A 57671-nucleotide genomic window follows, 5' to 3' on the forward strand; every position below is an offset into this window, starting at 1 on the left:
TACGGGAATGGCCGGAGGTGACACCTCTGCCCGTACCGTCTCTTCCACAAAGCTCGCATAGCCCTCATTCGGAAAAACCGAAGGCAAAAACTCTACATCGTCATAACTTAGGCTAAGCATCAGGTCTTTGTTGAACCTGCCCAACATTGTAGTATCGGTAATGGTGGCCACCATAATCTTTTTCGACGCTCCGGCAGATAGCCTGGCCAGTTCATCGGGAGCTTTTACCGCACTGAATTTTTCGGGCGAAATGAGCATACTCCCATCGAACAACACACTTTCTCCCTCTGCCGCCCTTATGATTATCGGCCTATCTTCTGTCCCCTTAAATTCAGGGCCTAGAACTATTTTTTTCTTAAATCGATAGACCCCTCCGCCAAGCGTAATGGTAAGTCCTTTTTTGGGTACTCCTTTCCTTTTCAAGATTCCCGAAGCCTTCTCGATAGCCCCTTCAAAGGAGGTAGGGTCCGATCGGGTCCCTTTGTTGCCATCTCCGCCTTCGGGAGAAACGAATAGTTGCGAATGCCCCATAAAGGTGGCCAAAAACATGACTCCTATACAGATTACTATTGTTTTTTTATTCATGTCTTAGAGGGTTCTTTTTGGTTTATATTTTTATATGCCCATAAAATTTTTCCATATCGTAAACGGGAGCGCCAATATCTTTTTTCCAACTTTCCATTTTCAACTTCAACTCCTGTACTTTTTCAGGAAATTTATTAGCTAGGTTGTTTTTTTCCGAGGGGTCGTCCTTCAAATTGTACAACTCAAAGTGTTGCTTATACCCATCCGGCATTTGAAAATACTCGTGCAGCTTCCAATCGCCACTGACTATGGTCTCAAAACATCTCTTATTATCGGCTATAGGAATTCTATAATGGATCAACGAAAGGTATTTGAGCCAGTGAAGGTCCCTTTCCTCGAGTTTTTCCTTGGGATTTTTCAACAAGGGGCTAAAGTCCCTTCCATCTATATCATGTAAATCAATACTTGCCCCGGCCATAGAGAGAAAGGTAGGATAATAATCAAACCCTATGATCCGTTCATGGTTTACCGTATTCGCCTGTGTAACGCCCGGCCATTTGACCAAAAGGGGCACTCGGGTACCTCCTTCGTAAGAAGAACCTTTGCCGTCCCGCAATGGAAAGTTATCGGTAATACCGTTTAATATTTCCCCTCCATTATCACTGGTAAATACGATAATGGTGTTATCGCTTATTCCTTTTTCTTCCAAGGCCTCAAGTATAGCACCTACGGCGTCATCTAAGTGTTCGACCAAGCCGGCATAGGTAGGGTTCTTCTGTCTGGCATCGGGACCGATCAACCTTTTATACTTTTCCACTTTTTCGGGTATGGCGGTTATGGGCGTATGAACGGCATAAAATGACATGTTCAGGAAGAAGGGTTTGTCATCTGTGGAATGAATAAATTTCACGGCTTCTTCCGCAAGGGCATCGGTTAAAAAATCACCTGGTTTCCTATCTTCCAAATCCGGAATTTTTGAGGCCACCCTTTGCTTTTCATTGTTCGACTCAAAAGGATACATATAACTCCCCGGGCAACAAAACTCATTAGATGCAATATCCACATCGAATCCTCGCGTACCTGGATTATTTTCACCTTTGCCGATATGCCATTTTCCGATATGTGCGGTAGTATACCCCTCTTTCTTCAAGGCCTCGCCAATGGTTGTTTCCGTCATGGGCAAACCATTATCATCGGGTCCCGGATGGGCAACCCCACCAAGTTTGCCATGGCTTACGGCCCCCAGTCGTGCCGGGTACTTTCCCGTCATTATAGACATGCGGCTCGGCGCACAGGTCGGATGGGCGGCATAGGCACGGTCAAAATAAACGCTTTCCTTGGCCAACTTATCCAAATTGGGTGTCAAATGGGTATCGCTTCCGGTAAAACCTAGATCGGCAAAACCTAAATCATCGGCAAAAATGAAAACGATGTTGGGCTGCCGAGGGCCGTGTTTTTCTTCCTGTAATACCGTTTCTTTTGAAACCGTATTTTTACATGAGCCGAAACAAACCGCAATTAGTAAAGTGAAGCAAAAAAATCTTCCATTCATGGTGTTGTATTTTAATTATTTAAGGTCTGTCCTATCTTTTTGACCAAGCCCACATCATCAAAATAAACCGTGCCTTGAGAGCCTGTATTCAGCAATGAAACGGTAAGGGGTTTTGGTCTGTTATCGGTTTTAAATTCAATACTTAAAAATTCCCATTCGGAGGTAAGCGTAGTTTGACCTGACATTTCAGAATCCTTGCTTTCCATACGTAATTCACCTTTAGCACCAGAGCCGGAAGCCTTGACCCAGACCGACATGGTATAATTCGTATTGGGCTCAAGGTTTTCTATGGTTTGTTCAACGCCATTATTTCTTTTATGGATCGCAACAGAATGCGATTGCATTCTAGTTTTCGCCGTTTCAATTCCCCATGAATCCTCTTGAATGATTTGCACTCCCTCCCCTGTTTTATGCCAAGCGTTCAACCCTTGCTCAAAGGTGCCGTTGGCAACCAAGTTCATAAAATCGGTCTTAAAGGCTTCGAATTCAGGTTTTGGCGGAGCATCAAAATTATGCCCTGCATGCCATGCTTCCTTACCATATTCGAATGCGCCAAAATCAGGAGCTTGCCCTTCAAAGCTATCTGTTATGGATTTCAATATTACCCCTTTATCAATAGCCGGGGATGTCGCGCTAAGCTCAAAATTTTGAGATTGGGGATCCACTAATCGCGCTTCAATATCTTTGAAAAGATTATGGGCGGAAACTACATTTTCCGAGACATGGTATGAACCAGTGAAAATATTGTTGATCACTACATCACCGTACATATCCTCTTTAAAGTTCCTTCCCCAATACCCTAGTCCGTATTTATTATAAAGCGTATTATTGAATATAAGGTTATAGTTTCCCGGAGTATTAAGGCGTATGCCATCATAGGCCCCAATACTCAAAAAGCCCGGTGGGGCTTCAGTAAGTATGTACTCCCAACCACAGTTCCACACCACGTTATGATGAATGGTATAATTACTGGTACTATTGTCTAAATAAATACCAATACCATAGACGTTGTGCACTTTATTATGGTGAATGACCGTACCGGCCCCATCGTTGTTGGCTACATAAAAACCGCCGATATCATGGCGAATGAGGCCCGCATCACTAACACTGTTGTACTGAAAGCGCATATTTTTTCCTCCCGGCCCTATACAACCTCCTCCTGCGCGGGCAACCGTACTGTGACTAATTAAATGGCCACTACCAGAGGTATTCAACAGTTGGTCCCATGTACCGGTGTAATTTCCATCGTGGATATAGCTGTTCACGACCTTATTATTACTTCCCGTAATGTTAACCAAGGCCTTCGGGCTATATGCAAATTCACAACTGTTGATTTCGTTATGCTTACCCGATAAATTGATGCCAGGTTCAACATAGAACCCTTTTACGTTTTCTATGAGGCAATGCTGCGTATAGGCATCAGAAGTAATTCCGGCACCAAAAATGCCAATGTTGGCGATTTCCACATAAGAGCTCCCCGACAAATCAATTGCGTTGTTTCTCGTCTTTATTTCGAGGCTTAATTCAGATGCGGCTTCATGGTCTTCTAAATAAAAAAAGAGCTTTCCCTTTTGGGGGTCATAATACCATTCCCCATCGGTATCCAACAAATCGTAATGACCGGAAATGTAAAATCGATTCCCCTTTCTAGGCGCATAATTTTTGTCCCACCCAGATGTACCTCCGTAGTAGTTTTGCCTTCTTTTCGCCTCGGGAAAGGAGATCCTTTGTTCATTAGGCTTATACCCAGAAACTATAAAGGTCTGTAATGCCCATTCCTTTCCAAAGAAACCATAGAGCGTCGCACCTTTTAAATCTATGTTCTTGGGTAAATCGGTATTTTGCAACGACAGGGCGGTACCACCGTCTACCTTGGCAAAATTTGGTTTAAGGAGGTCGCCCGAGTAATTGGGCCAACGCGCTTCGGGGGTCCAATTTTCATTATGGAACACGATTAAATCTTCCGAAGTTTTTTCTAGGGGAACACTAAAAATATGCTCAGATATTTTGGTCCACCCCTTGTCCGTCACTGAACATCCGTTAATAACAACCTTTTCATTTTTATAACCGACGAGTCTCAATTTCCTTGACGGTTCACCTACAAAATTTGGAACTATGGTTTCACGGTACGTGCCTTCCCGAATATAACAGATGCCACCATCCTTCATAGCCTCCAAGGCCCTTTTAATAGTTAAAAAAGGACCTTCCGAGCCGTTTGAATTCGGCTTAGGCCGTTTACCCGACCAGTTGTCATTTCCTTTTTTACTCACATAGTATACCTTGTCGGGTCGTTTGTCTTCAAAGGCATAAACCGAATATTGCAAAGAAAATGTAAGCAGGAACAAGGCAATAACAAGCAGTCGGCCGGTTGATTTTTCCGAACGAACAAGATGTACAGTTTGAACTCCCATATTTGAAAAGGCCGATTAGAGCTATTTTTTAATTTATATCTTGTTATGGACAGGAAACCCTATCCCTTTCTTTTAAACAAAAGGCACCTGGGCTTGTCGCCTGCCCTAAGGATTATTTTACAATTACCTCGGCAATTCTAAGGCTACCTTCTTTTTGCATCCTTATCTTTACAAAGCGTCCAAACACGCCCTTGGTCTTTAGTGTTTTTGAAGGGTCGGGAAATTCTTTAAACCCTTTGGACCAAACTACTTTTTCGTCCTTATCCAAAATAGAGACGACCACATCGGTCATTTCTGTTTTTTCCTGGCCGGTAGCATTGTATATGGTGATTTCATTGATTTTTTCCGTGTCTTGAAGATCTACCATCCACCACGGGTTCATTTGTTGTTTGGTGCCCGATGTCTGTTCCATTTCCCAGTTCCCCTCGGTTACGCCATCAACGGCAATATCGGCTCTTGGATAGGCTCTTTTATCATTGATATAGGGATGGGTCGTAGATTGGGAGCAAGGTTTCAAAAAGGCCAGGTTTTCGGAAACCTCATAAGAAAAACCCCAATCGGATCCTGGTTTTTCAAGCGGGGCCGGTTTCTGCCATACCGCCGCAGTTTCTTTTAACCGCGTTATTACGTCTTCATCGATCCGCCCTTCAGGGTTAGGCGAAATATTTAGAATATAGACCGAATTATGAGAGTTGTAACTATTCAGTTGTTTTAGCAGGTAGTCAACACTTTTAGATACGCCAAAGCCATTGTTGTTGTCCCACCACCAGCCTCGCTGAATAAAATCGGAGGCCGCAGTCGGTCTCATATAATCTTTATGGTACGGATAAGCCCTTCCCGCTGCATCGGCAAAGGGAACCTCGGCATGGGCCAGATTGGACTCATAAGTATGGTTTACGATAAGGCAATTGGGCTGCAAGGATTTGACCAAGGCATAAATTTCACCATAGGGCATATCGTCAAAATCAGGGTTGGTAGGCCATGAAGACCAGCCATCGAAATTGATATAATCTATTGGCCCATAATTGGTCAAAAGTTCCCTGATCTGATTTTTAGTGAATTCGATTTCCACCCGTGAAGTGCTACCATTTTCTACTTTATGATGATAGTCCAATATCGAATAATACAGTCCTACTTTCAGGCCCGCCTTGCGAAACGAATCGACAAAGGCTTTGACCACATCGGTCTTGACGCCCGAAGAAGCCACGTCATAATCGGTATAGGCACTATCCCATAGACAGAAGCCACCATGGTGTTTTGTAGTAAGCCAGCCTCCGGTCATTCTTGCTTCTTTTACCACCTGGGCCCACTGGTCCGTATCGAGTCCCGTAGGCGCCCAAGTTGTCGGGACGACCTTACCATAGGCCCGACCTTGTTTCTCTTCTGAATTGACATTGTTAAAAGTGGCCATATTATAATAAAAATAAGCCTGGTAACGGGTGTTCACAAAATCAAGCTGAAGCTCGGGCAGGGGTTTTGACTTCTTATCTATAGTTGTTTGCGCTTGGATATGCGTCGTAATTAAAAAAAGTGCTACTAGTTTTACTATTTTCATAATTATTTTCCTTTTACGATAACCTCTGCCAAAGCAAGACTACCTTTTCCATTTAATTGAACTTTTACAAAACTTCCGACGATGTCGGGAACGGCGATGGTATGCGTTTTTGATGCGGCATTCACCTCTTCGGATTTCCAAACCTCTTTTTCGTCGGCATCCCATATGCTTACCGTAAAGTTTTTCAATTCGTCCGTATGCTTATCGGTGCGGTCAAACAGTTTTATTTCGTTTATTTTATGTTCGGCCTGAAGGTCTACCTTCCACCACGGACGGTCTTCAACTTCCGTCCATGAAGTTTGCTCCATTTCACCATTGCCTTCGGTTACCCCATCAACCGCAATATCGGCCCTCGGATAGGCTCTCTTATCACGAATAAAAGTATGGGTGCTCGATTGGGAGCAAGGCCTTAAAAAGGCCAGGTTTTCGGAAACCTCATAAGAAAAACCCCAATTCGCCCCTGGGCTTTTTAGGTCTTCCGGTTTTTTCCATACCTCTGCGGCCTCTTTTAATCGAACGATGGCATCATCGTCTATACGTCCTGCAGGGTTGGGGGAAATATTCAGAATATAAACCGAATTATGGGAGTTGTAACTGTCTAATTGACCTAAGATATACTCTACACTTTTAGTAACACGCATATTGTTATTATCATCCCACCACCAATCGATTTGAACCAGATCGGACGCAGCCGTTGGCCGCATATAATCTGGGTGATATGGATAGGCACGGCCCGCCGCATCGGCAAACGGCACTTCGGCATGGGCCAAGTTAGACTCGTACGTATGGTTGACGATAAGGCAATTGGGTTGTAAAGACTTTACCAATCTGTAGATTTCACCATAGGGGACATCATCAAAATTCGGGGTGGTAGGCCATGACGACCAACCATCGAAGTTGATGTAATCTATTGGCCCATAATTGGTCAACAATTCGGTAATCTGATTTTTGAGGAACTCGATTTCCTCGCGTGTCGTACTCCCGTTTTCTACACCATGATGATAGTCTAAAATAGAATAATACAATCCTACTTTTAGGCCGGCATCCCTAAACGTTTTTACAAATTCGCCTACCACGTCGGTCTTGACGCCAGAGGAAGCCACATCGTAATCGGTATATTCACTATCCCAAAGACAGAAACCCCCATGGTGTTTAGTGGTCAACCATCCGCCTTCCATCCGTGCATCTTTACACACTTGGGCCCATTGTGCCACATCTAAGCCCGTAGGCGCCCACATACTCGCTGGTTCCGTACCCGTAGATCGCCCAAAATGCTCTTCGGAATTCAGGTTTTTGAAGGTGCACATATTGTAGTGAAAATAGGCCTGATACCGGGTGTTTAAAAAATCGAGCTGTAGTTCGGCCAATGGCCTGGCCGTTTCTTCCGTATCAACCTCAGTGTTTTTCGTAATGACTTTTTCTTCCTCCTTACAATTGAGCAAAAGAAAGCTCGTTGAAAGCATGAGCATTAGGGTTCGGGTGTTAAACATAGGTTTGATATTTTTGGTTTGAATCTGTACTGATTTTTTTGCTTGGAACGATGGAAACCTATGGTTTCAGGTAACTGGGCAAGGGGTATCTTGCATTGACGATTTCCGCATTGTAACGCCCGCCTTTTTCGCTCTTGAACCTCTTATAAATTTCACTTCGATACTTCTTTTTATCGGGCGTATTCAGCCTAAACCGATCGTTTACCAAGCCTATTTTATCAAAAGGTATGGGCTTAAAATTGGGCTTTGGGGTAAAATCTTCACTAAAACTAAAATCGAGGGAAGACACGTCGCGAAAAACACTTAGGTCAATATCGGTGGGCAGTTCAAAATGGCCCTCTACCGGAAGGTCCGTAAAACGACCGACCTCACTACTCTCTAGGCCTTCAATGGTACCTGACCCCCCGTGTATATGAAACTTTTCATTGACTTTGAAAGTGTAATTATCCTTCACTTGACAAAACGTCTGCGCCCAAGGATTGCTTTCTATCATTTCTTTCATTTCGGGGAAGGCTTCCTTCCACGGCGATTTTAACCAGCCTTCTTCTCCGATAACACTTTCAACAATATTGAGATAATCACCTTTGTCTCCCTTGGGAAGGTCTCGCCCAAATTTAGAGAGGTCCTTCCATCGGTCTTGAATTTCATCGGGAGAGATAGCGCTTTTATTCGTCCACCACATTACCGAGCAGTCCATGGTAATATTATTTTGATAATCATTTAATGGACCTTGAAAAGCGGCACCACCGCGCCCCGATCTATAAAACACATTTCCGTAGATTTTCAAACCTGCACCGCCATCGTCATTTCTAAAGGCCATAACCGGATGTCCCCCGGGTTCAATGAGGTGGTGTACAAAATTGTACCGAAGCACATTGTTCATGGTATACCATTGCGCCCCGCAATAGGCTACGTTAAAATCTCCCATTTCATAACCTATGTTATAAAACTCGTTGTATTCCATTAAAAGATCCACCGTTTTGTAAGAGATGGCCCCGTTCATATTATACAAAAGGTTATGCGCAAAATATATACCGACACCCGATAAGCCTATAAGCCCATACCCACGATAACGGCAATCCCTTATGATATTATTGGTTGCGAAATTGAAGCAGTGTTCCAAGGTTCGAAAATCGCCTCCGGAGATACTAAAGGCCGCATAAAGATCATAGAAATTACAAGCGGTAATACCGTTGTATTTCCCTCCAATTATGTTGACTCCCTTTCCGGCGCCGTTACGAACGGTACTTGTCGCCAAGAGGTTGTGTTCCCCTCCTTCTATACTCACGGCCAAATCGGCCGTATTTTCGAAAACGAAGTTCTTTAAAATTACGTTTGAGGTGTTCTTAAGGCTGATCATTGCCAATTTTCCGCTTTTGCCTTTCTGGCCTTTCCCTTGGTCGCCAATCACGGTCAATCTTGATGTTTTTGGTATAAATCCGTCAATAGGCCACACGTACAAGCGTTGTTCCTTTTTGTCGAAATACCATTCTCCCGGCTCGTCCAATTCTGCCAAAACATTAAAAAGACGTACCCTTCTCGGAATGGACTTGATCTTGTCGACAATTCCGTATCGGGTATGGTGCAACAACTGAACGGAGCCCTCCTCTATATTTCCCACGGCTTCGTTCTGAAAGTACCAATCATTATGAAAGTAGCCTTGGACCCTCATATCTCCCGTTCTTTTAAATTCATCCGCAATAGAAGGTGAGAGGTTTTCCTTAAACCTAAATTTCCCACCGGTCGGGTTTTCCTTACTGTAGGCCATAGGCTGCTCATTAGGTTTAAGCCAACGTGTAGTAGGGCCTTCCTCTAAAATTTCCCCTATATGGTTATATCCCCGATTCGGCCACTGTGCCAATTGCAACATACTGCCGTTCATGGCCAATTGCCCATATTCTCCATCACCCTTAAACGCTTTGGCGGCCTGATGCTTCGTGAGGTCTATACTCAAGACCTTTCCACGTGCTTTCGGGTGGAGCCTGGCCAGCAGTTTTTCATTTTTTACCTTATGTAATTTTTTTACGTTGAGTTCAGCTCCAGAAGAGAAAATCACCTCATCCGCGGCCTCTCCGCTATAGACCACGGGTTTATCAGGGCTTCCTGAATCTTCTTTTAAAAGTTGAAACTCGTTTTCAATAAAGTAAGTCCCTTTTAATACGACTACCTCTACCCCTCCAACGGGCAAGCCCTTAGTGGCTTTTAACTTCCTTATCGCATTTCTTGCGGCCTCCAGACTCCTAAAGGGCTTATTTTTCGTTCCTGGGTTATTGTCCTTACCGTTCGGGCCAACATAGAATTTTGCACCGGGTTCTACATCCTTTAAAAATTGATTGTCGGTATATTTGGCACTGTACTCGGGAAATGAAAATGCGGGTTGCCCTTCTTCCTTACTTTCTTGTGCATGCCCCAAAGAATAGATAAGCAGATTAACAAGGAGTAAGGCCGTTGGCCTAATAAAGGCTAACCGATGTTGGTTAAAGCGTAAGCTGTTCATTTTTTGTTCAGTTTTGAATTTGCAAGTTCATTTTCTGTTTTAGCTCCATCAATGGTCGGATCCACTTCTGAGGTATTTGACCGCTTTGGTCGGGCGGTACGTTCAATAGAAAGTTTACATCATTATCCAAACAGTCCTGAAATTTGGAGGTCAACTCGTCTATGGGTTTGGCCTCGTCATCAATTTCCCAAAACCACTCATTGCCTATGGGCATGTTCGATTCGGCAGGTAGGTAATACTGTTGATTTTTTATTTCCCATACGGGGTCATACGGTTTTTCGGGAGAAAAACGCTCTAATGTCAAAACATCGGTGGGCCAGGCCTTTTTATCTAAAAAGATAAGATCCTTCCCTACCTTTTTCTTTCCATGGTTCATGACGATAAGCATATTTGGGTATTTTTTTGAGATACGGTCGTAAATGAACTGTCGATAGCCATCGCCTAGAATTATGGGAATATCGATCCAGAATTCGACCAAGGGACTGTATCTTTCAAGGAGCTCATCTATTTGCGCGGTCATAAAATTCTGGTATAAATGGGAGGTGTACGGTGCTCCTTTGGCCGGTTCCATTTCCGTAGGTGTGACCATAGCCCCATTATAATTTTCCGACTTGCCCGGCATAAGACTTCCGAAAGTATGATGATTGTCCCATGCACAATAATAGAGTCCCGGCCGTATTCCTTGCTTACGACACTCCTTTACAAATTCACCTACCACATCAACAGCCGTTTTGTTTCCCGACACATCGTAATCGGTATAATCGGAGGGCCATAAACAATGGCCCGCAACATGTTTGGCCGTCAAAACCGCATAGGTCATACCCGCCTCTTTTGCCACCCTGACCCATTGCGATACATCTAAATTGGTTGGGGCATATGTATCCAGCGGTGCTTGGCCATCGGGCAGTTCTTCCCCTAAAAATGTACTCATACCAAAATGTATGAACATACCGTACTTCAACGCCTGCCATTCCCTCAATTTTGATTCGGGCAACCGTTGTTGGGTTACCGCATCGGGATTCTCTTTCCCTTTTGGGGCTACAATGTCCTTACAAGCGAACAAGGGCAAGCATAAAAGCAGTACTATGCGTAATTTGGAGGTTATATTTTTAGAGAATTCTGCCATTATTTTTTTACGCCATCGATTTTAAATGTCCACGCATAATCACAAGGCACTTCCGATGCCGTCAATGAGGGAACGTTCACTATAATATCTTTTCCGCTTTGTTCCCATTTTAAAGGGCCTTCATGACCAAGTAAGGTCACCTTGGCGTCGGACTTCAATTTGACGTTTTTAACCGTCAGGTTTCCTTTGGGGTATACCGGACAAATACCATAAAGTGTTTGCCCCTTTTGGGTGAAGAAAATCTCCTTCGAGGCAAACCCAGGTTCTGGATCGACCGTCAACTTCATAACATCGTACTTCACTTTATACCGTCCTCTTTTGGCATCTTGCACTTTACCATCGGTCCACTGGCATGTTTCCTTCCATAGCGTAGTGCCGTAAATTGCCTCTCCGTTCACATTGAGCCAATCTCCCATTTCCAAAAGGCGTTCCTGCATGATTACGGGTATTCGTCCATCTGCCGTTGGGCCTATGTCCAAAAGAAAGTTTCCTCCCCTACTTACTATATCGATCAACATATATAGAAGCTCTTGGGTAGAATTGTAATCTTCGAAATTTTCGGTTTTACTAAACCCGAATGAATGGGCCATGCCTCGATTTTCTTCCCAAGGCACATCTGCATTGGGCATTCCCGAACCGTATTCGGTAGTATAGTAGCCCCCATGGTGATGTCTTGTCTCTTTTCCCCATCGGTCATTGATCACTACATCTCCTTTACTTGGTGATTCATTGTACAACCAAGACAATAGCTCGGTCGCCTTCCATGTCGTATGGGGGTAGTCCCATTCACCATCGGTAAAAATCAAGGAAGGGGAATATTTGTTGACCACATCTTTAAACTGGGGCACCATATGTTGGTCGACGTACAGGTCTACATCTGAGGTATACAATGGGTTGAACCACTCGTAGAGCGAATAATAGATTCCCATTTTTACGTCGGTTTTACGTACTGCGGTCGTGAGCTCCCCCAAAAGGTCTCGACCGGGACCGGAGTTGGTAGCACTCCACGGGCGTCCCCATGATTTATCCGACTCCTTACTGGGCCACAAGGTATAACCGTCATGATGCTTAGAGGTCAGCACCACATATTTGGCCCCTGATTTCTCAAAAATACGGGCCCATTGATCGGCATCGTACATATCGGCCGTGAACAAGGGCACAAAATCAGGATAGGTAAAATTTTCCCCATAGACCCGATTATGGAATTCATTGGTTTCCTTATACCCATTTTTAACCCTTTGCGGATTGGCCAAATTCATCCAGTACCATTCCGAATATTCGCCTACCTTAGAAAAGGCAGGTACCGAATAAGGTCCCCAATGTATGAAAATACCGAATTTGGCGTCGGTATACCATTCAGGAACGGGGCGACTGTCTATCGATTTCCAATTGGCTTCGTATTGTTTCTGTGCAAAGCCCTGTAAGCTTAACAAGAGCGTTAAGAGAAATAGTTTCCCTCGATTCGTATGTATCATTTTAATCATAATTTATTTTTTGTTTTGATATTGAGTTCTCTGTCCAATAGATAGGATTGCCCAGCCTCGGTTTCTAGTTCGATACTTTTATCGCCATACACCAAATTGCAGGTATTCCCTTTTTTAGAAAGTATTTTTACAGCCTTTAATTTTCCGTCCTTCCAGGCAATGGAAAGCTCAAATCCGCCACGGGCCCGAATGCCTTGAATACTCCCGTCCTTCAATTCGGCAGGCAATGCCGGCAGCAGTAGCACCCTGTTGTTTTGACTCTGCAGTAACATTTCATTGATTCCGGCAAGGGCCCCAAAGTTTCCGTCTATTTGAAAAGGAGGGCAGGCATCGAACAAGTTTGGATAGGTCCCTCCCGGGCCTCCATGTCCTGTATAACTGGTGGGCTTCAATAAAGTCTTTAGTACTTTAAAGGCATGGTCTCCATCGTTCAACCGTGCCCAAAGGGCAATTTTCCAACCAAGGGACCAGCCGGTACCCCCATCACCTCTGATTTCGAGCGATGTTCTTGCGGCATTCCATTCCTTCGGCGTTCTTTCCGGGGTGAATTGCGCCCCAGGATAGAGTCCGTATAAATGGCTTACATGGCGATGTTGTAACTCAGGGACCTTCATGTCCCAGTCATCCAACCACTCCTGCAATTGTCCCTCCGAACCTATTTTGTCGGGAGCCAGTTTACTTCGGGTTTCTACCAGAAGTTCCCTAAAATCGGAATCGACGTTCAATATCTCGGAAGCCTTGATACACTGGGCGAAAAGATCCCGAAGCAATTGAGTATCCATTGCCGGGCCCGCGCAAACGCTAATATTCCCTTCCATATGTCTATTTTCGGGAGATATGCTCGGATTGGTCACCAAGTAACCGTATTCAGGGTGGGCGACCAATGTATTCACAAAGAATTCGGCTGCGCCCTTTATCACGGGATAGTGTAATCTAAGAAAGGCCTCGTCTTCGGAAAACAGGTAGTGTTCCCATAAATGGGTCGTAAGCCAGGCCCCACCGGTAGGCCAAATTCCCCAAGCCGCCCCATCTAGTGGTGTCGTTGTCTTCCAGATATCCGTATTGTGGTGTAGTACCCACCCCTCGGCCCCATAATTGTTTTTTGCCGTTACGGCCCCGGCCTCGGCCAGTTCTCGAATAGAGGTAAACAAGGGGATGGCACATTCCGCCAAATTGCTCGCCTCTGCAGGCCAGTAATTCATCTCTAAGTTGATATTGGTAGTGTACTTACTGTCCCAAGGGGGATTCGGATGAGGGTTCCATATGCCCTGTAAATTCGCCGGTTGGCTATTTCCCCTTGAACTGCTCATTAAGAGATAGCGCCCAAATTGATAATATAGCGCAACCAAACTGGGGTCGGTCTCCTCTTGAAATTTCTCTAATCGTTCGTTGGTCGGTAAGCCTGAATTCGAATTGGTGGGCATGTCGAAGTCTAAGCGTTCAAACAAGCGCTGATGATTGGTTATATGCTGTGCCCGTATCTGCCCGAAGCTTTTAAGGTGCACCATATCCAATAAGGTCTTGCACTTAAAATCAGGATCACCCGAAACATCTTTATAATTTTTAAAGTTCGTGGCCGCGAATAACAGAAGGGTCACCTTAGAAGCCCCTGAAACCGTAATCGTGGAATCATTAACGGTAGTTTGTCCGTCGTTTTCCCCAATATTCAATCTCGAGACAAAACGGAGTTCACTTTTTCTGTTGCCCCTATCGGGAGCTGTGCCCGAGAGTTCTAGGTTATTTGCATCCAAGACCCGGGATTTTGCCCCAATTTGGTTATCTAGGGCAATGGAAAAATTAAGGCTTTTCTCTTTACTAGCCTCTAGTCTAATAACTATGGCATTTTCTTCGACGGCAGAAAAGACCTCACGTTTGTACGCTATTCCCTTTGAGCTGAACCCAACCTTGCTTATTGCCGTTCTAAGGTCTAGTTCCCTTCGGAAATCGGTGATATCGTCAAGGCCTTTCATTTCAATAACAACATCGCCCATCGGCAGGTAAGGCATCATTTTAGGACCGATAATATGTTTATTGATAAGGGCATCGGCCTCTTTGTATCTTCCGTCGAAGACCAGTTTCCTGACCTCTGGCAGATAGCCCTTGGTCTCGGGTTTACTAGGGGTTATCGGTCCTCCTGCCCAAAAGGTATCTTCGTTGAATTGAATCCGTTCCGTTACGGGACGTCCAAAAACCATGGCCCCCAGACTTCCATTCCCCACGGGCAAGGCTTCTTCCCAAATTTCGGCCGGCCTGTCGTACCACAACTTCAATTCCGCTTTACCACCTGTTTCCTTTGGCTTCTCAGCACATCCCAAGAAAAGGCACAAGCACAGCAGCGTGATAGCGTTCGTAAAGCTTGAAAGGTTCAAAAATCTCATAATATGCAGCTATTTTTTGACGGTTAAGGCTACTTTTTTGAGGTGTTTGGAGTCCAATCCGACCATGATATCAAACTGACCCGGTTCTATGGTCCACTTTCCATCGTTCCAATACTCCAATTGCTGAGCACCGATTTTGATACTTATCTGTTTTGTTTCACCCGGTTTTAGGGCCACTCTTTTAAAATTACGCAGTTCCTTTTGGGGGCGCACCCTTTCGGAAAGGACATCGTGCACATACAGTTGGACCACCGTTTCCCCCGAACGGATACCGGTATTGGTTATAGGAATATTTACCGTTGTCAGTTCATTTGCGGCTATGGCCTCATTTGAAAGTCGGGGCTCACCTAGTTCAAAGGAAGTATAGCTCAACCCGTAACCAAAAGGAAACAAAGGTTCGGGATCGGAGTTATATATCTGTCTAGGGCGACCGGTTTCCAGCTTATTGTAAAACAAGGGCACTTGACCTACGTTTCTAGGAAAGGTTATCGGCAATTTACCACTTGGGTTTACCTTTCCGAACAATACATTGGCGATCGCCTTTCCGGTTTCCTGTCCTAAATACCACCCTTCTACAATGGCTTGTGAATTCTCGGCTATCCATTCAACGGATAACGGCCTACCATTGAGCAGTACCACTACATATGGTTTGCCCGTAGCGTGAATGGCCTCTACCAATTTTTGTTGTGGCCCGGGAAGTCTTAGGTCATCACGATCTTCATTCTCACGACAGGTCTCTTCCGACCCGCCAATAGCAACGATGGTTATATCCGAAGATTCGGCCAATGCCACCGCTTTCGGAATATTTGCCGTAGAGTCGGTAAAATCGCATCCCTCTTCAAAGGCGACATCCCTATCACTACCGAGGTAGTTTTGTATTCCCTCTACTATGTTTATATAGTATTTAGGATTGTCGGGGGAATACCCTCCCAAACGCATGGCCTTACCATTGGGGCCTACAACACTTATTTTTTTATACTTTTCCTTTTTGAGCGGAAGAAGGTTTCCTTCATTTTTTAGGAGTACAATGGACTTCTGTGCCACTTCAAGGGCGAGGTCATTATGACTTTGGTCAAAAACGGTTTTCTTCCAATCTTTCTTAGGAATCCCCACATAGAGGGCCTTTTTAAACATTTCGGCATCGTGCTGGCTAACCTTGCCCGGTTCACCGTTATCCGGATTTTTAAGGACATCGAAACGCTCGTCGTTTTTGATATCGGTATCAAAAAGACCTAGATCGAATTTAGCCTGTAATACATGTTTTACCGCATCGTCTACAAGTGCGATGGGCACTATCTTTTTGTTTACTGCCGATATCAGGTAATCGCCAAACATCCGCTGGTCGCTCCAGCCTTGAAAAAGGGCCAGTTCTTGGTGAATTCCCGCTTCCAAACCTTTTTTGGCCGCATGTTCGTAATCGGGAACATAATTAAAAACCCGTTTTAAGGAGCGCATATCCCCATTGTCAGAGACCACAAGCCCGTCCCATCCCCATTCATCGCGAAGTACGGTCTGCATTACGTGTTTGTTCGCATGACAAGGTATACCGTTCAAAAGGTGGTGGGCCGGCATTATCGCACCTACCTTGGCTTCTTCAATGGCCATGCGAAATGGATATAAATGTACATTTTGGAGGGTGTATTCCGACACATCGTGCGCCGCACCATTGTCTCCCGCCATAGGTTCCCCATCGGCCACAAAGTGTTTGGCCGTGGCCATTATATGGTTTTCATCAAAGCGTTCCGCTCCCATGCCCTGCAATCCCCTGATGTATGATGAGCCGATTTTACCCACCAAATAAGGGTCTTCCCCATAGCTTTCTTCGGTTCGGCCCCAGCGTACATCGCGTAACACTGCCAGCATGGGAGTGTAACATTGATGGATGCCGAAGGCCCTTGACTCCTTGGCCACCGTATGTCCCATTCTTTCGATCAGCTCGGTATCCCAAGTACTTGCCATGGCTATGGCTTGCGGAAATACCGTTGCGCTATCCATTTTTATTCCGTGAAGGCATTCATTGGCACTCAGGTTCGGTATACCCAATCGCATATTGGCATTGGGGTATTGCGTGGCCAATTGATGCACTTTTTCCTCTAGGCTCATTTTAGAAATGAGCTTTTCTATCTTCTTGTCGGAAGATCGTACTTTATCTTGGGCAAAGCCCATATTAAACATGAGCAATGCCAAGAAGGTAAAAGCGAAATAACGTGATGTAAAGGAATCCATTGACTTGTTTCGTTTCATTCTAATTAATAAGGAGCGTTATAGAAGACCTGCATTTTTCGTATTTCACACCAATAAAAGAGCAACATAAGGGCTGATTTAATTTTCATTGGCTATGGTTTATATTTTCAAGTCTCCGCTGACGTGAATATCTTCTGCAGAGCTTCCTACCATGATTTTGAACCTTCCCGGTTCGAGCACAAATTCCATTTGCCTATTGTAAAGCGACAAATCGTCTTGTGACAAGGTAAAATTCACCGTTTTGGTTTCCCCTGCTTCCAAGGAAATTCGTTCAAACCCCCGAAGCTGTTTTTCATAGACCGTTACACTCGAGGTTTCATCGGAAAAATAGAGCTGTACGATTTCATCGCCCTTTCGCTTCCCTGAATTAGTAATATCCACAGAAACCGCTACATCCCCCAAACCGTTTTTGATATTCGATTCGATTTTTAAGTTCGCATAATCAAAAGTGGTGTAACTCAGACCGTAACCAAAAGGATAAAGAAAGCCGCCTACCCGTGTTTTTCCCGAACCGTTGGGTCCTTTAGCGGGTTGATCGGCTTGGGCGCCCGGTTTCGAAGGAAAGTTCATCGGTAATTGCCCTACGGTTTTAGGGAAGGATACCGGAAGCTTTCCGCCCGGATTGTAATTTCCTGCCAGTACATCGGCTATGGCCGACCCACCAAATTTCCCTTGAAACCATCCTTCAACTATACCTGGCACATATTTATCGACCCAATTAATGGTCATCGGCCGACCGTTGATCAGCACCACGATTACCGGGGTACCCGTTTTGTAGATTTCCTCGACCAGTTTTTGTTGGTTTCCCGGAAGGTCTAAGGAGGTTCTAGATCGCGATTCCCCTACGGTTTCTTCGTCATCGCCCAAAACCACTATGGCCAAGCCTACCGTTTTCGCCATTGCCACCGCCTTGTCGATTTCACTTTGTTCCGCTTCTGTCGGGGGCGTGTTCATCAATTCGCTATCGGGCCAATTTTCATCAAAAAAATCACAGCCCTTGGTGTACTTTAGCTCTACGTCTTTAGGGAATTTTTCCTTTATTCCGTCAAAGACCGAAACCACATCAATGTGCGAAGGCCCATATCTACTTACCGAGTGATTGATGGCCTTGGCATTGGGGCCTGTAACCAAAATCGATTTGTATTTTGAAAAGTCGAGAGGGAGAATGTTTTCTTCGTTTTTCAGCAAGACAATGCTTTCTAGGGAAGCTTGGTATGCCACTTCTTGGTACTCAGGCTTCCCGACGGTCTTATCCGCCTCTTTCATTTGCTTCCCATAAGGAGCATCAAAAAGTCCCTGCCAGAATTTCACCCTTAGAATATCGCGTACACGGTCGTCAATGGTGGCCATATCAAGCCCTCCTTCCTTGACCAATTCTCGAACCGGAAGAATAAAATCTTCGGGCATGGTAAAATCGGTTCTTACATTCAAACCTGCGAGAACGGCCTGCCGAACCGCATCTTTACGGTCTTTGGCCACATGGTGCTTATCGGCGATGAATTCAACTGCACGGCTATCGGACACCACATAACCTTTAAAGCCCCAATCGTCACGTAGAATATCGTTCAAAAAATATTTGGACGAGCTCACCGGTACGCCATTGTAATCGTTATATGAACTCATCACCCCCATGGCGCCAGCATCTTTGATAGCACGTTTAAAGGGATGTAGATAAAGTGAAAACAATTCGCGCTCGGTAATATGGGCATCGGTTCGGGCATCGCCGTCACGACCTCCTTTGGGCGCACTGTATATGGCAAAGTGTTTGGGAGTGGAAACCACTTTCTCTTGCTGTATCCCCTTTACCATTTGATATCCGAGTTCGCCTACCAGGTAGGGGTCTTCCCCGTAGCACTCCACTACCCTGCCCCAGCGTGGGTCGCGGGCAATATCGAGTATGGGCGAATACACATTGGTATAGCCCAATAGCCGGGCTTCTTTTCCCGTAATATGCCCTATTTTACCGACCAAGTTTTTGTTCCATGTAGCCCCTACCCCGAGTTGCGAGGGGAAACTAGTGGCCTTTTCATGGCACAGCCCCCGTATGCCTTCGTTGGTAAAATCAACGGGAATACCCAAGCGGGTTTCTTCAACAAAGAATTCTTGAATGGTGTTCAAGGCCTTGATATGATTCGAGGGAGGCCAAGCCTTATCGGTCACGGCCGAAGGGTGGTAAGCTAGATTATTGAGTTGCTCGTCTATATTGCCAATACCGTCTTTCCATATCTGATTTTTCCAATCGGGGGTAGGCAATTCATCTTTCAATACCCTACCAAAGCCATAGAGGGTAGCCATTTGGCAACTTTTTTCCTCTAAGGTCATTTGTGAGAGCAAGTCTTCAATACGAAGGTCTACTGGTTTTGTGGGATTTTCATAAACATCCTTTTTGCCGTTTTTATTAAAATCGACCCAGTTCTTGTGATATATCTTTTGCTTGCTTTGCGAATGTACTTCCTTTGGAAAAGAAAACAGAAGAATCCCGATTATCAGTGTACCTATCCTCATTTGATTATGTGTTAATTACTCCTTTTCAGCCTACTTTAAACAGACATACACGTATTCTCTTGTACGTGTAAGAAGAAGTCCTTGATTCGTTTTCAAATAAAGAAGAAATCAATCTAACTTAAGGTGTACTATATGATTTAATAGGTTAACAATTTGTTCAAAGTCTATATAATTAAAGTTTTAGGGTTATATTTCAATTCTTATTCAGAAAGGGTACTCTATTTTGACAAGTACTATTGAAAAACAAATTGTGTGATTATATGTTTCAATAACATTATCCTAATTCTAATTTCTTAATAGTTAAAACTTATCTATTTTACATTGTTATTAAACAAAAAGACAATGAGCTAGTCACAAACTAAAAAAATCGTATTTTTAAACAGTTTCGCTACTTCTGTACAATACATCTAAATCTTCCTTATATCAGATTAACATTACCATAAAAACCTTACCAACCATTTTTTACATTTAGAAGTTTCCCTTATGTCTAAAAATTTTTATACTATATGGATTTTATTGTTTTTGACAAGATTGCCCATAGTATTTTCCCAGACCCTTGAAAAGGAATCCGCATTAGATTTTATCTCTATCACCACCGAAGACGGATTATCTCAAAATACCATATACAGCATTCTCAAAGATAGAACGGGATACCTCTGGTTTGGAACCGATGACGGTCTTAGCAGATACAATAGCTATCATGTGGATATCTTCAAAAAGAGCACCTCTCCCCTAAAAGGTCGTAAGGTCTATGATATGTTGGAAGATATCGATGGCAATATTTGGTTGGCGACCGACAATGGACTCAAGCGTTACGACTCTTACTTAGAAACAATCATTGAGCATGAATTGACAAGCATATCCGATAGTCGTCCCCACGTGAATGTTCTCGCATTTGAAAATGATTCCTTAATGTGGCTAGGCACTACCGAAGGACTATTGCTTTATAATCTTAAAGAGGGCATACTCAAAACGTACGAACACGATTCCAATAACAAAACTTCCTTATCGAATTCAGATGTAAGGTCTTTGGCCAAAGACAATGACAATCTTTGGGTGGGAACAGAAAATGGCTTGAACTTTCTTGATGTCAAGACCGAAAAGTTCACAAGATACTTTGGGGACTCCAAAAAAGCGGATTCTTTGTCCGGAAGCCATATAAAATCTTTATCACTTGATTACCAAGGAGGCCTTTGGATAGGTACGGAGCGTCAAGGTATTTCTTATTTCAATAAACAGAACGTCCGTTTCGAGAACTACAATACCAAAAATAGCTTGCTTCCCCATAATGAAATCAGGGACATTTATTACACTTCCGATAGTCATTTATGGATAGCGACCAATGGGGGCGGATTGAGCAAAATGGATACCGAAAATAGGTCGTTCACCAATTACCAACACCTTCCAGATCACACTAGTGGCTTGGTCTCCAATTCCATTTATTCGGTATATGAAGACAGGGAAGGCGTATTATGGGTAGGCACCTATGCCGGCGGCGTATGTTTTAACAGCGCAAAAAATGACAAGTTCGAACTGATCAAACATCTCACCTACAATAGCAATAGTATTTCCGACAGTAGGATCCGTAGTGTATACCTAGACCGTAAGAACAAATTGTGGTTGGGTACTTGGGGAGGCCTCAACGTATACGACCCCGAAAAAGATAAATACACATCGTACCTCTATGATAGACAGAACCCTTCATCATTGAGTTTTAATACCGTAACGAGCATTTATGAAGATTACCTCGGTAACATTTGGGTGGGCACCTATTCTGGGGGGCTTAACCTTTTAAAACCTAAAAAAAACGGTTTTATCCGTTATAACAACGATGCCTTGAACCCTGGTTGCCTCAGCAGTGACATGGTTTATTGTATCATTGAAGACCCTGAGAACAATCTATGGGTAGGCACACAAGAAGGTCTAAACCTCTTTGATAGATCAAAACAAGAATTCAAGAGTTACAGCCGAAAAGATATCAGGGATATAAGAATCGGTGCCGACAACATGTTAATTTTAGCTACTTTCGGCGGCATTTGCATCTTTGACACCAAAACCAAGAGCTTTAAAAACTACCGATCACCCCAGCTGTCGTCCTTTCCGATCAGTCAAGTTCTTCTAGATAAAAAATCTGGCCATATCTGGTTTTCTTCATTAGGCGGCGGTATGGGATACCTCGATCCAAGAAATAGCGAGTTTACCATATTTACCGAAAAAGAGGGCCTACCTACCAATTTTGTCTCTAGCCTTATCGACACTGACGATGGCTCAATTTGGGTCAGTACTTTTAAGGGGATTTCCAAGTTCAACAAGGCTACCTCCACCTTTGAAAATGTAGGACGGCCACATAAATTTCCATTGTATCAGTTTTATCCGCGCGCATCGACCTTTTTACCCGATAATAGACTCGCCTTTGGCGGATCAAAGGGATTGGTGATTTTCAACCCCGATAGTCTTTTAAGGAAAAGAACGGAGCCCGAAATAATTCTAACCTCCCTAAAAATAGACAATAAGGAAGTTACCGTCGGGGAAGCGTCGTCCCTACTCAAGAAAAGTATCTCTAAAACCGACAAATTATTTTTGAAGCCCGACCAAAAAGATTTCTCCATAGATTTTGTCGCCCTAGACTTCAACAACCCCGGAGGCAACCAGTACGCCTATATATTGGAAAACTATATGGATGAATGGGTTCCTATCGGAAATAACAGAACCATTGGTTTTACCAATCTCAACCACGGCAATTATGTCTTAAAATTAAAGACGCTTGGGGCATCGGCCAACGTAAAGGCTTTAGCTATCGAGAGAGCCCCACCGTTTCATGCTACTTGGTGGTTTAGATCCTTAATGGTCTTATTGGTGCTTTTCTTGCTGTATCTCTACAACAAGTATACGTTTATCAGTGTTCAGCAAAAGAACGCCTTGATAGTGCAGCGGTTGAAAATGAAAAACAAGCAAGATTTTAATCAAATGCGCTTGCGCTTTTTTACTTATATATCCCATGAACTACGCACTCCGTTAACCCTTATTTCAGACCCTTTACAACAACTTGTACGATATAAAAAAGACCCTAAACAGGCCCATCTATTTCAGTTAATCGACACAAGTGTGGCACGATTACTACGTCTTGTTGATCAAATTCTTGATATCAGTAAACTTGAAGGAGACACTTTGAGCCTTCAGGTTTCCAAGCAAAATATAGCCGCGATTTTAGAAGAAGCCACCAATGCTTTTCGTGAATTTGCCATTCAAAAAGGAGTACGATTAGTGTTCAAAAAGGAAATGGAAACTATAGAAGGATGGGTTGACGAAGATAAAATAGAGAAAATTGTATACAACCTGTTATCCAATGCCTTTAAGTTCACTCCTAAAAACGGCCTAATTTCCGTAAGATTACGCTATTGTAAAAAACATAAAGATAATATTGTCATTGAAATAGAAGATACAGGTATAGGTATCTCCAAAGAAAACCAACATAAAATTTTTGAAGGTTTTTATCAAGTTCAGGAGGCCAAATCCTTGAACCCGAACGGAGCAGGTATCGGTCTTGATTATGTGAAACGCCTTATCACCCTTCATCATGGAACCATTGCTTTGGAAAGCGAGCCCGAGGTTGGCTCCCTGTTTTCCATACAGTTACCTATAGAACGAAAGTATTATCAACCCAAGGAAATCAAACAGGAAGAAGTTGTAAAGACGACTTTGCCCTTGCGTCCGATAACCGTACAGAACACCAAGAAAATCCCTAGTCCCCTTCCGGTAAAGGTCCACTCCAAAAGCACCCCCAAAATATTGATCGTAGAAGATGATGTCGATATACGGTCGTACATTGTATCGTCTCTTTCCGATACGTTCAAGGTTATAGAAGCCCCTAATGGGGAGGAAGGACTCAAATTGGCCCTAGAACACGCCCCAGAGTTAATCATGAGCGACACATTAATGCCGATTATGGATGGCCTACAATTCTGTGAAGCTATAAAAAAGACCGAGAAGACACGTCACATCCCCTTCCTCTTCCTCAGTGCGTGGACATCGGATGAGTTTAAATTGAGGGGCTTGGAAATAGGCGCCAATGACTACATTGCCAAACCTTTTGATATTCAGATCGTAAAAGCAAGAATTGAGAACATCATCAAAAATGTCAAAAGAGTATCGGAGATATCCAAAGTAAAGGTAAACCTTGTTCCTGATGACACCTCGATAGATTCAATCGATTCCCTATTTATCAAGAAGGCCCATTCGATTTTAGATGAAAACTTCGATAATCCGGATTTTACCTCGGAAATGTTCAAAAAGAAAATGGGCATGAGCCATTCTGCCCTGTACCGTAAACTAAAACAACTGACCGGACAGTCATCTAATGAATTTATACGCTCATATCGACTAAAAAGGGCCGCCCAGATCATACGACAAGATTCTGGTTTGCTCATTGCCGAAATTTGCATTAAAAGTGGCTTCAATGATCCTAAATATTTTAGCAAGTGCTTTAAACAAGAACATATGCTGACCCCTTCGGAATATGCGAAGCGATACGTTTCCGATAGCAAATCGAACGCTTTATCCGATTTGCCCTAAACCATAAACAACACGTAATTATCCTGACCTTCGTTTAGGCCCGTCTCCCCTTCCCATAGAAGGTTAAATACCTAAAGTAAGCCATATTTAGGACAGTCAAAAAATGACCAGCAACGTCCCGGAACATCGTACGACTTATCCTTTCCCGAAAAAGAAGGCAATAAAAGAAGGAATCAATGGTGCAATAACCATGTAAAGATTGCCCCGTGAAATCTAGATGAGGGGGAATCGAACTGAGACCCGCCCCAAAAGACTTTATCTTATCAAAACAAAAAACCCGGAAAGCGAGCTTCCCGGGTTCAATATCAGTTTTAATCTTTTGACCTTTATAGTCTACTTTTCTAGTTACCGGGAAAACCTTCCCATCTCCATTCGTTTATACCGTCCCTTACGCGATTTCGAAACGTCAATTTTTCCTCTACCTCATAATCCCTCTCGCCATCGCTGTACTTATAGCTTAAAACGAACTTTCGTTTAATGGGGTCCCAAGTACTCTTTCCATTAGGGGAAACTTGATATACCGATGCCGTATCGGCAATGATTTCCACCGAATTATCCTTGGGATCGACCTTTAAGCGCATATGGTAACCATCTCCCCCTCTAGGCCCGATACCATCAAGGTCTACGGTATCCATCATGATAGAGGAAAGGGTTCGAATCGGTGTATTGGGGCCATCTAAATCATCCCCATATACATATACCGTATCAAGTACTTTTGTTGCGGTAAAAAATTGCTTCAACGATCCCACCTGATAAAAATTACCTTCGTAGGTATTCATTAATTTCAAGGGAATGATCGTCTGTTCCTTTCCTTCTAGAATAGAATCAACCGAAGTTGAAACAATCTTAAAAGGGAGTGCATAATTAAAATCCCTAAGCAAGGTATCTTGCGCCAATTTCAAGGAATCGAATTTCACATCGACCAAACCTTGAAACGAGCCCTTTGGTACCGTAATCTCATCACTCTCCAAGCTGTAATAATCATCAGGCATAAGGGTATAAGGGGTATCGACCAACAAGGTCTCGTCGATTACATACTTTACTTGATGATCCTCCTTGTTTTCCCTTAGGCCGCCCAGGTACACGCCCACTTTGATAGACAATCCCTCTCCGGACACAATTGACCTTTGTAATTCAGGTTTAGGAAAATAAACATCGGTGTAACCCGCGGTATCTACAACATAATCCTCATACTCTTCACAAGAGAAAACCAATGCCAGGACCAATGTCAATATTGAATAGCTATATTTCATATCAGTTTAAATTTAATCGTTCGGAAAACTATTGCCATCCGAAGTTTTGAATGAGGGTATTCGATTTTAAAACTTCATTACGAGGAATAGGGTTGTAATACATATATTCCTCAAAACTCCTAGACTCTATTTCGGTAGCGGTATAGTTAAATTTATCGTTAGCTTCTTTACCGACCTTTATACCTAGTACCGGTTGGTTCAATTCTTCCAAGGAAACTTTCCAACGGCGTACATCGTAATAATATTCACCTTCAAAGGCATATTCGATACGTCGTTCATTACGTATCAAGTTCCGATAGGCCTCAAGGTCGCTTATGGCAAGGTCGAGATATTGATCGGTAGATATACCGGCTCTTTTTCTAATGGCCGATAGCACCTCTTTGGCCGAAAACACCATACCCCCCCCTTTTCCGGAAATACCATAAGCTTCGATGGCAGCCTCGGCAAAATCGAGATATAGTCCGCCACGATCAAAAATAGGATATACTTTATAGTCCTTTTTATTGGCATTGGCCTCTACATCGAGATTGATGTTGTCGCTAAGAAACTTTTTTAGGTAGTACCCTGAACGGGTGGCCTGTTTGCGTATACCTCCCTGGGCATCTTTACCTCCGGCAAATACTTCGATAAAGGCATTTCGAAATTCATTTTCCCCATTGTGGAAAACAAAACGTTCAAAACGGGGGTCCCTATTCGCATATGGCTCAACAGGATCGTAAATACTATTCGGATCCGTTATCGGGTACCCCAAGCTATCTGGAAATACCTCGACCAAATTTTGACTAGGGTTCCAATCGCCATTTCCGAATAAGGAAGGTGGAAAATTTTGGGATTCAAGGCTGCCGTTTTCGCTGAAACTCCGTCTCCAAAAATGGTCGGGATTATCTACATTATTAAAGTTCCCAAAAGGCTGTAGATCTTTTATGGCACCTTCATCGATTGCCGCAATGGCATCATATGCCGTATTTGCCGCTTCTTCCCATGAAATTTGCTCGAAAGCCGGACTAGCCGCAAAAAGGGCCATTCTAGCGCGTAAGGCCCAAATCATTTCTCCCGAAATTCTACTGGTAAGCCGAACGCCGTCTACATCACCATCACCTGCATAACGTAGCAGGTCAATGTTGGTAAGGGCGCTATCCAGATCTTTTTGAATGTTGGCATAGCTCTGCATATATGTACTTCGGAGTATATCGTTGGCGCTATCAATGGTAAGTACTTCATCAATAATCGGTATTCCCAACATGGTATTGGGGTCTTGGGCCGATGGCCCAGCAAAATTCTTCAGCAGGATCCACTTGTAATATGCCCTTAGACCAAAAGCCTCTCCTCTGATCCGCTTCTTTAAAGCTTCAGCGAACTCTTCATCAAAGGCGTCATAGGTAACATTAAAGCCCTTTTCAAAAAATTCGTTGATATGAAGAATCTTGCCAATGGCCGAATTCCATTCCCCGCTTACCGGAGAAGATTCAGCCGTAGCCCCTGAAACGGCAGTACGCGAAGGACCGCTTTTACTCACGACATTATGGGTCTGCGCATCTAAAGATATCCATGGTGAATTTCGAACAGAACCATAGGCAGGATTTAAAAAGGTTTGGGCCCGGCTAATATCGGTAAACACTTCTTTAGAGGAAACATTGTTAGATGGCACCACCTCTGTAAAATCATTGGAGCAGGATATGCCCAGCAATGCTACTCCAAAACAAAATAGTATATTTTTTTTCATTGTTGATGGTTTTATTTTAAAAGGATACTTCTAACCCCACTTCATACGATTTCAATACCGGGTACTGTGAATATCCTTTATTAGGACTTGGCATATAGCGGTCTTTAACCGATGATAAGACAAAGAGGTTTTTGCCCGAAGTGAAAAACGTAATTTCCTTGATAAACGATTTTTGAATTATATTTTGCGGAATCGTATACTCCAACGTAATACTCCTGACATTAAAATACGAGGCGTCTTTCAACCAAAATGAAGAATTCCTGTAGTTGTTACTGTTAGACAGTGTGGTCAACCTTGGCAATTCATTGGTAGCCGGCCAGCTTTTCGACAATTCTTGAGCATAGGCATTAGTACCCCTGTTCCAATAGAGTCCGTCATTGAAGCTTCCACCGGCCACACCATCGCCGTGCAGGCTAAAGGCCCAGTTTTTATATTTCATACCATAGTTCAAACCATAAGACAATCTTGGCGAGTGCCCTATTTCATGGTAGTCTTTTTCATCTATAGTACCGTCTCCGTTATAATCTTTATATCGGATGTCCCCTGGTTTTACCTCTCCGAATTTTGAAGGTACGGCAGCATCTATTTCCGCTTGATTCTGAAAAATTCCGTCGGCCTCCAAACCAATGATACGACCTCCTTGATTGCCCATTTGATTTCTTGTTTCTTCAGGATAATTAATCGAGTTGGATTTGGTTACATATGTGGTGTTGTACATGGCATTTGCACCAATGGAAAAGCGAAAATCGCCAAGTTTCTTTCGATAGCTTATACTTCCATCGAAGCCTTTTCTCTCATTGTCGGAAAAGTTAATATAGGGCAGGTAATCGTCATTTGCCGCCAATAGGGCGTATAGGTTGTTCGGAACCACCAACTCGTCATAGTTACGTATGTTATAATAATTGATCTGTCCGTTCAACTTATGCTTGAACATCTGAAAATCGAAACCTACGTTAAGGTATTCCTGTTTCGGCATTACAATGTCATCGGCTCCCGTAAATACGCGACGATATCCCCCAGATGAAGAGGTGGCCCCTACGATACCGAAGGTACCGGCACCTGATCCGCTATATTGATCATCTTCAAGAAAAAACTGGCCAACAGGACGCCCTTGCATACCGTAATTCGCCCTTAGCTTAAGAAAATCCAACCATTGCGAATTCTTCAAGAAGTTTTCCTTGTGGGCCAACCAGGCTACACCCGTGGCATAGGTAATCGTACGGCGTTGCTTTTTTTGCAGTTGTCGTACCGCCGAGTTCATCCAATTTCCTTCGAACACATATTTTTTAGCCATTAAATAATTGGCCCTAAAACCAATATTCCTATAGTGTTCTTCCTGTCCTAATTGGCTGCCGCTTTTGCTTTCCTTGGTATAAACCAAATCGGCGGTCAGGTCATGATGGTCTCCAAAACTTCTATCGTAATTGAAGGCCGCCTTTATGAATTGGTTTCGGTCGACCCGATCTCCTAATTTGGCCCATCCTGTATCGGTAGCTCCCTTGGTGTAATTTCTTAAAACCAAAGTGTCTTGTCCTGTGAGTGTTTTCGTAAAAAAAGGCTCGGCCATATCGACCGTTGGGTCTAACCTTTTTGAAAGATTGTTATAGCTGTAAAGCCCTACCAGACTACTAAAACTCAACCCTTTGGCCAAGGTTGACAAATCAAAGTTCAAACCAAGCCTGGCATTGGCGTCCCTTCTGGTATCTTCTATAATGGACCCATGTGCCAGATTGACCAACAAGTTGGTTCCATACTCGGGATTTCTTGCATAAATAGAATCATTGATCTTAAACGGCAATGCGTTTGCTGGATATTGATACATTGTATTGAAGGCATCGTCGCCACTCATAAGGGGTGCCTTTCTTTTATTGAAACTCCCCCCTATTCCTAGATCCACCGAAACAAAGTCGCTTACCTTTATCTGAAGGTTGTTGTTCAGGCGTAGTCGCGACAACTTTCTTCCATCGCCTTCACTTTCAATCCCATCGGTAGTATAATACCCCAAGTGCGAGAAATACTGGGTGATTTCGTTTCCTCCCGAAAATTCCCCCGTAATATGCCTGTAGCTCGCCAAATCGCTGGCAAATTTCTTATGGTAATCTTGGTTGGGGTTCCTTACGGTATCCCTCTTGTTGGTATATGCATCTATTGTATTTTGATTATAAATGGGAGATATACCGTCGTTCGCCAAAGCTTGGTTATAGTTTTTCGCATAATCTTGGGCGTTCATCATTTCAGGCAGAAATGTCGGTGTCCGTACCCCTCTACGCACTTTAAACTTAATAGAGCGATCTCCCTTCAAACCTTTCTTTGTCTTTACGATCATGGCCCCTGGCGCCGCGGTAATTCCGTACAGGAACGAGCTTCCATAATCCTTGGCCAATACGATATTATCAACCTCTCCCGAGGTCAATACCAGGTTTGACGGTATTCCATCCAAATACATCTCACCAACACCCGCACCGCGAACGCTATTGCTGAAATTTTCGATTTCAGGTGAAGCCGATCCGTAATTGGAAGTGAGTCCTGACAACCTTCCCGCCAAAGCCTCTTGTACAAATGTGGTAGGGTAATCACTCAACTCGTCTCCCGTAATGCGTTCAACCGATCCCGTAATCCGTTCGAAGGGCAAATCTCCATACGCCACACTAATTTTGCGATCTGCATCAACAGTGCCCCATTCCTTAAGAATGATCGAAGTACTTTCGAGTTGACCGTTCGTTACGTTCACTGTAGTCCTTTCGAACCCTGAGGCCGAAATAACCAGTACATCTTCCTTGTCCGTACGTATGCTAAAAACGCCATTAAGGTCGGTAAATGTTCTATTTTTTGAGTTGGAAGCCACTATTGTAGCTTTATCGCACACCTCACCGGCCTGGTTCAATAGTGTTGCCGAAACCTCAAATAGTTCACTTGTATCTTGAGCCATACCCTTATGGGTGCTTAACCACAACAGAGCAGTGATTACTAGATATATGGGTCGTAGTTTTTTCATTGTTAGATCTTTTATTATTAACATACTACCAGCCTGGGTTTTGTTTCATTTCTGGGAGCTCAAAAATCTGTAAATCACCTAATCGAAGTGGGTAGCGGTAATGTTTCTCTTCAAAACGTCTCTCTATAGGTATTTCAAATCTTTCGAATCGCACACCCGTGGGCGCACTGGCGTCATCGATAATTTTTACGCCATGAAAATTGTAATTGTCCAGTTTTTCATGAGCGATTCTCCAACGGATCAAATCGAACCAGATATGGTACTCAAAACACAGCTCTACCTGAAACTCATTTCTTACCCGCTCTTGAAAAACGGCATAATCGGTAGTAAATTCCGGTCTAACATCTGCCATACCCACCCTATTACGAACGGCGTTTAAAGCCCCAACTGCCGTAAGACTGGCACCTGGTACGGCCGCATTCGGGTTCTTATAGGCCTCATTGACCGCTTCAGCGTAGTTAAGATATATTTCCGCCATTCTTATATAGGGCGCATTAATGTACTTGCTGTCGTTATATTTTTTACTGTTCCACTTATCCGGCAACATTTTTCGAACCAAATAGCCAGTTTTTGAGTTTCCAAAATCGGCCCCATTGGGAGTGGTACGGTCAACCCCTAAAGGATCGGTTCGCATATCAATGGTTTCATTTTCTGATAGTTTTGACCAAGTACTGCCGTGATACAATATATTCTTGTAAAACCTAGGGTCTCTATTGTCATATGGATTTTGGTCATCATACCCCGATCGGGAATCCGTAATCGGCCATCCATCGGCGGTTTCGTAGAGGTCTACCAGTTCTTGAGTAGGACTTAGCCCGGCGTACCCTCCGATATTGATCCAAAGCCAGGTATGTAAGTATAAATTGGCACTGGGTCGAGAAGGTTCGTAATAGCGGGGCCAAACCCCTTCTATGGTGCCCGGTTCAGTATGGAAGATATTGTTGTAATCCCCTTGGTAAAGGCCTACTTTATCGCTGGTCTCCGAAAGTTTGATCAAATCCCACGCCGCTTGGGCCGCTTTTTCCCATAATTCGGTATCACTTTCATTGTTTAATATGTAATTAGGACTTGCCGCCGTAGTCAGCGCCCTTGACTTAAGTGCCATAGCCGCTGCCTTGCCCATTCTCCCCATCATAACCGGATCATTCAAATAACTAACCTTGGGCAAATATGCAATTGCCGAATCACAATCGGCGACGATATCGGTAATCTGTTGCTTGTACGTAGGCCTTGGTAGATTTAAATCGGTTTCTGGAAATATTTTCTCCTTAATATAAGGCATGGCACCCCAACGTTTAGATAGCTCATGGTAGCCCAAGGCCCTAAACAAAAAGGCTTCCCCTTTTACTTGGTTTTTCTCTTCCTTGGTCATTACGTCGGAGGTTACGTCATCAATGCCATATAGAATTGAATTTGAAACGTATACGGCCTCCCACATATCTTCCCAAGCCATTTGAAAATCAGGATTTGCAAAATTCTCGTTTACGGCGGCCACCCAATCTCCCCGCATCACTTTATCATTCCCCCCTACACTTCTGGTATTGAGTACTTCTCCCGAAAATTGGCAACTGTTTCCGTAGTTTTTTCCACCTCCGGCATATTGTCTTCCATTAAAATCATATCGGGTTTCGAAAAACCACTCCATGGTATCGTAAAGCCTAAAGGCCATACCGTTGATTTTGTTTTTGTCCCTCCAGATATCTTCCTCTGTCAGAAAACTTGAGTTCTCGTCTCGTCTATCAAGATAATCCTCACAGCCTACCAATATGACTATAGAGAGTATGAGTAGTATATAGTTATATTTCATCATTGTTGTTTTTTAGAAATCGATATTTAGGGTAAAAATGTATCTCTTTACGAGGGGATAGGCCCCATAACCTCCGGATAGACCATTACCTCCTTCTGGATCCCCAAAAGGAACATCGGACCAGGTATATAGGTTTTGACCGGATAGATTGAACTTCATACGCTGAATGCGCAACAAACGCTGCAGGTAAGCAGATTCCAAAGTGTAGCCGAGCGTTACGTTCTGCAGCTTTAAATAGGCGGTACTCAATACGTTGGCATCACTACGTTTTCTATAAAATCGTTCGCCCGCATTGGAAAAAGCCGGAAATTGTGCATCTTGGTTCTCAGGGGACCAACGATCTAAATGCACGGTTTTGGCCTCTAAAAGGTGTTGGTCAAAGTTAGGATAGTATTTATTGGTTGAATACGCTACACCATCCTTACCGAAGAAACGCACACCGAGGTCAATACCCTTGTATGACAAATTGGTATTAAATGCATACAGAATGAAAGGCTGATTCGTCTCTTCCATAGGAACATTATCATTGGCCTCAATTTCTCCGTTACCATTGAAATCAGAGTAAAAATATTGTCCGGGTGCATTGCCTCCACTAATAGCAGGTGCGTTAACGGCCTGTTCAAAATTATTGATATAACCGTTGGTCTGATACCCACTGATCCAACCGATGGGCTTTCCTTGCTGCTTTTGATAATCGGGTGTAAGCGCCCTATCGGCCCGGTAGACGATACGGCTATCGGCAATGGTAAAGTTCCCTCCTAAGGAATACCTGAATCCACTTGGGGTCAAGTGGCTATAATTAGAGACCACTTCAATACCTTGGTTTTTAGACTTACCCTGGTTAATGGGCGGAAGACCTACTTTACCTTGGGAACCAAATCCCGGGTGGTAATACGATGGAACGGGATTGGATAATAAAATACCCTCTCTCCTTTCTTTATAAAGGTCAACGGCCAAGGTAAGATCGTTACTTAATAGGGCAACATCAAAACCTAAATTCTGTTTATAGGCGGTTTCCCAAGTTGCATTCGGGTTGGCTATCTTGACCTCTCCATACCTCGGTGCCTCGTTAGCCGCGGGCAGACCGAACCTCATATAGCCCCACTTGCTGGAGACTTCATCCCAACCACCTAAATACAGAAAGCGGGGAGAGTTCTTTTGATTGCCCGTTTCCCCATACGAGTAACGCACTTTAAAATCATCTAACCAAGGCAGGTTCTTTTCTACAAGAGGTTCTTTGGCGATGTTCCAACCGATAGCCGCTGCAGGAAAGAAACCAAAGCGTTTTCCCGGGGCAAATTTTTCCGACCCATTATAACCCGCACTAACTTCAAATATATAGCGCTGCTTATAATCATAATTGGCCCTACCGACCCAGTCCTCACTGAAATACGGCAAATCTGTAGCGCTTAAACGTCTTTCATTACGGTTAAAAACACCTACAAAGCCTACATTATGCGAACCGAACTGACGATGATAGTCTAACTTGGCCTCGTAATAGATGTTGCGAATACTACTCTTATAATTTTCACCTCCCGTACTATGAAAGTCTAAATCGGAAGAATTATAGTTTTGTCCCGATTGCTCCCTCCACTGATCGCGTTCGGTATCATAAAGCCATTCACTAACGTTCCAACCTTCCCTTTTCTCATATTCGTAGGCGGTACTGTAATTAAAACGCCCCGAGAGCAAAAGGCCTTTGGTAATAAAGTCTAATTTTTGGGTTAAACCTATTTGTATATCCACCACATCCCTCCTGAACTTACGCATTCCTGAATAGTTCAGGGCATTATAGGCATTAGCTTGATAAGGTACCTCAGCTCCAGCCGCGGCCAAGCGAATTCCTCCTTGGTTAGGCGCCAAAGGATCCGGATGGGACGCTACGAATTCTTCAGGGTAATACAAGGGAAACAAATAAGGCGTGGCCTGATCTATAAACTTGAATACATTGCTAAATTGATCGGCCGCAACCTCGGTGTTCGGTGTTTTCCGCAATTCCGATCGGCCTGAAATATCCGTTTTTAAGGTCGTGGTCTTGGTAAGGTTGAAATCTAGGTTCGTTCTAAAGTTATACTTGTCGTATGAAAATTCAGGACTGTAATAGCCGTTCGATTTTTCCGTTTTTACGATATCCCCAACATGGTTCACACTGAAGGATGTAAAATACTTGACAAAATCCGTTCCTCCGGAAACGTTGATACGGGCATTGCTTTCCCATCCAACATCCCGTATGAGGGCATCGTACCAATCAATATCCGGATAGGCATAGGGATCACGGTTCGGATCAAGAAAGGTATCGATATACCGTTGCGACCTTAATCCGTCGTAAAAACCTGAATTTTTTATAGATTCTTGCCCGAGGGTCAGCACGTCGTAAGACCCAAGCTGATCAGGTATATCGGTCAATACTTTGGCCGTAATACCTCCGGCCACACTAATTTTAGGCGCCCCTATCGACCCTCTTTTTGTTGTAATCAAAATAACCCCGTCGGCACCTCGAACCCCATAAATAGCGGTTGATGAGGCATCTTTTAATACCGATATGGAAGAAATCTCTCCTGGATCCAATTGCGAAAACCCACCGGCCGCTTCCACTCCATCGACCAGAATCAACGGAGAGTTATCCCCATTAAAACTTGACACCCCTCGAACGGTTATCTTAGCGTCGTCGGCACCAGGCTGCCCCGTATTGATTTGGGTAAACACCCCCGGAAGCCTATCTTGTATTACCTGTGAGAGGTTGGTGATACCCGTGCTTACTAAATCCTTTCCCGAAACATCGGATACGGCCCCGACGATATTGCTCTTTTTTTGCGTGCCGTAACCAATGACCACAACTTCGTCTAAGCTTTGTGCCTCCGGTAACAAGCTTACGTCGATTACGGATTTTCCGTCAACGCTGTATTCTTTGGCAATGAAACCGATATAAGTAAAGGTAAGCCTGTCATTAGGCCCGACTTTAATGCTATAGTTTCCATCGAAGTCGGTTACGGTTCCTTTGGAAGTGCCCTTTATAATGACATTTGCACCCAAAAGAGGCTGTCCCGTTTCATCGGTGACCTGACCAGAGACCTCAATGGTTTGAGCACATATTACCTGCATGGAAATAGCAGCAGTGATGATACAGATTATTAGTTTGAATTTCATAGGTTATTCGTTTTGAAAATGCTTCTTTTATAATTGAGATCAGTCTTTTACCAATCGTATCCCGAACATCATCCCTGAGTGGTAGTCAAAATATCTGAAAGTATTGTTGTAGCTCGCGTTCAGCTCCCAAACACCATAGTTTCCATTGTTCACCCAAAGATTGGCCCTTGACTGTTCTAAGGGTACCCTAAAGCCCTCAACAAAGTCGTTCGATGTAGGGTAGCGCCATCCTGCCGTTTCATAATTGAGTCCATAAATATTGGCCCCACCGTCATGCCATTCGCTTAACAGGTTTCTAGGATGACCCGCATACGCCTTTAATGTATTTATATCCGAAGGTTTCATAACATGCCATCCTTCCGGTGCAATGGCACTTTCTACCACCCACCAAGAATACACTCGACCGTAGGTGTTCACCCAATTCGATGGAAACCCTTCCACAGCGGGATGTTCGTTGTAATAAAGAGCGTTGACATCATCTTTCACCAATTCATTAAGCCCTAGTTGATTTATTTTTTCACCATCGGTAAAGCGGGTTGCCCTCAAGTTTTGCGACATCCAAACCTGTGTGCCGACCCTTACCCATTCGTAATGGTTTACCTCATCGCCCCGAGCATCCCTAATGGAGCCTGTCATTTGAGGTGTGAACTGTAAAGGCACCGAACTCGATTCATTGCCATCGGCATCTTTTGCTACCACAATGGCGTAATAGGTCTTCACATCCGTTATATCACTCGGTATATCACTATTTGGTACTTTATACTCCGTTTCCGTAAGGCCGTCGGCCACTTTATTCAATGGCGGATACACCGTATCTATATAGACATCGTAGGACACCGCCCCGTCTGCTTTTGCCCATACAAGCGATTCATCTAAAGAAAAGACCCCGTTTACGGCAAGATCTTGAACTATAGGTGCTCCTGGGGCGCCAGCATTTAAAATAGTAAAACTGAATACCGAAGATTCGGTAGTGTTCCCCATGGGATCGCTAGCCTCAATACGCCAGTAGTAGGGTTTGTTTATTTCCAAATCTTCTGCATTAATCTGGGTGGCAGAAATATTTTCGCCCAGTTTTACATTTGGGGGAGAAACCTCATCGAGATAAACCGTGTACGAAACCGCATCATTTTCAGGATCTGGGGCCTCATTCCACTTAAGGGTGATATTACTCGAATACTGTCCGCTTTTGTGTTCCGGTGAAGTTGCCATGGGCTCGTCGGGTGCCCCTGGTTTTAATTTTTTGAACATACGGACTTCACTTGCAGAATCGTTTATAAGGTCGGAAACCTTGACCTGCCAATAATACACCTCACCGACCTCAAGGTCGACAGGGTCCATGGAATAGGCCAGTTCCTTTGTGGTAGCGACCTTTTCCTTCGGAGGATTTGTTTTTCCAAAGAAAACCTGATACTGCAGCTCTTCCCCTTCGCCCGCAACAACCTCTTGCCATGTAAACTCTAGCTGGTCACGTACAAAGATGTCGTCGGAAGGGCCATCGAGAATCGGCGCATCCGGAGCAGGAATACTACTAAAACTCCAAATCTCACTGGCCGCCCTATCGCTTCCGTTATCGGCAAACACCTGCCAATAGTAAACTTTATCCTTACGAAGCTTATAATCCGTTAAGGTATAAGTCGTGGCTTCCAATTTGCTGGCTTGGGAGAAAAGCTTCGTGCTATCTAGTCCCAAATAAAAATCGTACTTCAATGATTTTTGCATTGGATCGGTAGCTTCCCAAGAAAAGGTGGGTGCAATGTCAATTCCATCACTCTTATCACCGGGTGACTTCAAGCTTATACGCGGATCGCTAAGCTCGATGGTTTCTTCATCATCGTTGTTACATGAGAGAAGTGTGATTACGGACACAAAACTTATGACCATTAAAACTTTTTCTATGTACTTCATAATTTCAAATGGTTGGTTAAAAATCTTATTCAACTTTTCGCTCAATAAGGACTGGTGGATTTACTTTAAGTAGACAGATCAAAATCATTCAGATCATGGAACGACGTCGGATTATGCGGTCATTACCATCTTGAAACACAGTAGGTAAATTGGTATCCTGAAACTTGTTTTCTTAGTGTAAACTCGTCCAAATATACCGGCTGGATTACGTTTACAGGGGGGATATATATTTCAGTTTGAGGTTATATTTTGTTCTAGGTGGAGAAAATCACTGAAATAGGAGGTCGTATTGTTCACAAAACATTAAGTTTTATTTAAAGGTCAAAAACCTCATAAACACGTAAGATATGTATTACATTATTTATTGAATAAAATTGTATCCTTATACATTCTAAAAAAAAATATACCCTATATATGAAAGAAGACCATCTCAGGAAGGGTTTCTTTTTTGTACTTCGTCAATAGGATTGAGAAATGGACCGTGGAAAGAAGTAAAATGTCAAGTCAATGTTTCGAAATAGTAAAATTCCCTAGAGAAGAATTATTGGCAGTTGCTTCGTATGGGACAAAAAAAAACGCCGTATATAACAGCGTTTTTTATAAAATGTGTGAAGTTGTACTTATTATAATGCCCTAATATGAACAGCCAATCCATTTTTGGCCAACAGGGTATGATCTATACGATCTTTTGAACTTACTTTTCTCGTTTCTATCGCTACTTTGGTACGGGCATCGCTATTGGCATCATCCGAATATAGCGTAGCCTCATATTCCTTTCCAGCATCAAGAAAATCTAATGTGAAACTAATATCCTTCCCGGTAGATCCGCTTAAAGCCCCAACGAACCAATCATTGTTACTTTTTCGGGCAATTATGGCATATTCCCCAGGGTAGCCGTCCAATACCCGGGTATCGTCCCAAGTAGTAGGCAGGGCATCGTACCATGCCAATTCGGGCACTTCTTGTATAAATTCCTTTGTACCACCGGCACCTTCTTCTCCCGGTTTAGAACCCTCAGGCCTATCGTACCAGTATAAAAATTGCCATGGACTATAGATACAAACGGCTTTGGCCAACTGTGAGGCATGACTGCCCATTTTCTCTTCTACCCTTGGTGCGAAATAGCAATTGGTCTGGTCTCCGGCCCCGGCGATCATACGCGTAAAGATGGTACTTATGACCTCTCCATTTTCGGGTGATTCCTCATCTCCCCTGATTCCTTCTTGGGTCATTAGGTTGGGATAGGTTCTCGAATATCCCGTAGGTCTGTACTCATCGTGAATATCGACCATAAGCTTGTGTTCCGCGGCTTTTCGTACGGCATCGTGCAACCAAACGGTCCATTCTTGCGGGCCTACGTTCACAAATCCGTATTTTATTCCACTTACGCCCCATGATTTCAACAAGGGCAAAACCTCATCCAATTGTTTTTCCAAAGCCCTTCTGTTCACATAAAGAACAACGCCTACGTTTTTACTTTTGGCGTACTCGATAACATTTAACAGATCGAGGGGGCCCTTAGATCTTTTAGGATCAATCGTAATCGTAGTCGCATCGGAGGCATCATCATATTCATTACCGTACCAGCCGGCATCGAATTCGATATACTGTAAATTGTGTTTTACCGCGAAATCTACACAGGCCATCCCCCCTTGGGTTGTAAGCGTAGATTCCCGTATGATTTTCCCCGGTCTTATATATGAGGTGTCGCTTATCTTGTTCGGTTCGTTCAGGTTCAACAATAAATAGTTGTTCTCTAATATTTGTGCGGGTTTATTCGCTGCCATGACAAAGCGCCATGGGGTTTTGTCAACCGTGTTCCCCAATACGACCTTACTACTCAATTCTGAAACCAGCGTACCGCTTTTATCGAGGTCACGTCTAAGTTTCATCCGGGCATAATCGACTAGTGCGGCTTCGCCGATGGCCGTAAACAATGAATCTTTGAGTTGCACTAGCAAGGGGCGCTCCACTACCGTATCGAGCTCCGTTACCTTCCTTTTGGAAATCTCGCTCTGTGCCCTTACCGATGACCAAGCCGTAGCGGTCGGTGACACTGAAAATTCGGTGAGTTCTTTATCAATGGTACCCTTTGCTTCCTTAAACTCGTACCGGAATGCAACCCCTTCATTATATGCCCGAACGCGGAGGTTGTATAAAGCCCCTTCGCCCTTTAGTTTGATGAGTGATTCCTTATAATTTTCGGGATAGCTGTTTTTTTCACCATAGACCGGCTTCCAACTTGAGTTGACCTCATCGGTCTCTACCGATTCTACTTCAATGGTCGAAGCTGCTTGCGTTCCATTTTCCATTTGAAATCCCAAACCGGAACTTGCAATTACTTCTTGGCCGTCAAAACTAATATGGTACGAGGGTGATGTTCCATTTCCCGTATTGAAGGTAAAACTGTATTTATTATCAGGACTGGTAAGGTTCACACTCTCCGTGTTGTTGTCTCCCGAACATGAAAATAATAAGACGAAGGCAAAAAATGAAAAAATAGGTATTAGGTGTTTTTTAGGTCTCCGTAAGAATTTGTTTTTGCGCATAGTTTAAAGATTAGTTTAATGGTTAAGAACGAAATAAAAAAAGCAAATATGAGCGGATACCACTCATATTTGCCCTAAGATAAAAAGTATTAATAACCAGGATTTTGCTCTAAGTTAGGGTTGGCCGATAGCTCTCTTGGTGGATAAGGGAAAAGCATACGGTGTTCTCCGTCAATGGTGATTTGAAAGTCTTGGGGATACCCATCCCCTGCACCCGGAGCCGATGCATTTTGATCTGCATTATAAAATCCTTCCAATTTGGATTTAGAATATTCCAATCCCCTTCTCCGCATATCGAAAAGCATTTTCTGCTCGAAAGTCAGTTCAAGATCACGTTCTATAAAAATCGCATCTCTAAATGCTTCTTGAGACAAACCAGATAACGTTGATAAACCAGCACGTTCTCGTACCGCATTAATCCCCGTATAGTCTGCTGCGCCTAATTCATTAGTTACTTCTGAGTGCAGTAGTAATACGTCTGCATATCTCAAAACCGGAAAGTCATTAGGGGTAAAAAAGTTACTAGTCAACTCTGCGCCAACCGCCCTGTATTTGCCAATATAACCTGCTGCAAGGGGTCCATCTTCCATATTCATGGTAGTACCTGCAGGGAAACCAGCATATTCCTCCTCAAGAATTATATCAGTAACAATAGTCCATTGATATCTTGGGCCGGAATCGTGACTGGCATACCATTTGGCAAACTCTGGTGGAACTAAATCTAAACTTGATCCTTTTGAAAAAGAATCACCATCACCTGAAGTCCAAATACCTGATGTTAATACCGATGGAGTCATATATCCAAACATACCTCTGAAATTTCGTATTTCATCATTCTTTTGAATAGAGAACATCATTTCAGAATTGTTTTCATTCTGCCAATCCCACAAATCCTTATACGGTGTATCAGATTGTACAAGGGCGTATTTTCCAGAGGCAATTACTTCCTCCAATAACTCTTTCGCAGCCTGAAGATTTGAATTGTCCCCTAATGGTTGTCCAGCCATGGTAATGTAAGCCTTTGCCAAAATTGCCTGTGCGACACCTTTAGTAGCGTGCCCTTCCTCGATTTCACCTCTTAGAGGTAAGGTTGCTATAGCTTCTTTTAAATCCTTTATGATAAAAGCATAGGTTTCAGCAATAGTGGCTCTAGACGGGTACAAATCATCATCTAAGGTCTGCGCCTTATCTATAATTGGCATACCACCCCATAATCTAACACCGTAAAAGTATGTCAATGCTCTCAAAAATTTTGCTTCCCCCACTATTTCCGATTGGCGTTTTTTGTTGTTCATCTCTATAGATGGTACCAAATCAATAATATCGTTGGACATACGTACCGTACTCCAAATATGATCCATTATCTCAAAATAAGCAGGGTCGCCAAAATCATTGTTCCAAGTCCACGTTGAAAGGTTATTTCTTGGGTGAACATCCCTAAACCTATACATTACTGAAGGCGTTGGAAACTCAGTTGCCCAAAACATTCTATGGTTGTTTACAACCAAAACACCTAGTCGTGCGTAGTTACTTGCCACCATTGTTTCTACCGTTGCTTCGGTAGGAAAGTTACCTTCTCCAAAAGAACTGAAAAGCTCTTCCTCCAACTGTTCATCACAACTAAACGTGAGCAATAACGTGACCAAAAAAAATAATGAATATATAAATGTCTTTTTCATTTTTAATATTTTAGAAATTAAAATTGAGGCCCATTGTGTACTGTCTTGAAGTAGGATATACCCCTGTATCAAAACCTTCACCAAAAGCAGTCGTACCTCCAGAACTAACATCTGGATCATATCCATCATAGGTAGTAAGCGTTAGAAGATTTGTACCCGTCACAAAAATATTGAGCCCACTAAATATCCCTAACTCCTGAGGTAAAGTATACCCAATACGTAGGTTTTTAAGTCTAAGGAAACTACCATCTTGAATGCCTCTACTATCAAAGACTAAGCCTTTACCACCATTTGCAGACTTATTAATTGCAAACTCGGCATCAGTGTTATTGGGTGTCCAAGTATCATTGGTTTTTTCGAAATCACCTCCATAAAACATATAAATCTCATTACCAACCTGCCCTTGAAGAAACATGGAGATATCAAAATTTTTATAGCTAAAGCGATTAGTAAGACCAAATATAAAGTCTGGAGTACCTTTCCCTAAAGCCGTCTGATCTGCATCTGTAATTATTCCATCCCCATTAACATCTTTATAAATCCAATATCCAGCTTGGTGATTATTCCTAGAAGCATCTTGATCAACAGGCCAATTGTCTGCTTGCTCTTGCGTGTCAAATACTCCTTCAACTATAAAACCATAAATCTGTCCCGCAGGCTGTCCTTCATACAATCTAGGGCCTCCTCTTCTTGGCCACGTAGCAACTTCAATGTAAGGTTCATCCGTGTTTAAATCTCTAGAAGTACCTTCTGCTACATTTGTAGCTTCTATTTTTAAATGTGTAGCATTCACATTCAAATCCCATTTGAAGTTATCACTATCTACTACTACAGCGTCAAAACCTAGTTCTAATCCTTGATTTTTCAGAGCGCCTAAATTCTGAATAGAAGATTTAAATCCACTAGTAGAAGGAATAACTACCGGTATAATTAAATCTTCTGTGTTTTTTAGGAAATAGTCAAAAGTCAGGCCTAACTTACCCTTTCCAAAACGAGCATCAAAACCAATGTTATATTGAGTAGTCGTTTCCCATTTTAAATCAGGATTTGATATTCTAGACAAATTGGTGCCATTTGCGGCTATTCCGTTAAAACTATATGCATTAGAATTTATAGACCAAAGACCTATTGAACTGTACGGTCCTAAATTTCCGTTTCCGGTCTGACCTACGCTACCTCTAATTTTAAAGTCCGAAACAAAATCTTGACCTTGCAAAAATGTTTCTTCAGTAGGCCTCCATGCTAATGCGACTGACGGAAAGAACGAATATTTATTGGATGCCCCAAAAACTGAAGAACCATCTTGCCTACCATTAAGACTAATATAATATTTACTTGCAAAATCATAGTTTATCCTAGCAAAAAAACCAACAGTTTGCCATTTGCTCTTTCCATTTGAAATATTTAGAAAATCCTGGTTTCCTCCCGCAAGATTGTTAGCTCCCAAGTCGTCTGAAGCAAATTCACGTGCACCAATATTTATATCCGTAAAGGTCTGTTGAATCGACTCAGCACCACCTACAAAATTCACATTATGATTTCCAAATGAATTTACCCAAGATAAATAGGCATTTGTGTTGGAACGAAGGGATTCACGTGTATTAACAATAGCTTGCCCAGGTGGCACCGGTGATCCAGAAAAGAAAAGTGTTCTATTTATATAAGTCTCCCTTTTTGTATCTGAGTAATCCAAACCAACGCTACCAGTTAACGTAAGACTATTCGTAATATGAATATCAGCTTGGATATTTCCGAGCAATCTATTTGTCCTAGTAATGTCATCTACATTCTCTAAAATTTTCAGTGGATTAGTATACAATCCTGGTCCAGATGCCTTAGAATCAACATACCATCTTCCCGAAGCATCATCAAACCATTCCGGATTATGTACTGGAGAGTACCCTAGTGCAGCAGTTACAGTATTGTAATTAAAGCCTGCCCCGGTCGGAACCCCATCATCAAAAATATGATTTAAGGATACGTTACTTTTTAGACTAACCAGATTACCTAAATTCTGATCCAAGTTTATTCTGAACTGTGCATTTTTAAACGAATTATCTACCATAATACCATCTTGATCCAGATATTTACCGGATAATAGATATTTTGTATTTTCATCACCCCCGCTAAAAGAGACAGATACATCTTGGACTATAGCCTGCCTGTAAAGTATATCCTGCCAGTTATAAGTATTGGCGTTTTGTGCAAGAGGATGAAAAAAGTCAGAACCATTAAAGCGCACATTATTTGGTGAAACACCGTCATTTATTTCTCTTTCGGTTAAGTTCTCAATATATTCAGGACCGTTTCTTCTGCTCATGGTACGCATTAAAGATTGTATCCCAGTGGTAAAATTAATATTTACCTTAGGTTTTCCAGACTTTCCCCTTTTGGTAGTAATCAATACAACACCGTTCGCTCCCCTACTACCGTAAATTGCAGTTGCCGCGGCATCTTTTAAAATTTCTATGTTTTCAATATCATTAGGATTTAGTAATTGAAGCGCATTAGGACGTACTTTATTAGCTTGTGAACCTTCTACACTCCCTTCAAAAATGCCTCCACTTACATTAAGATCGTCATTGTCACTGTTCACGGGAAAACCATCAACAATATACAAAGGTTCCGTAGACCCCGTAATCGTACTGGTCCCACGTATTCTAATATTGATACCTCCGCCCGGAGAACCATCACCTGTAGTTATCTGAACACCCGCAGCTCTGCCCTGTAAGGCACTGATTACGTTTGTAGATGGTATTTCTGAAATATCCTCACTTGAGACAGAAGCAACCGAACCTGTTAAATCACTTCTCTTTACCGAACCGTATCCTATAAGGACAACCTCATCCAAGGCAGTAGCATCTTCGATCATGGTAACATTAACCACCGTTTTTCCGTCTATAGCGATTTCTTGTGACTTAAGCCCGATAAATGAAAACACCAAGGTAGTTGCCCCGTTCGGTACGTTTATCGAATAGTTTCCGTCAAAATCGGTTTGTGTACCCGTAGTCGTACCTTTTGCCAAAACGTTAACCCCGGGAAGTGGTTGCCCGCCTTCATCGATAACGGTTCCCCTGATTACCTGGTAAAATGCACTCTCGTCTATATCCATGGTATTCACAGGACTTATAGCGGCAATGCCATTTTGGGCCAATGCCGACATATGGGGCTCATCTATCCTTTGGATTTCGGAGTTGGTCAGAACAATCTGTTTTTCAATCACCGTATACCGGATATTCGTATGCTCCAAGACCAAGTCAAGGATTGAACTGATAGGCTGGTTTCTTACGTCTATGTCCACTAGACGTTCAAGATCAATAGATTCTTGGTTGGCCAAAAAGTAAAATTGACTTTCCTTTTCTATTTTATCGAGAACTTCACCAAGTCTCACATCGGTCATCTTTAGCGATAGCTTTTTTTGCTGCGCATACGAATCATTCGCAAAAACACTGCTTATCGCAACTATAACCAAGAAAAAGGTAATTCTCATGATTCTTAAAATTTTACGCAGGGTAAACATTTCCGCTCCCCCTCGTTTCGGTTTTTTTTCCATAATTTTGTAATAGTTTAGTAGTTATAATTCGGTTGTGACTTCTAATCGCCCTAACAGGAATGTGCTGCAACCACTTTCCTGTTTTTTTTGTTTTTAAGGTTATACCATAGGCATTGTTTTTAATTTTGGTTTAGTTGGTTTTTCTTTGATCATCGAACCGTGATTTTTACCTTTCGCTTTGAAAATTGAAAGTGTCTTTCGTCCTTTTTTCGATTTTCGATATGATAGTCTATAGGAAAACTCATTTTTAAGAGCCGTAATACTTCCTCGATATCCTCGTCTACAAATACCGCCCGCAATCTCAAATCTTTATTTTTATGGTTTTCTATGGTAACGTCAATATTATACCATCGGCTCAATCGCTTTGCCACCTCTTCCATTGAATTGTTCCGAAAGACCAATTTGCCATCTTTCCAACTCGAAAATTTATTGTCGCCAACAATGTTCGAACGACTTACACTGTTCGTCTTCGCATCGATAATTACCCTTTCACTGGGCTCCATTGACAATTCCTTTTGATCACCTTTAGGCTTTAACAGAACCTTTCCCGACTCCAAGACGACATCGGTTTTTTCTCCCTTGTAGGCTACTACGTTGAATTTTGTTCCCAAAACGGAAATATCAACATCAGGGGTCACCACATTAAAGGGCCTGTCTTTATTCTTCTTCACATCGAACCATGCCTCCCCTATTAAATAGACATCACGGGTATCTCCAAATTGTGGTGGGTAAGTAAGGGTCGAACCACTATTCAACCAGCCTGTACTTCCATCGGGCAAAGTAAATTGAAGTTTTGACCCCAAGGGGGCATTTATACGAATAGAAGAAACTTGATCGAGGACGTTTTCTTTTTGCCCATTTGTGCATACTAGGTACAGTAGTCCCAATGGCAACAGCAACATCGCCGCAACACGTGCATAGGCCATCCATATTTTCCGAAAGACGTCGGATATATTTTTACCTCCTATACAACCCGCCTTGCCGATCGGTCTTTGAAACAGATGTCCGAGGTTTTTATCGGGGAAATTATCATCTTGGGAAAAGGCTTCCCAATGTCGTGCCAATAGCTCTTTTAATTCTTCTTCCTGTTCAGCATCCGCAAAAAGAGCCTCTATGTACTTTCTATCCTTAGGGGTATCTTCTCCTGAGAAGTAGTCAAGAATTCTTTTTTCGTCTAATTTCATCTTCATCGGAAAAGCTTTAGAAATAATAAAAAGGCACTACTATTAAGTAATATCCCGTATTGTCCCTATTCCCCTATCCCACAACAAGTTTTCGTTAAATTTTGTTAAAGAAAATGGAAGTATTCCGTTGAGCGGGCGCCCCAAGGACATGCCTTTTAGGTATGAACTGCAGATCGGAAGGTCATATTTGGTTACAGTACGAGCAGCTTAAACTTTGAAACAAAAAGAAGTTATGCCCCTTAACAAACAGAAAAACAAAGACATACCGACTACACAAAGACTTATGGAGTCTTTTAAAAAAAGTCTTTCTTTTCCTTGGGCCTACTACATTTCCAGCACCCTTTGTTCTTCGGTACCGTTCAAATGCACCCGAAGGTATTTTAAGGCCAAGGTAATCTGGTTTTCAACGGTTTTAGGGCTTATTCCCATCTCTACGGCAATATCTTTTACGGGAAGACCTTCAAAACGGCTTTTGATAAACGTCTCCTGTCTTCTCTTCGGCATTTTGGCTACCAAGTTTTTCAACCTTTCCATAGTAAAATTGTAATCCAATTGATCCGTGGTAGAAAGGTCAAAGCCTCGCTGCACACCTTCCGATGCCAAATAATCGCGTACACGCCCCCGTCTTATGAAGTTTTTCTTGATCAAATTATAGGCAATTGTAAAAATATAGGCCTTAAAGGAATTGTCAGGTTTGAGGTTTTCCTTCTTTTCCCAAATTTTAGCAAAGACATCTTGCACTACCCCCTCGGCCTCTACGGGCGATTTTAAATACCCCAAGGCAAAATAATACAGCCTTTTATTATATCGGTCGAACAGTTCCCTATAGGCCATATCACATCCGAGTTTGAGGTTGATTACTGAAACTTGATCACATTCTTCCACTATTTTTAAAGTGCTCATACTTTCTGTTTTTGGTGGTGTGCTTAATTCGTTTGCATTGGATAATCGATTTCCATAATGGCGGCCATGTCTAAAGTGACATTTGTATGGGCCATGACTTTTTCAAAGAGTTCTTCTGCCAACTTTCTTCCTCCTTCAATACCCTTATAGCCTAGGGCCATTAAATATTGGCAGTGCATTTTATTCCTTAGGTCAAGGTTTTCATCCCAAATCATCAAATCGGGAAGGGAAACCGCGAAATAGTCGATTTTAACCTCATCGGCAAGGTGGGCCTCCCCGTAAGAAATCAGTTTTCCAAATCGCTTTAGAGCTTCTTTTTGCTTTTCCAGTTTTATCAAGGCAAGGCCCTGATAAAAAATAGTTTCAGGCGGCTGATCGTTATAGAACCATACGGCCATTGGCTCGCTGGCACCCGAAGCGGCCTTCCTCCAAAACAAATTGGCTTTTTCAATATGGCCAAGCCCCTCAAGGGCACAGCCGTACCAGTAGTCGATTTCGTTCTCATGGGCCCCCGGCAGTTTACCTTCACCAAGGTTATGGGGATAGGTTCTCGCCTTTTCCAAACTTTCCATGGCGGCCTTAAAATCCTTTTTTACAAAGGCCTCGCGCGCCATTCCTATCAGACTCGATGTATAGGCTTTGGTCACCTTGCCTTCACCCCCTTCCCACGGATGGAACTTCCTTTCCATGATCCATTCGTAGGCCTGCCTATATTTCCCTTCTATGATCAAGAGGTAGGCTTTTTCAATATACAGGTCATCCCGAAGCAATACCAAATGTGGATATTTCTCAAAATTTTCAAACCGAAATGCCACTGATTTGTTCAGCCGTTTATAGAGCTGATCACGCTCCATAAAAATTCGGGCATCGTTGGAATCTAATTCAAAAGCGACCTCCATAGATTCAAGGGCCTTATCGAAATCCTCCCTTTTATTGTAATAGGCCAAGGCCAGGTTTCTATGTGCCGTTGGAAAAGAAGGGTCGTTCTTGACCGAGTTTTCCCAACACGAAATAGCATCGTCGTACTGGAGGGCGTTATACCAAAAATTACCTAAGTAGTAAGGAGCCTTAGCACATTCAGGATAGACATCTATAGCCGATTCAAGGGCCAGAACAGCTTCCAAGCGGTGCGGGAAGCAATAATCGGGAAGCGCCTTCTCGGCAACTTTTATGGTTTCAAGGGCAGCGCTATCTTTCCCTGACCTAGTCAAAAACCACGCTTTAAAGTACAGGGCCATCGGATAGTGAGGTCCGCACTGGGAGACCCCTAACCCTATCAGGACAATGGCCTCATCGAACAAACCGGCCCGGGCATAATCCAACGAAATTTCGATATAATTATGAATATCGTTGCGCATGAGCTCGATCAGTTCCTCCTTAGCCCCTTGGTTCCCCATAAGGTACTTTTCAAAATACAATCCGAAATTGAAAAGGTCTATGGATAAAGACTCCTCGATAAGCAATAGGGCCTGTTCGGTTTCCCCTTGCTTTCGGAGTACGGCCACCTTTAAGTGGCGTGCTTTATGATTATGCCAATTGCGTAGCAATGATCGGTCTACGGTATCTAAGGCCGCAACCCAATCTTGCTTCATACAATCGAGAAGTGACAGCTGAAAATACCCTGGATCCATAAAGGAAACGTCCCAAACGGACTTATAAAAAGCATCATAGGCTTCGGCATACTTGCCTTGGTAAGACAGCGAAAGCCCTAGATTAAAAAGAGGCTCCCCATCCAAAGGATTCGGGTTGCGGTCTATCTGCCTATTGTAGGCCTTTAAAAAGTATGGTTCTGCCTTCCCAAACTTTCCTTTCCCCATCAACCATAGGCCCATGGCGTTATTACAACGGATATCGCCTGGGTCACGCTCCAATGCCTCTCGGTAGTACGGCAGGGGGTCATAAGTGGCATGCCGATATTGTTCCAAATGAAGTCCGTTCAAAAACAGCTCCTCGTTTGTTTCTATATCCTTAGGTTCCCTAGCCGCCTGTGCCGGCTCGGGAATGGTAGTGTCAGGTTCTTTTTCCGGCCTCCAATCCAACAGAACGCTTCCGTTCTCCAATAGGATCGAAAGCTCAAAATCGTGTTGGGGCAGATCGGGATCGATACTAAGCTCCGAGGCATACGATCGGCCCGGCCTAAAGTCATATTTTTCCTCTAAGAGAACCTCTTCTTTACACTTAAGTCGTACGGTAGCCTTGTTATAGACCGCAGTGGCATATGCCTTGACAAGGGCCCTATCCCCTTCGAATTCGAGGTTCAACATCGCATCTTTTGATGCATTCTTTACCACGCCCAGGTCTTGGTACGGCATAAAGTACTGTGAAAACGATTTTTCCTCGTAAGGCTTCAACCATGTAAAATCGGGTTGGTTATCGGTATAGACGCCGCACATCAATTCAATATAAGGGCCATTGGCATCGGTAAGGTTTCTGTCCCATGCCTTGCCAAAGTCCCCATTACCCCAAGTCCATTGTTTTTTTCCAGGGGAAATATGGTGATTGGCCACGTGTAGCAGGCCTCCCTTAGAATCGTTTTCGTAGCCCCCGACAAAATTGTAATCCGACTTCATGGCCATGTACGATGTAGGTACGGGAATATTCGCGTATCTTGAAATATCGGTACCCGGGGAATAATCAAACTTATAATAGACCCCTTTGGCAATCGGAAATTCGGAAACATCGCGTTTACCGTGATCGAATACGGCGGTAACATCGGGAGGAAAGACAGACTGATAGTCATCATTGACCGCTACGGCCGGATTGGCCCACCATAAAAATGTTTGTGGCCTATCGGTACGGTTATAGAGGCTTACCTTAATTTCCAAATAGGCCTTATCGGGATGCAAGGTAAAGCCGGCCATGCCCTTGGTTCCTGACATACGCTCCATTTCACTGCACCAAACCGTTTTGCTCCGATCATCATTTTCGGTAATGCTATAATCAACGGGAAGGTAGGTAGAAGGGCGATGATGCTGTGGCCAGTTAAATTCGATACCTCCTGAAATCCACGGCCCCGTAAGTCCGACCAATGCCGGTTTTATCACCTCGTTATAATATACAAAATGGCGTTTTTTCACTTTATCGTAGGCCATTTGTACACGTCCGCCCAATTCGGGTAAAATCATAATCTTTAAAAAATCGTTTTCGAGAAAACAGGCCAGCCATTCCTTTTCGACCTTTTCATCGCTTATTTTCTCGACCACCGGATAGGGGTATACTTTTCCGCTACTGCCTTGATACACCCTTTTTTCAAGAAAAATGGGGTTCTTTTCGGCAGCTCCGATTTCATAGGTAGGAATCATTATTTTTTCGCTCCAGACTTTTACGCTCATTACTTCATTTCATTTAGCCCTTTTCAAATGTCAATTAGGCTGATTCTTTATACGACAAGGAATTTATTGGAATACCGATATCGGCCATGATCATCCCACCAAGGGATACTGCCACTTCGATATAGAACAAATGTATTCGCTGATAGGGCTTCATAAAATAGATTATGCTCTTCATTTAATGGATTATTTTCTTATTACTATATTAGTATCATGAAAAAGAAAGATGCTTTCACCGGACAGAAGATGTTAGTGATCCATAAAAAATCACTAAAAATTTTAAGAAAAAACCAATTTACAAGGGGCTTATATGTGACAGACGTCGGTTATTTCCCTAAGGCACAATTTCACTATCGTGAAAGACCTAAAGGATGTTCTGAATATATTCTTATTTTTTGCGCCCAAGGAAAGGGGTGGATAGAAATCGATGGAGACCGGCACACACTCACTCAAAACCAGTTCTCCGTCATACCTAAAAATTGTCCGCACAAGTACGGTGCCGATTTTAATAACCCTTGGACTATCTATTGGATACACTTTAACGGAGAAAACACGGATCACTTCATCAACCCCTTTGTGTACCCAAGGACCTTAATTAAATCACCGAATAGTAGACTTGGGGAAAGGGCCCTTCTTTTTGAGGAAATTTATTACACCCTTGAAGCAGGAAATTCATTGAACAATCTCGAATACAGCAGTGTGCTGCTTATCAACCTTCTCGGTTCGTTCAAATACCATTCGCTTTTTACGCAGACCAAGACATCGTTGAACAATGATCCTATTTCCATGGCCATTACCTATATGAAGGAAAACATCCGAAAAAAACTCAGCATTGCAGAAATCGCCTCTTCTTCGGGCCTTTCCGTTTCACATTTCTGCCTTCTTTTCAAAAAGAAGACTTCCCACACCCCTATTGAGCATTTTACCTACTTAAAAATGCAACGCGCCTGCCACCTTTTAGATTTTAGCACCCTACGAATCAATGAAATAGCCATTGACATCGGCTATGACGACCCCTATTATTTTACCCGGGTCTTTAAGCGTGTAATGGGGAAATCACCATCTACATATCGTGGAAGCATGAGCTAATAAACTAATGTCCATAAAATAAATAAGAAGATTAGTTGTCAGCAACCACATTCTAAAAATTATGAATAGGGGAATTTAGAAGTTGTAGGATATAAGATATAGTAAGGCTGAATAATTTGGTTAGTTATCAGTCCTATTGAAATAGAGTTGTTTTGTTAGTTTAAAAAAAGGAGTGTTTTTGAGTTGCACTCCTTTTTCTTTTATTTTACAAGGAACTAAAATAATATACTCATAATCAGATAACATAAATTTTATATTTTTTAAAATAAATGAAAGTTCATTTACTATTCTCACAATTCAATTACTAATTTGAAAAAAAATCTATGTACTAGACTCTAAATCGTACAAAATCCAATTAGGAAGTTGAAACATTTACTAAATCAAAAATGTTCGAATGGAAAAAATAGCTCGGCACATAAAACAATCATTGAACTCTGATATTCGCATGAACAATGGAAAAGCTAATAATGGCACAAATTTTCAAATTAAAACCTTATTAAAAACATCTCGAACTCAATTAATCCATTATAAAGCATTGGTATACAAATGTATAAACCCAAAAATAGCAGAAAAACATAAGTATTCAGCCCATTAATTCATTCGATACAAAAAGTAATAAATGACACCATTTAAATAAAAGCACTTTCAACAAAAACGTTGTTTTATAAAATTTATAGCTGAGGAATACTCACTTATTAAGTCATTTAGACACCCCTTTGAGTATTTAGATTTTCCCGTACTTATATATAAAATATTTGGGCAGAAAATAACGTTAATTCAATCCAAAAAATAATTTAATGACTTTTATTCGTTTGTAAAACTTTGGGCAAACTTTATTAAAGTTAATCTAAAAGTTTAAAGATTTGCAAATTATCATTGTTTCTAGCTACCGCAACCCTTACTTGCCCCTTGGCCGTATGATATACTTCTATATCTCGAAGCTCTCCTTCACTTCTAAAGCCACTCTCACCTGAATATTGAACCTTAAATGTGCCGTCTCCGTTACCTTTTAAATACCAGCCATGGCTAGCGTCATGGCGTCCTAAGCCAGGGTTCACGGTAAACATATTTCCTCCCAATAAAACATCTAGATTTCCATCTGAATCGAAATCGTGTGAAACCATCCCGTATATAGGTGCAAACTGTGTTTCTTGAGGCAGTTTCTTTACAGTAAAGGATTTTCCTTCCACATTTTCCAAATAGACACTGTTCATCGTATTTACTGTTTTTTTGACTGCACCCTTTAATTCTGTGGAAGTAAATATTTCCGGAACGGTTTTTCCTGAATATTGGGCATATGAGGGAAATCTCTTTTTTAAATGGGGCATTTGACTGGTCAATTCATTTAAAGTCGCAACAGGATACAATTTACTGTTTTTAGTAATTGCAATTATCGGCTCGGTTTTCCCATTGTTATCAAAGTCCTTGATCAAAAGCGTGAGCGGGTTTTCCACCGATGCCTCCAATTTTGAGTTTAAACCGTAGTTACCCACTACGAAATCAAGGTCACCGTCTTTGTCAAAATCATCGGCAATAATAGTATTCCAAAGCCCTTTAGTATGTGAAAGGCCATACGAATCCGTCGCCAGAACAAGTCCATCACCCCTGTTTTCAAAAACCGTAACGGGCATCCACTCTCCTACAACGATTAAATCCAACTTTCCATTGGCATTGACATCTACCCAGACCGCATCGGTTACCATTCCTAGATTATTAAGCCCCTTGGCCTGTGCGGTCGTCACGTCGGTATAATTTCCATTTCCATCATTTTCCAAAAGATAACTTTTAGGTGACAGACCATAGTTCCAAGGTACGGTTCGTCCTCCTACAAAAAGGTCAAGATCTCCATCATTATCGTAATCTGCCATGGCAACGCAGGAATTATTGACATAATTCCCTTCAAAGTCAAAATTGGAATCGGTAAAATTTCCCTGTCCGTCATTGGCATAAATACGGTCTTTTAACCATTCATTTTTACCCCAATATTCATTACCTCCACTAGCCACATAAAGATCCATATCACCGTCATTGTCAACATCGACAAAGAGCACCTCGGTATCTTCGGCCAGACTATCTTTTTCAATTTCAAATTGAGGAGAATATTGCCAACCGCCGTTTTTATCTTGCAAAAAAAGCTTTGTCGGGCTTCTTCGTGCCCCTCCGATGAGCATATCTTCCAAACCATCGGCATTAACATCAGAAAAAGCGATTTTGGGACCTTCATTTGAAACCGAATGCGGTATAAGAATCTCTCTATTCTTATCGAAGAAAGTATTTTCTTGATGTTTAACATTTAAACTTAACGAATCTGCGACTTTTTCGAAAAGGGTCGGCTCTCTGGGCTTTTTTTTATCGCTGTAATAATTGCCGTAAGCTTTCCCCTTATCTATTTCCAAAATAGAATTGACCTCTACCCCCTTGATGGTTTGATAGAGCCCTCCTGGCCAAACCACCATAACCGAATCAATGATATTTACCTTTTTGCCCAGCCCAAAAGTTAAAACAGGGTCGACAGACGATTGAAAGCCACGGACCGGTGACTGCTCTTGTACAAATGTACCATTAGCCGTTTTTACCAATATTTTTGCTCCTATGCCAAACCTATTTTGTTCTGTTCCCTTCAGTTTAACCTGAAGGTATTTATTCTCATCCTTATTTGAATTATTCCGAAAAATTGAAGCAATATCGTTCACGTTGTTAATAACGATATCTAAATCTCCATCTAAATCAAGGTCTCCGTAAGCCGTTCCATTGGAGAACAAGGCTTGATCCAACCCCCAAGATATAGTTAGGTCTTCGAAGGTCAAGTCGCCATTGTTCCTAAACATATAATTTCGGATTTTATCCGTAGGCATTTTATCGATCAGGGATAGGTTGTTCGCGTTTATGCCATTTGCTATCGACCGTTGCACATTTTGATCCGAATAATAATTGATATAGTCCAAATCATTGGGTCGTCTATATATACCGTTGGTAATAAACAAGTCTTTAAAACCGTCATTGTCGAAATCACTTAGCAAGGGGCCCCAACTCCAATCCGTGGCATCTACTCCGGCAAGAGGCGCAATATCTTCAAAAGTGCCATTTCCCATATTCATTTGCAGTGTATTTCTCACCACTTGATGTCCATAGCCAAAATTAAGTTTTAGGTTACGTAAATCATAACTATCCTCAACTGTGGAACGCTGAAAAATTGCCATATCATCTGGAAGCATATCTAAAGTAATGATATCTGGAGCCCCATCATTATTGATATCGGCAATATCATTCCCCATAGAATATCGGCTGGTATGGGCCAATAATTCTTGCCCGGACTCTTCAAACGTGCCGTCGCCATTATTTATATAGAGATAATCATTCTCATGAAAGTCATTGGAAACATAAATATCAACGAATCCATCATTATTGATATCGGAGGTAGACACCCCCAAGCCATAACCTATGCTACTATTGTTTATTTTCGCGTACTCGGTGACATCCTTAAAAATTGGCTTTCCCGACTCAGAATCATTCCGAAGCAGCCTATCACCGGAATGCTTACTGTTATAATTTAAAAGTTTTTCACGGTCACCGTATGACCTATCCGTATGTACTGAATGGTTTAACAAAAACAGATCTAAGTCATCATCGTTATCATAATCAAGGAAAGTTGCCTGGGTAGCATATCCTGAAAAATCCAAACCGTAAGCCTCCGCTTGTTCTATAAAAGTTCCATTGCCTTGGTTAATGAACAATTGATTCTTTCCCACCTTACCCTGATAGCCCCCTCCCAAATTACATACGTATATATCCAGTAGGCCGTCACCATTCAAATCGACCATGCTACTACCTGTGCTCCAGTGTACAACATCAGGAATACCTGCAGCCTCACTGATGTCCTCAAAAATCATCCCGCCTTTGTTCAAATAAAGTTTGTTCGGCCCCTCATTGGACGTGAAGAACAATTCTGGAAACCCGTCCCCATTTATATCCCCTATAGAAACTCCTCCACCGTTATAATAATAGATATAATTCAGGATGTTAAAATCAACCCCTTCCTTTAGATCATTGCGAAAATCCACGTTACTGATTTCAGGGTTTACCAAACTGAAAAGCGTACTTTTTTCCTTCTTACAAGAGAGTACCGTGAGAACTAATAATATAAAAACAACCCAATTATTAGACATGTTCATTATTCTCTTTTTAATAATTCATAAACTTTTAAAGGTTCATTGTTGAATACTAATACATAATATCTCTTACCATTACGATGTAAAGTATCCATTCCTTGAACAACACCTTTGTGAAAAAATCCGCTTTGCGAAGCGTCCAAAGCCTTATAGGTCATATCTCCCTTGCCCAATAGAATTTGACCATAGCTAGCGTCAAATCTTCCGAATTTTGAAGGAGGTCCAAAGAAATTGCCTCCTAGCATTAGGTCTTTTATGCCATCATTGTTAAAATCCTCGGTATGAACGGTATTAATAGGAGACACTTGGGCCTCATAAGGCAACGTACACGGCCTGAATCGCTGTCCTTCATTTACCAAAATGATAGAACTAAAGTTTTTCACTTCTTTACTAATAGAGAATTTCAACTGTTCTTCTGTGAAAACCTGCTCCATAGTTTGCCCCGCGTAGTCCTCAAACTTTACATATTTTTTTTTCAGTCCAGTAATTTGCTCCGTTAATTCATTCTTAAGCGGTAGGGGGTACGATTTTCCGTTTTTGCCGTAACCAATTACTCCTTCCCATGATCCATTTTTATCAAAATCGTTCATATAGAGTTTCAACGGAGCTTCCTGCGATGCTTTTAAGAAGGAATTTTCACCACGGTTGCCCGCTATCAAATCAATATCACCATCCATATCAATATCATCGGCATGAATGGTATTCCACCATCCTTCTGTGTTTTCCAAGCCGATCGACTTACTTCTATCCGATAGACTGCCTTCATTATTATTAAATACCTTGATTCCCATCCATTCCCCAACAAGTATTAAATCGTCATCTCCGTCTCCGTCATAGTCTGACCAAACAGCATCTGTAACCATCCCTACCCTTCCCAGGTTGAAAGAGATTTGACTGGTAGACTCCGTAAATTTTTCCCCACCCTCATTTATCAGAAGAACACTTCGTGGGGTTTCCCCATATTTTCCTGGAACAACCCGGCTACCAACGAATAGGTCTACATCGCCATCGCCATCTAAATCAGAAGCCCGTACCACGGACGTTACATTTGGAAATTCGGGCAACAGGCCCTTAGATTTTACAAACTGACCTTTACCGTTATTGATGTATAAGCGGTCTATAAGATTTGAAGCATGATAGGGGTATTGATTTCCTCCGCTTCCCACGTATAAATCGAAATCCCCGTCACCGTCAAAATCAAAAAATTCGGCAGCAGTATCTTCATACATCTTCTCATTTTCCAACACGTCTCTATTTGAAGAAAAATATCCCCTTTTATTGCTTAAGTACAGTTTAGGAGGAAAACCCTTAGCACCTCCTATAAAAAAATCCTTTACCCCATCGTTATTAACATCTGCGCCTGCAAATGCCGGCCCTTCAGTTGAAATCTTATGAGGTATCAAGCGCTCATAGTAAAAGTCTACAAATTCATCCTCTTGGTGATCGTAACTCGATAATTCTTCTAAACCCACTTCCTTAAACAAAGGTCCTGACAACCGGTTCGCTTTTATTTTCGGATGGACGACCGCTTCCTTTTTATAATCAACATTCAACACCTGATTGGCTGCAATATCAAAACTCATTTGCCTGGTGGCGTCTGGCCAGACGATTTTTAAGGAGTCTATTTTGCTACATTTTCCAAGGCCAAAAATCAATTTGTAATCGGAAGAAGATTGGTAACCTCGGGAAGGCACCAATTCTTGAAAAAGCACCCGTTCACCAGTGTAGAGTGTTACCTTGGCCCCAATGGCGTACATGTTCGCCCCTTTCATCTTTAGTTTTACCCCTAGGTAATTGTTCACACTAAGATCAGTGGCATTGTTGCGATAAATTGAAGCCAACATATTCACATTATTCACCACTAGATCAAGGTCTCCATCATTATCAAGGTCACCATAAGCGGAGCCATTAGAGAAAGTCATATCATTGATTCCGGATTCTTTAGCCCGTTCTTCAAACCGTTTTCCGCCTTGGTTTATATATAAATGGTTAACGAGTTTGGCACTTGGCATTTTATCGAGCAAATCGTTGAAATCAATTTTTGATT

Annotated in this window: 27 protein-coding genes (2 of these 27 cut by a window edge); 2 read left to right on the plus strand and 25 right to left on the minus strand. The window is 42.5% G+C overall.

Translation table 11 applies throughout. The features are described 5' to 3' along the window. From H9565_RS14765 to H9565_RS14815, 11 genes are all read right to left on the minus strand, one after another. Nucleotides 1–585, minus strand: partial view of a right-handed parallel beta-helix repeat-containing protein gene (locus H9565_RS14765; protein WP_215440766.1) — the 5' end (the start) only. The gene continues 1734 nt to the left of window position 1, outside the view; the window shows 585 of its 2319 coding nt (coding positions 1–585); the start codon lies at nt 583–585; its stop codon lies off the left edge, out of view. Nucleotides 586–607: 22 nt separating this feature from the next. Continuing rightward, nucleotides 608–2077 (minus strand): sulfatase, encoded by a 1470-nt coding sequence (locus tag H9565_RS14770; RefSeq protein WP_215440767.1) that lies wholly within the window; start codon nt 2075–2077, stop codon nt 608–610. An 11-nt stretch (nt 2078–2088) separates the two neighbouring features. Beyond that, complete coding sequence (locus H9565_RS14775) at nt 2089–4488, minus strand: carbohydrate binding domain-containing protein (protein ID WP_215440769.1); 2400 nt, start codon at nt 4486–4488, stop codon at nt 2089–2091. A gap of 112 nt (nt 4489–4600) precedes the next feature. Further along, on the minus strand, nt 4601–6043 hold the full coding sequence (locus H9565_RS14780) for an alpha-L-fucosidase (protein ID WP_215440770.1): 1443 nt from the start codon (nt 6041–6043) through the stop codon (nt 4601–4603). A gap of 2 nt (nt 6044–6045) precedes the next feature. After that, the gene (locus tag H9565_RS14785) at nt 6046–7533 is read right to left on the minus strand and encodes an alpha-L-fucosidase (protein WP_215440771.1); all 1488 of its coding nucleotides are present in this window, start codon (nt 7531–7533) and stop codon (nt 6046–6048) included. A 58-nt stretch (nt 7534–7591) separates the two neighbouring features. Beyond that, on the minus strand, nt 7592–10030 hold the full coding sequence (locus H9565_RS14790; RefSeq protein WP_215440773.1) for a right-handed parallel beta-helix repeat-containing protein: 2439 nt from the start codon (nt 10028–10030) through the stop codon (nt 7592–7594). A gap of 7 nt (nt 10031–10037) precedes the next feature. Next, a complete protein-coding gene (locus tag H9565_RS14795) occupies nt 10038–11156 on the minus strand; it encodes an alpha-L-fucosidase (protein WP_215440775.1) in 1119 nt (372 codons plus the stop codon). Further along, the gene (locus H9565_RS14800) at nt 11156–12631 is read right to left on the minus strand and encodes an alpha-L-fucosidase (RefSeq protein ID WP_215440777.1); all 1476 of its coding nucleotides are present in this window, start codon (nt 12629–12631) and stop codon (nt 11156–11158) included. The genes H9565_RS14795 and H9565_RS14800 overlap by 1 nt, the downstream gene beginning before the upstream one ends. Nucleotides 12632–12636: 5 nt before the next feature. Beyond that, nucleotides 12637–15018 carry a glycoside hydrolase family 95 protein gene (locus tag H9565_RS14805; protein ID WP_215440779.1) on the minus strand — a complete coding sequence of 794 codons (2382 nt, stop codon included), beginning with the start codon at nt 15016–15018 and terminating at the stop codon, nt 12637–12639. Between the two features lie 9 nt (nt 15019–15027). Beyond that, nucleotides 15028–17262 (minus strand): glycoside hydrolase family 3 N-terminal domain-containing protein, encoded by a 2235-nt coding sequence (locus H9565_RS14810; RefSeq protein WP_215440780.1) that lies wholly within the window; start codon nt 17260–17262, stop codon nt 15028–15030. A 99-nt stretch (nt 17263–17361) separates the two neighbouring features. After that, on the minus strand, nt 17362–19767 hold the full coding sequence (locus tag H9565_RS14815; protein WP_215440781.1) for a glycoside hydrolase family 3 N-terminal domain-containing protein: 2406 nt from the start codon (nt 19765–19767) through the stop codon (nt 17362–17364). Between the two features lie 483 nt (nt 19768–20250). On the opposite strand from H9565_RS14815, the gene H9565_RS14820 reads away from it, so the two are divergent. Further along, nucleotides 20251–24339 (plus strand): hybrid sensor histidine kinase/response regulator transcription factor, encoded by a 4089-nt coding sequence (locus tag H9565_RS14820; protein WP_215440782.1) that lies wholly within the window; start codon nt 20251–20253, stop codon nt 24337–24339. A gap of 341 nt (nt 24340–24680) precedes the next feature. Here the strand turns inward: H9565_RS14820 and H9565_RS14825 are convergent, their stop codons facing one another. The 12 genes from H9565_RS14825 to H9565_RS14880 form a co-directional block, all read right to left on the minus strand. Beyond that, on the minus strand, nt 24681–25592 hold the full coding sequence (locus H9565_RS14825) for a DUF1735 domain-containing protein (RefSeq protein ID WP_215440783.1): 912 nt from the start codon (nt 25590–25592) through the stop codon (nt 24681–24683). A 28-nt stretch (nt 25593–25620) separates the two neighbouring features. Continuing rightward, nucleotides 25621–27315, minus strand: a complete 1695-nt coding sequence (locus H9565_RS14830; RefSeq protein WP_215440784.1) for a RagB/SusD family nutrient uptake outer membrane protein — start codon at nt 27313–27315, stop codon at nt 25621–25623. A 16-nt stretch (nt 27316–27331) separates the two neighbouring features. Then, nucleotides 27332–30310 (minus strand): SusC/RagA family TonB-linked outer membrane protein, encoded by a 2979-nt coding sequence (locus H9565_RS14835; protein WP_215440785.1) that lies wholly within the window; start codon nt 30308–30310, stop codon nt 27332–27334. Nucleotides 30311–30335: 25 nt separating this feature from the next. Then, a complete protein-coding gene (locus H9565_RS14840) occupies nt 30336–32120 on the minus strand; it encodes a RagB/SusD family nutrient uptake outer membrane protein (RefSeq protein ID WP_215440787.1) in 1785 nt (594 codons plus the stop codon). Nucleotides 32121–32129: 9 nt separating this feature from the next. Continuing rightward, entirely contained in the window at nt 32130–35264 is a 3135-nt protein-coding gene (locus H9565_RS14845; protein WP_215440788.1) for a SusC/RagA family TonB-linked outer membrane protein, read from the minus strand. Nucleotides 35265–35303: 39 nt separating this feature from the next. Then, nucleotides 35304–37169 (minus strand): FISUMP domain-containing protein, encoded by a 1866-nt coding sequence (locus tag H9565_RS14850; RefSeq protein ID WP_215440790.1) that lies wholly within the window; start codon nt 37167–37169, stop codon nt 35304–35306. Nucleotides 37170–37792: 623 nt separating this feature from the next. Next, a complete protein-coding gene (locus tag H9565_RS14855; protein ID WP_215440792.1) occupies nt 37793–39718 on the minus strand; it encodes a glycoside hydrolase family 97 protein in 1926 nt (641 codons plus the stop codon). An 89-nt stretch (nt 39719–39807) separates the two neighbouring features. Continuing rightward, complete coding sequence (locus H9565_RS14860) at nt 39808–41397, minus strand: RagB/SusD family nutrient uptake outer membrane protein (RefSeq protein ID WP_215440794.1); 1590 nt, start codon at nt 41395–41397, stop codon at nt 39808–39810. A gap of 10 nt (nt 41398–41407) precedes the next feature. Beyond that, nucleotides 41408–44950 carry a TonB-dependent receptor gene (locus H9565_RS14865; RefSeq protein WP_215440796.1) on the minus strand — a complete coding sequence of 1181 codons (3543 nt, stop codon included), beginning with the start codon at nt 44948–44950 and terminating at the stop codon, nt 41408–41410. A gap of 149 nt (nt 44951–45099) precedes the next feature. Beyond that, nucleotides 45100–46140, minus strand: a complete 1041-nt coding sequence (locus H9565_RS14870) for a FecR family protein (protein ID WP_215440798.1) — start codon at nt 46138–46140, stop codon at nt 45100–45102. Nucleotides 46141–46458: 318 nt separating this feature from the next. Beyond that, on the minus strand, nt 46459–47037 hold the full coding sequence (locus H9565_RS14875) for an RNA polymerase sigma-70 factor (RefSeq protein ID WP_215440800.1): 579 nt from the start codon (nt 47035–47037) through the stop codon (nt 46459–46461). A 23-nt stretch (nt 47038–47060) separates the two neighbouring features. Further along, entirely contained in the window at nt 47061–50369 is a 3309-nt protein-coding gene (locus tag H9565_RS14880) for a DUF5107 domain-containing protein (RefSeq protein WP_215440802.1), read from the minus strand. A 210-nt stretch (nt 50370–50579) separates the two neighbouring features. Between H9565_RS14880 and H9565_RS14885 the strand changes: the two genes are divergently transcribed. Beyond that, nucleotides 50580–51455: an AraC family transcriptional regulator gene (locus H9565_RS14885; RefSeq protein ID WP_215440803.1), complete on the plus strand. Its 876-nt coding sequence runs from the start codon at nt 50580–50582 to the stop codon at nt 51453–51455. A gap of 842 nt (nt 51456–52297) precedes the next feature. Here the strand turns inward: H9565_RS14885 and H9565_RS14890 are convergent. Together H9565_RS14890 and H9565_RS14895 are read right to left on the minus strand one after the other, a co-directional pair. Further along, nucleotides 52298–55621 carry a VCBS repeat-containing protein gene (locus H9565_RS14890; protein WP_215440805.1) on the minus strand — a complete coding sequence of 1108 codons (3324 nt, stop codon included), beginning with the start codon at nt 55619–55621 and terminating at the stop codon, nt 52298–52300. Between the two features lie 5 nt (nt 55622–55626). After that, nucleotides 55627–57671 carry the 3' portion of a CRTAC1 family protein gene (locus tag H9565_RS14895; RefSeq protein WP_215440807.1) on the minus strand. 1234 nt of this gene lie beyond the right edge of the window, so the window shows 2045 of its 3279 coding nt (coding positions 1235–3279); its start codon lies beyond the right edge, outside the window; it ends in the stop codon at nt 55627–55629.

This window comes from Zobellia russellii (assembly GCF_018728565.1).
GTDB lineage: Bacteria > Bacteroidota > Bacteroidia > Flavobacteriales > Flavobacteriaceae > Zobellia > Zobellia russellii.

Excerpts from the sequence above, each read along its gene's own strand:
- H9565_RS14770 (WP_215440767.1), bottom strand. The coding sequence starts at position 2,077 with ATGAATGGAAGATTTTTTTGCTTCACTTTACTAATTGCGGTTTGTTTC.
- H9565_RS14775 (WP_215440769.1), bottom strand. The coding sequence starts at position 4,488 with ATGGGAGTTCAAACTGTACATCTTGTTCGTTCGGAAAAATCAACCGGC.
- H9565_RS14780 (WP_215440770.1), bottom strand. The coding sequence starts at position 6,043 with ATGAAAATAGTAAAACTAGTAGCACTTTTTTTAATTACGACGCATATC.
- H9565_RS14785 (WP_215440771.1), bottom strand. The coding sequence starts at position 7,533 with ATGTTTAACACCCGAACCCTAATGCTCATGCTTTCAACGAGCTTTCTT.
- H9565_RS14790 (WP_215440773.1), bottom strand. The coding sequence starts at position 10,030 with ATGAACAGCTTACGCTTTAACCAACATCGGTTAGCCTTTATTAGGCCA.
- H9565_RS14795 (WP_215440775.1), bottom strand. The coding sequence starts at position 11,156 with ATGGCAGAATTCTCTAAAAATATAACCTCCAAATTACGCATAGTACTG.
- H9565_RS14800 (WP_215440777.1), bottom strand. The coding sequence starts at position 12,631 with ATGATACATACGAATCGAGGGAAACTATTTCTCTTAACGCTCTTGTTA.
- H9565_RS14805 (WP_215440779.1), bottom strand. The coding sequence starts at position 15,018 with ATGAGATTTTTGAACCTTTCAAGCTTTACGAACGCTATCACGCTGCTG.
- H9565_RS14810 (WP_215440780.1), bottom strand. The coding sequence starts at position 17,262 with ATGAAACGAAACAAGTCAATGGATTCCTTTACATCACGTTATTTCGCT.
- H9565_RS14815 (WP_215440781.1), bottom strand. The coding sequence starts at position 19,767 with ATGAGGATAGGTACACTGATAATCGGGATTCTTCTGTTTTCTTTTCCA.
- H9565_RS14820 (WP_215440782.1), top strand. The coding sequence starts at position 20,251 with ATGTCTAAAAATTTTTATACTATATGGATTTTATTGTTTTTGACAAGA.
- H9565_RS14825 (WP_215440783.1), bottom strand. The coding sequence starts at position 25,592 with ATGAAATATAGCTATTCAATATTGACATTGGTCCTGGCATTGGTTTTC.
- H9565_RS14830 (WP_215440784.1), bottom strand. The coding sequence starts at position 27,315 with ATGAAAAAAAATATACTATTTTGTTTTGGAGTAGCATTGCTGGGCATA.
- H9565_RS14835 (WP_215440785.1), bottom strand. The coding sequence starts at position 30,310 with ATGAAAAAACTACGACCCATATATCTAGTAATCACTGCTCTGTTGTGG.
- H9565_RS14840 (WP_215440787.1), bottom strand. The coding sequence starts at position 32,120 with ATGATGAAATATAACTATATACTACTCATACTCTCTATAGTCATATTG.
- H9565_RS14845 (WP_215440788.1), bottom strand. The coding sequence starts at position 35,264 with ATGAAATTCAAACTAATAATCTGTATCATCACTGCTGCTATTTCCATG.
- H9565_RS14850 (WP_215440790.1), bottom strand. The coding sequence starts at position 37,169 with ATGAAGTACATAGAAAAAGTTTTAATGGTCATAAGTTTTGTGTCCGTA.
- H9565_RS14855 (WP_215440792.1), bottom strand. The coding sequence starts at position 39,718 with ATGCGCAAAAACAAATTCTTACGGAGACCTAAAAAACACCTAATACCT.
- H9565_RS14860 (WP_215440794.1), bottom strand. The coding sequence starts at position 41,397 with ATGAAAAAGACATTTATATATTCATTATTTTTTTTGGTCACGTTATTG.
- H9565_RS14865 (WP_215440796.1), bottom strand. The coding sequence starts at position 44,950 with ATGGAAAAAAAACCGAAACGAGGGGGAGCGGAAATGTTTACCCTGCGT.
- H9565_RS14870 (WP_215440798.1), bottom strand. The coding sequence starts at position 46,140 with ATGAAGATGAAATTAGACGAAAAAAGAATTCTTGACTACTTCTCAGGA.
- H9565_RS14875 (WP_215440800.1), bottom strand. The coding sequence starts at position 47,037 with ATGAGCACTTTAAAAATAGTGGAAGAATGTGATCAAGTTTCAGTAATC.
- H9565_RS14880 (WP_215440802.1), bottom strand. The coding sequence starts at position 50,369 with ATGAGCGTAAAAGTCTGGAGCGAAAAAATAATGATTCCTACCTATGAA.
- H9565_RS14885 (WP_215440803.1), top strand. The coding sequence starts at position 50,580 with ATGAAAAAGAAAGATGCTTTCACCGGACAGAAGATGTTAGTGATCCAT.
- H9565_RS14890 (WP_215440805.1), bottom strand. The coding sequence starts at position 55,621 with ATGTCTAATAATTGGGTTGTTTTTATATTATTAGTTCTCACGGTACTC.